The organism is Pseudomonas frederiksbergensis, assembly GCF_003732665.1.
Classification (GTDB): Bacteria; Pseudomonadota; Gammaproteobacteria; order Pseudomonadales; family Pseudomonadaceae; genus Aquipseudomonas; species Aquipseudomonas frederiksbergensis_G.
In genome coordinates this window covers 112,337-166,994 of the sequence record NZ_MOBP01000015.1, presented here as the reverse complement: position 1 = coordinate 166,994, position 54,658 = coordinate 112,337, and the positions used below count along the sequence as shown (strand labels likewise).

The 54,658-nt window shown below is 60.5% G+C and carries 61 protein-coding genes (2 of these 61 cut by a window edge); 42 read left to right on the top strand and 19 right to left on the bottom strand.

From position 1 onward, the window contains the following. From BK665_RS24525 to BK665_RS24485, 9 genes are all read left to right on the top strand, one after another. A protein-coding gene (locus BK665_RS24525) for a beta-ketoacyl-[acyl-carrier-protein] synthase family protein (RefSeq protein WP_123409159.1) crosses the window boundary here: on the top strand, positions 1-770 show its 3' portion. 490 nt of this gene lie to the left of the window's left edge; only the last 770 of its 1,260 coding nucleotides appear in the window; the start codon falls outside the window, past its left edge; the stop codon is at positions 768-770. Continuing rightward, complete coding sequence (locus tag BK665_RS24520; RefSeq protein WP_123409158.1) at positions 770-2,008, top strand: phenylacetate--CoA ligase family protein; 1,239 nt, start codon at positions 770-772, stop codon at positions 2,006-2,008. The genes BK665_RS24525 and BK665_RS24520 overlap by 1 nt, the downstream gene beginning before the upstream one ends. Positions 2,009-2,052: 44 nt before the next feature. Continuing rightward, positions 2,053-2,556 carry a hypothetical protein gene (locus tag BK665_RS24515; RefSeq protein ID WP_123409157.1) on the top strand — a complete coding sequence of 168 codons (504 nt, stop codon included), beginning with the start codon at positions 2,053-2,055 and terminating at the stop codon, positions 2,554-2,556. Then, on the top strand, positions 2,553-2,927 hold the full coding sequence (locus BK665_RS24510; RefSeq protein ID WP_123409156.1) for a hypothetical protein: 375 nt from the start codon (positions 2,553-2,555) through the stop codon (positions 2,925-2,927). Before BK665_RS24515 ends, BK665_RS24510 begins: the two co-directional genes overlap by 4 nt. Continuing rightward, complete coding sequence (locus BK665_RS24505) at positions 2,924-3,469, top strand: hypothetical protein (RefSeq protein ID WP_123409155.1); 546 nt, start codon at positions 2,924-2,926, stop codon at positions 3,467-3,469. The genes BK665_RS24510 and BK665_RS24505 overlap by 4 nt, the downstream gene beginning before the upstream one ends. Next, positions 3,462-3,833: an ApeI family dehydratase gene (locus BK665_RS24500; protein WP_123409154.1), complete on the top strand. Its 372-nt coding sequence runs from the start codon at positions 3,462-3,464 to the stop codon at positions 3,831-3,833. The genes BK665_RS24505 and BK665_RS24500 overlap by 8 nt, the downstream gene beginning before the upstream one ends. Further along, positions 3,830-4,549, top strand: a complete 720-nt coding sequence (locus BK665_RS24495; protein ID WP_123409153.1) for an SDR family NAD(P)-dependent oxidoreductase — start codon at positions 3,830-3,832, stop codon at positions 4,547-4,549. The genes BK665_RS24500 and BK665_RS24495 overlap by 4 nt, the downstream gene beginning before the upstream one ends. Before the next feature lie 77 nt (positions 4,550-4,626). After that, positions 4,627-5,487 (top strand): arylamine N-acetyltransferase family protein, encoded by an 861-nt coding sequence (locus tag BK665_RS24490; RefSeq protein ID WP_185076621.1) that lies wholly within the window; start codon positions 4,627-4,629, stop codon positions 5,485-5,487. A 15-nt stretch (positions 5,488-5,502) separates the two neighbouring features. Further along, a complete protein-coding gene (locus tag BK665_RS24485) occupies positions 5,503-6,813 on the top strand; it encodes an ATP-grasp domain-containing protein (protein WP_123409151.1) in 1,311 nt (436 codons plus the stop codon). A gap of 65 nt (positions 6,814-6,878) precedes the next feature. Here the strand turns inward: BK665_RS24485 and BK665_RS24480 are convergent, their stop codons facing one another. After that, positions 6,879-7,208: an EscU/YscU/HrcU family type III secretion system export apparatus switch protein gene (locus BK665_RS24480; protein ID WP_123409150.1), complete on the bottom strand. Its 330-nt coding sequence runs from the start codon at positions 7,206-7,208 to the stop codon at positions 6,879-6,881. Beyond that, complete coding sequence (fliK, locus tag BK665_RS24475; RefSeq protein ID WP_123409149.1) at positions 7,205-8,791, bottom strand: flagellar hook-length control protein FliK; 1,587 nt, start codon at positions 8,789-8,791, stop codon at positions 7,205-7,207. The genes BK665_RS24480 and fliK overlap by 4 nt, the downstream gene beginning before the upstream one ends. Before the next feature lie 223 nt (positions 8,792-9,014). Here fliK and ccmA point away from each other — a divergent pair, with 223 nt between their 5' ends. The 23 genes from ccmA to phnP all read left to right on the top strand — a co-directional run bounded on the left by ccmA (position 9,015) and on the right by phnP (position 27,261). Continuing rightward, positions 9,015-9,650: a cytochrome c biogenesis heme-transporting ATPase CcmA gene (gene ccmA, locus BK665_RS24470; protein ID WP_123409148.1), complete on the top strand. Its 636-nt coding sequence runs from the start codon at positions 9,015-9,017 to the stop codon at positions 9,648-9,650. Beyond that, entirely contained in the window at positions 9,647-10,315 is a 669-nt protein-coding gene (gene ccmB, locus BK665_RS24465) for a heme exporter protein CcmB (protein ID WP_007980754.1), read from the top strand. The genes ccmA and ccmB overlap by 4 nt, the downstream gene beginning before the upstream one ends. Before the next feature lie 75 nt (positions 10,316-10,390). Continuing rightward, on the top strand, positions 10,391-11,146 hold the full coding sequence (locus BK665_RS24460; RefSeq protein WP_123409147.1) for a heme ABC transporter permease: 756 nt from the start codon (positions 10,391-10,393) through the stop codon (positions 11,144-11,146). Then, entirely contained in the window at positions 11,143-11,319 is a 177-nt protein-coding gene (gene ccmD / locus BK665_RS24455; RefSeq protein ID WP_027922383.1) for a heme exporter protein CcmD, read from the top strand. The genes BK665_RS24460 and ccmD overlap by 4 nt, the downstream gene beginning before the upstream one ends. After that, positions 11,316-11,771 (top strand): cytochrome c maturation protein CcmE, encoded by a 456-nt coding sequence (ccmE, locus tag BK665_RS24450; protein ID WP_123409146.1) that lies wholly within the window; start codon positions 11,316-11,318, stop codon positions 11,769-11,771. Before ccmD ends, ccmE begins: the two co-directional genes overlap by 4 nt. 3 nt (positions 11,772-11,774) lie before the next feature. Further along, on the top strand, positions 11,775-13,763 hold the full coding sequence (locus BK665_RS24445) for a heme lyase CcmF/NrfE family subunit (protein ID WP_123409145.1): 1,989 nt from the start codon (positions 11,775-11,777) through the stop codon (positions 13,761-13,763). After that, positions 13,760-14,296: a DsbE family thiol:disulfide interchange protein gene (locus BK665_RS24440; protein ID WP_123409144.1), complete on the top strand. Its 537-nt coding sequence runs from the start codon at positions 13,760-13,762 to the stop codon at positions 14,294-14,296. Before BK665_RS24445 ends, BK665_RS24440 begins: the two co-directional genes overlap by 4 nt. Beyond that, positions 14,293-14,763 carry a cytochrome c-type biogenesis protein gene (locus BK665_RS24435; protein WP_123409143.1) on the top strand — a complete coding sequence of 157 codons (471 nt, stop codon included), beginning with the start codon at positions 14,293-14,295 and terminating at the stop codon, positions 14,761-14,763. Before BK665_RS24440 ends, BK665_RS24435 begins: the two co-directional genes overlap by 4 nt. After that, positions 14,760-15,959: a c-type cytochrome biogenesis protein CcmI gene (gene ccmI, locus BK665_RS24430; RefSeq protein WP_123409142.1), complete on the top strand. Its 1,200-nt coding sequence runs from the start codon at positions 14,760-14,762 to the stop codon at positions 15,957-15,959. The genes BK665_RS24435 and ccmI overlap by 4 nt, the downstream gene beginning before the upstream one ends. A gap of 13 nt (positions 15,960-15,972) precedes the next feature. After that, positions 15,973-16,377: a hypothetical protein gene (locus BK665_RS24425; protein WP_123409141.1), complete on the top strand. Its 405-nt coding sequence runs from the start codon at positions 15,973-15,975 to the stop codon at positions 16,375-16,377. 321 nt (positions 16,378-16,698) lie between these two features. Further along, a complete protein-coding gene (phnC, locus tag BK665_RS24415; RefSeq protein ID WP_123409139.1) occupies positions 16,699-17,532 on the top strand; it encodes a phosphonate ABC transporter ATP-binding protein in 834 nt (277 codons plus the stop codon). Positions 17,533-17,576: 44 nt separating this feature from the next. Next, positions 17,577-18,587, top strand: a complete 1,011-nt coding sequence (gene phnD / locus BK665_RS24410; RefSeq protein WP_123409138.1) for a phosphonate ABC transporter substrate-binding protein — start codon at positions 17,577-17,579, stop codon at positions 18,585-18,587. A gap of 158 nt (positions 18,588-18,745) precedes the next feature. Then, positions 18,746-19,528 (top strand): phosphonate ABC transporter, permease protein PhnE, encoded by a 783-nt coding sequence (gene phnE, locus BK665_RS24400; RefSeq protein WP_123409137.1) that lies wholly within the window; start codon positions 18,746-18,748, stop codon positions 19,526-19,528. Positions 19,529-19,565: 37 nt separating this feature from the next. Further along, the gene (gene phnF, locus BK665_RS24395; protein ID WP_123409136.1) at positions 19,566-20,270 is read left to right on the top strand and encodes a phosphonate metabolism transcriptional regulator PhnF; all 705 of its coding nucleotides are present in this window, start codon (positions 19,566-19,568) and stop codon (positions 20,268-20,270) included. Positions 20,271-20,284: 14 nt separating this feature from the next. Then, a complete protein-coding gene (gene phnG, locus BK665_RS24390; RefSeq protein WP_123409135.1) occupies positions 20,285-20,731 on the top strand; it encodes a phosphonate C-P lyase system protein PhnG in 447 nt (148 codons plus the stop codon). Then, entirely contained in the window at positions 20,731-21,321 is a 591-nt protein-coding gene (phnH, locus tag BK665_RS24385; protein WP_123409134.1) for a phosphonate C-P lyase system protein PhnH, read from the top strand. Before phnG ends, phnH begins: the two co-directional genes overlap by 1 nt. Further along, on the top strand, positions 21,321-22,397 hold the full coding sequence (locus tag BK665_RS24380) for a carbon-phosphorus lyase complex subunit (protein WP_123409133.1): 1,077 nt from the start codon (positions 21,321-21,323) through the stop codon (positions 22,395-22,397). The genes phnH and BK665_RS24380 overlap by 1 nt, the downstream gene beginning before the upstream one ends. After that, positions 22,390-23,262 carry an alpha-D-ribose 1-methylphosphonate 5-phosphate C-P-lyase PhnJ gene (locus BK665_RS24375; protein ID WP_123409132.1) on the top strand — a complete coding sequence of 291 codons (873 nt, stop codon included), beginning with the start codon at positions 22,390-22,392 and terminating at the stop codon, positions 23,260-23,262. Before BK665_RS24380 ends, BK665_RS24375 begins: the two co-directional genes overlap by 8 nt. Further along, positions 23,259-24,068, top strand: coding sequence for a phosphonate C-P lyase system protein PhnK (gene phnK, locus BK665_RS24370; RefSeq protein ID WP_123409131.1), 810 nt, complete (start codon positions 23,259-23,261; stop codon positions 24,066-24,068). Before BK665_RS24375 ends, phnK begins: the two co-directional genes overlap by 4 nt. Positions 24,069-24,097: 29 nt before the next feature. Further along, positions 24,098-24,817: a phosphonate C-P lyase system protein PhnL gene (gene phnL / locus BK665_RS24365; RefSeq protein WP_123409130.1), complete on the top strand. Its 720-nt coding sequence runs from the start codon at positions 24,098-24,100 to the stop codon at positions 24,815-24,817. Continuing rightward, entirely contained in the window at positions 24,807-25,952 is a 1,146-nt protein-coding gene (locus BK665_RS24360) for an alpha-D-ribose 1-methylphosphonate 5-triphosphate diphosphatase (protein WP_123409129.1), read from the top strand. Before phnL ends, BK665_RS24360 begins: the two co-directional genes overlap by 11 nt. Beyond that, on the top strand, positions 25,952-26,521 hold the full coding sequence (gene phnN, locus BK665_RS24355; protein WP_123409128.1) for a phosphonate metabolism protein/1,5-bisphosphokinase (PRPP-forming) PhnN: 570 nt from the start codon (positions 25,952-25,954) through the stop codon (positions 26,519-26,521). The genes BK665_RS24360 and phnN overlap by 1 nt, the downstream gene beginning before the upstream one ends. Further along, positions 26,512-27,261: a phosphonate metabolism protein PhnP gene (phnP, locus tag BK665_RS24350; protein ID WP_123409127.1), complete on the top strand. Its 750-nt coding sequence runs from the start codon at positions 26,512-26,514 to the stop codon at positions 27,259-27,261. Before phnN ends, phnP begins: the two co-directional genes overlap by 10 nt. A 10-nt stretch (positions 27,262-27,271) precedes the next feature. On the opposite strand, the gene BK665_RS24345 is transcribed toward phnP, so the two are convergent. The 3 genes from BK665_RS24345 to BK665_RS24335 all read right to left on the bottom strand — a co-directional run bounded on the left by BK665_RS24345 (position 27,272) and on the right by BK665_RS24335 (position 29,284). After that, positions 27,272-27,847, bottom strand: coding sequence for a PIN domain-containing protein (locus BK665_RS24345; protein ID WP_123409126.1), 576 nt, complete (start codon positions 27,845-27,847; stop codon positions 27,272-27,274). Further along, positions 27,844-28,311, bottom strand: a complete 468-nt coding sequence (locus tag BK665_RS24340; RefSeq protein WP_123409125.1) for a helix-turn-helix domain-containing protein — start codon at positions 28,309-28,311, stop codon at positions 27,844-27,846. Before BK665_RS24340 ends, BK665_RS24345 begins: the two co-directional genes overlap by 4 nt. Before the next feature lie 85 nt (positions 28,312-28,396). After that, a complete protein-coding gene (locus tag BK665_RS24335; RefSeq protein WP_123409124.1) occupies positions 28,397-29,284 on the bottom strand; it encodes a LysR family transcriptional regulator in 888 nt (295 codons plus the stop codon). Positions 29,285-29,514: 230 nt separating this feature from the next. Between BK665_RS24335 and BK665_RS24325 the strand changes: the two genes are divergently transcribed. Both BK665_RS24325 and BK665_RS24320 read left to right on the top strand, forming a co-directional pair. Then, positions 29,515-29,727: a type II toxin-antitoxin system HicA family toxin gene (locus BK665_RS24325; protein WP_123409123.1), complete on the top strand. Its 213-nt coding sequence runs from the start codon at positions 29,515-29,517 to the stop codon at positions 29,725-29,727. Further along, positions 29,727-30,131, top strand: coding sequence for a type II toxin-antitoxin system HicB family antitoxin (locus BK665_RS24320; protein ID WP_123409122.1), 405 nt, complete (start codon positions 29,727-29,729; stop codon positions 30,129-30,131). The genes BK665_RS24325 and BK665_RS24320 overlap by 1 nt, the downstream gene beginning before the upstream one ends. Positions 30,132-30,209: 78 nt before the next feature. On the opposite strand, the gene BK665_RS24315 is transcribed toward BK665_RS24320, so the two are convergent. After that, the gene (locus tag BK665_RS24315) at positions 30,210-31,415 is read right to left on the bottom strand and encodes an MFS transporter (RefSeq protein ID WP_123409121.1); all 1,206 of its coding nucleotides are present in this window, start codon (positions 31,413-31,415) and stop codon (positions 30,210-30,212) included. 234 nt (positions 31,416-31,649) lie between these two features. On the opposite strand from BK665_RS24315, the gene BK665_RS24310 reads away from it, so the two are divergent. Continuing rightward, positions 31,650-32,273: a DUF5666 domain-containing protein gene (locus tag BK665_RS24310; protein WP_185076619.1), complete on the top strand. Its 624-nt coding sequence runs from the start codon at positions 31,650-31,652 to the stop codon at positions 32,271-32,273. A gap of 193 nt (positions 32,274-32,466) precedes the next feature. Here the strand turns inward: BK665_RS24310 and BK665_RS24305 are convergent, their stop codons facing one another. The 8 genes from BK665_RS24305 to gcl form a co-directional block, all read right to left on the bottom strand. Further along, complete coding sequence (locus tag BK665_RS24305) at positions 32,467-33,462, bottom strand: sulfate ABC transporter substrate-binding protein (RefSeq protein ID WP_123409120.1); 996 nt, start codon at positions 33,460-33,462, stop codon at positions 32,467-32,469. Positions 33,463-33,670: 208 nt separating this feature from the next. Beyond that, positions 33,671-34,495: an ion transporter gene (locus BK665_RS24300; protein ID WP_123409119.1), complete on the bottom strand. Its 825-nt coding sequence runs from the start codon at positions 34,493-34,495 to the stop codon at positions 33,671-33,673. Positions 34,496-34,516: 21 nt separating this feature from the next. Continuing rightward, positions 34,517-35,431 carry an urea transporter gene (locus tag BK665_RS24295; RefSeq protein ID WP_123409118.1) on the bottom strand — a complete coding sequence of 305 codons (915 nt, stop codon included), beginning with the start codon at positions 35,429-35,431 and terminating at the stop codon, positions 34,517-34,519. A 146-nt stretch (positions 35,432-35,577) separates the two neighbouring features. Beyond that, complete coding sequence (gene pyk / locus BK665_RS24290; protein ID WP_123409117.1) at positions 35,578-36,993, bottom strand: pyruvate kinase; 1,416 nt, start codon at positions 36,991-36,993, stop codon at positions 35,578-35,580. Continuing rightward, complete coding sequence (locus BK665_RS24285; RefSeq protein ID WP_123409116.1) at positions 36,983-38,263, bottom strand: glycerate kinase type-2 family protein; 1,281 nt, start codon at positions 38,261-38,263, stop codon at positions 36,983-36,985. The genes pyk and BK665_RS24285 overlap by 11 nt, the downstream gene beginning before the upstream one ends. 153 nt (positions 38,264-38,416) lie before the next feature. Further along, the gene (locus BK665_RS24275) at positions 38,417-39,310 is read right to left on the bottom strand and encodes a 2-hydroxy-3-oxopropionate reductase (protein ID WP_123409115.1); all 894 of its coding nucleotides are present in this window, start codon (positions 39,308-39,310) and stop codon (positions 38,417-38,419) included. Between the two features lie 125 nt (positions 39,311-39,435). Further along, a complete protein-coding gene (hyi, locus tag BK665_RS24265) occupies positions 39,436-40,218 on the bottom strand; it encodes a hydroxypyruvate isomerase (protein WP_123409114.1) in 783 nt (260 codons plus the stop codon). A gap of 126 nt (positions 40,219-40,344) precedes the next feature. Further along, positions 40,345-42,120: a glyoxylate carboligase gene (gene gcl, locus BK665_RS24255; RefSeq protein ID WP_123409113.1), complete on the bottom strand. Its 1,776-nt coding sequence runs from the start codon at positions 42,118-42,120 to the stop codon at positions 40,345-40,347. Between the two features lie 267 nt (positions 42,121-42,387). On the opposite strand from gcl, the gene BK665_RS24250 reads away from it, so the two are divergent. Both BK665_RS24250 and BK665_RS24245 read left to right on the top strand, forming a co-directional pair. Continuing rightward, positions 42,388-42,828, top strand: coding sequence for a GlcG/HbpS family heme-binding protein (locus tag BK665_RS24250; protein ID WP_123409112.1), 441 nt, complete (start codon positions 42,388-42,390; stop codon positions 42,826-42,828). A 216-nt stretch (positions 42,829-43,044) separates the two neighbouring features. Beyond that, complete coding sequence (locus BK665_RS24245) at positions 43,045-43,503, top strand: REP-associated tyrosine transposase (protein ID WP_123409111.1); 459 nt, start codon at positions 43,045-43,047, stop codon at positions 43,501-43,503. Positions 43,504-43,617: 114 nt separating this feature from the next. On the opposite strand, the gene BK665_RS24240 is transcribed toward BK665_RS24245, so the two are convergent. Beyond that, a complete protein-coding gene (locus tag BK665_RS24240) occupies positions 43,618-44,223 on the bottom strand; it encodes a TetR/AcrR family transcriptional regulator (RefSeq protein ID WP_123409110.1) in 606 nt (201 codons plus the stop codon). A gap of 135 nt (positions 44,224-44,358) precedes the next feature. Between BK665_RS24240 and BK665_RS24235 the strand changes: the two genes are divergently transcribed. Then, a complete protein-coding gene (locus BK665_RS24235) occupies positions 44,359-45,273 on the top strand; it encodes a DUF808 domain-containing protein (RefSeq protein WP_123409109.1) in 915 nt (304 codons plus the stop codon). A gap of 208 nt (positions 45,274-45,481) precedes the next feature. Here the strand turns inward: BK665_RS24235 and BK665_RS24230 are convergent, their stop codons facing one another. Both BK665_RS24230 and mlaY read right to left on the bottom strand, forming a co-directional pair. Further along, positions 45,482-46,270, bottom strand: coding sequence for an MlaA family lipoprotein (locus tag BK665_RS24230; RefSeq protein WP_123409108.1), 789 nt, complete (start codon positions 46,268-46,270; stop codon positions 45,482-45,484). Continuing rightward, on the bottom strand, positions 46,263-47,561 hold the full coding sequence (mlaY, locus tag BK665_RS24225) for a lipid asymmetry maintenance lipase MlaY (protein ID WP_054049439.1): 1,299 nt from the start codon (positions 47,559-47,561) through the stop codon (positions 46,263-46,265). The genes BK665_RS24230 and mlaY overlap by 8 nt, the downstream gene beginning before the upstream one ends. A 225-nt stretch (positions 47,562-47,786) precedes the next feature. On the opposite strand from mlaY, the gene BK665_RS24220 reads away from it, so the two are divergent. Beyond that, positions 47,787-48,155: a hypothetical protein gene (locus tag BK665_RS24220; RefSeq protein ID WP_123409107.1), complete on the top strand. Its 369-nt coding sequence runs from the start codon at positions 47,787-47,789 to the stop codon at positions 48,153-48,155. Positions 48,156-48,276: 121 nt separating this feature from the next. Here BK665_RS24220 and BK665_RS24215 read toward each other — a convergent pair whose 3' ends face one another. Beyond that, entirely contained in the window at positions 48,277-49,872 is a 1,596-nt protein-coding gene (locus BK665_RS24215) for a glycoside hydrolase family 17 protein (protein WP_123409106.1), read from the bottom strand. 287 nt (positions 49,873-50,159) lie between these two features. Here BK665_RS24215 and BK665_RS24205 point away from each other — a divergent pair, with 287 nt between their 5' ends. From BK665_RS24205 to BK665_RS24195, 3 genes are all read left to right on the top strand, one after another. Further along, positions 50,160-51,011 (top strand): glycine betaine ABC transporter substrate-binding protein, encoded by an 852-nt coding sequence (locus tag BK665_RS24205; protein ID WP_123409105.1) that lies wholly within the window; start codon positions 50,160-50,162, stop codon positions 51,009-51,011. Between the two features lie 294 nt (positions 51,012-51,305). Then, positions 51,306-51,617: a DUF485 domain-containing protein gene (locus BK665_RS24200; RefSeq protein ID WP_123409104.1), complete on the top strand. Its 312-nt coding sequence runs from the start codon at positions 51,306-51,308 to the stop codon at positions 51,615-51,617. Continuing rightward, positions 51,614-53,272, top strand: a complete 1,659-nt coding sequence (locus BK665_RS24195; RefSeq protein WP_123409103.1) for a cation acetate symporter — start codon at positions 51,614-51,616, stop codon at positions 53,270-53,272. Before BK665_RS24200 ends, BK665_RS24195 begins: the two co-directional genes overlap by 4 nt. Before the next feature lie 1,122 nt (positions 53,273-54,394). On the opposite strand, the gene gltA is transcribed toward BK665_RS24195, so the two are convergent. After that, a protein-coding gene (gltA, locus tag BK665_RS24190; protein ID WP_003222994.1) for a citrate synthase crosses the window boundary here: on the bottom strand, positions 54,395-54,658 show its end. The gene runs 1,026 nt beyond the window's last position; only the last 264 of its 1,290 coding nucleotides appear in the window; its start codon lies off the right edge, out of view; its stop codon occupies positions 54,395-54,397.

The window sequence follows — 54,658 nt, the reverse complement described above, 5'->3', positions numbered from 1 at the left end:
GGCCGGCATCGGTGCATCTGGGGCTGTGTTCCGCTTCCCTGCAAGCCATCGGCACCGGTTTTCAAGCCGTGAGGCAGGGGCGCGTGGATGCGGCGATCGTTGGCGGTGTCTCGGCCAAGGTCACCGCCGAGCATTACATCGGGTTGGAGTCAGTCGATATCATCGCCACCGATGAACGACTCGACCCCACGGCGCTGTCGCGCCCCTTCGATGCGCGGCGTTCGGGTTATCTGCCCGCTGAAGGCGCGGTGCTGTTTCTGCTCGAGTCGCTGGACGCATGCCTGAAAGCAGGGCGGGAACCGTTGATGGAACTGGTGGGTTTTGGCACCAGTACCAACGCCAGCCATATCGTCAAACCCGCACCCGACAGCGGCGAGATGAAACTGGCCATGACCCGGGCCTTGAAAAACGCCGGATTGCAGGCGCGCGATATTGGCATGGTCAATGCGCACGGGACTTCGACAATACTCAATGACTTGCACGAGTCCGCCGCCATTTGCGCGGTCCTGGGAGAGCAAGTGCCTGTCACCGCCAACAAGTCTTTGCACGGGCACATGATTGCCGCCGCCGGGGCCATGGAAACCCTCAATAGCTTGATCAGCCTGCGTTCGGGGTTCATTCCGGGAACGATCAATCTCGAGTCCAGGGACCCTGACTGCCTGGCCAATGTTTCTCCGTTCACCTTGCAGCGTCCAGTGGACTACTGCCTGAAAAACTCCTTCGGCATGGGCGGCCTGGCCGCGTCGATGATATTTAAAAGAATCGGATAATGACTATAAAAAGCCGCACTTCGTTTGATATCGAAAAATTCAACAAGATGATCGGCGAGTACGCCGAACAGGGTTATCCGCTGGATTTGCCAACGGTCACGGGATATGACGATTTCGTGCACAAATACCCGCCGTTGAGCAAGAAAGCACTGATGCAGGTCAGCGATACGCTGATTGATGCTGGCAAGCTGAAGCATTGCTACGTCATCTCGACCTCGGGCACCACCTCGGCGCCGCTGGTCCTGGCCAGTCGTATCTTCCAGCGTGTCACCGAGGACAGCTACCCCTATCAGGTGCGCGGTTTCATGGCCGAGCATGTGTTTTGTGCCGAGGACACCGTGGTCAATCTGCTGACCGCCGGGTGCCTGGGTTACAACTACGAAGGCATGTGCCGGATGCTTGAGCCGATCGGCTCGACGGTGTTGCCGGTAGGGCGTCCCGACGTGATGAACAACATGCCGTCGTTACTCGCCACCATGAAGCGTTTCAACGCAAACGTATTGGTGGGCTCACCGACCGGAATCATCCAGGTCGCCCAGGCCGCGGAACAGCTTGATGTGGATCTGGCCATCACCAAGATCGTGTTTGTCGGGGAAGCATTTCACCTGGGCAAGCGCGAATTTATCCAGCGCCTGTGGCCCAAGGCGCAATTCCATAGCCTGTACGGGGCCACGGAGCTGGGGTTCGCGGCGGTGAACACGCCGGCCATGGCGCCGCACCAGCACTTGATATTGTCAGACTGGTTCTTCATGGAGCAGACCGATTCCGGCGAGCTGCTGGTGACCGACCTGAAGGCCCCGGTGGTGCCGATCATTCGCTACCGGATTGGTGATGTCGGGGAGCTGACCCTGAGTGAAGACAACCAGTATTACCTCAAGATCGGTCAACGCGTGGCCGAGGAGTTCAGTCTCGGCGGGCACCGCATCAGCCTGACGCTGATTGAGCAGGCATTGGTGGCCGCCAAGGTGCCGTCAGAGGCGTTTCAGGTGCGCCTGTCGACCACTGACGCAGGCAAGGACAGCGTTACGGTCCTCGTCGATGTCGAGCCTTCGGTCATCGATGATGCCTGGGGCGTGCGTCTGCAAGAGCAACTCTTGCTGATTCCAAAGTTGAAGGAGGCAGTGACGCGTGGGGTTGCGGTGATCAAGTGGGCGAACAACGCAGACTTCTCCTATAACCCACGGGGCAAACTCAATCGTTTGCTCGACCATCGCAATCAACTGTCGGTTGTTGGCTGATCGTCATTGTTTGTCTCAGGCATGTGCAGTGCCAAGGGGTTTTTATGCTGGACATTTTGCGCGGTACGCCGCTGTGGGTTTATGCGGTTTTTTTCATCGTGACCTATTACGGCGTCATTGCCTGCTTCACCAATCATGAATCGAAACGCTCGTTGCAAATAACGCCGGTGATCTTCGTCGCCATTTCCCTGGCCTCGCTGAAACTCTCCCAGGGGGTCGTGATTCCGCTGTCGGTTTATGCCCTGGGATTGCTCGCGGGATGGGCGCTGGCCTTGCGCTTTTACTCGTATCACAACGTGGAACGTGAGGGTGAGCGGCTGGTACTGGGCGGCACGATCAAGGTGCTGTTGGTGTACTGGTGTTTTTTTGCCTGGCGTTACTACAGCGGTTACCAGGCGGCGATGCATCCGGAGTTGGCCGATGAGGTGTCGGTGGCGGCCTGGTCGGCGCTGGGGTCCGGGCTGATCAATGGTCTGATTGTCGGCCGAAGCCTCAGGCTGCTGCGTTTTTTCAAGACCGATAACGTGACCGCGGCGCCGTCCAAATGAAGGCTTACCTGGACATGTGCCCTTCGGTCGAACCGATGGGAGAGGGCTGGAGCAGCCAAGTCAATGAGGGGCGCTTTGAGCGGTATATCGAACGGTATGGCGCGGTCGTCGTGCTGTCCGAATTGCTCAATCAGTTTGCCGTGCGATGCGTACGCGGGGCTAGCGGTACAGCGCCGTCGACCCATTACGTCCCGGCGTTGATTACCGGTTTGCGCGTCTTGAACCCTCGGCAGATCACGCAATTGACGGGGCGAGTCAGTGTGGACGGCGGCGCAGGGCGTGTCGAAGTCTTCGCCACGCTCGGTCCAGATGCCCAGGCTCATGCGTTGGCGACCATCACGGTGTTGAGCCTGAAGGCGCGCCATCCATGATCAAACTCATGATTCCCTGGTTGTTGTTTCCCTACCTGATTGACTGGTTCAACGGCAATTTTGCGAAGGCCGCCTTGTCGGTAGCCTTTTTGATGTTCGTCTTGTGTTTCGACACGCTTCGAAAGGGCTTCGTCATTGAGTGCACGTTGGTCATTTGCCTGCTCGGTATGGCGCTGATGTCCGTGTATTGGCCAGGTCTCGCTACCTTCGAAAACGTCAAGCTCCTGCTGTACGGCGTGTTGACGGTCATCGGCTGGTCGAGTGTATGGCGCGGGCAACCGTTCACCTTGCAGTACGGCAGTGAAGGCGTTGACGAAGATGCCCGCCAGTCCAGTGCGTTTTTCGGCATCAACAACACCATCACCAAGGCGTGGTGCATGACGTTCTCGATCAACGCGGTGTTAGCGGGGTTGAGCCTGGGTTTTGAAGCGTACTGGCCGGTGTTCCTGATCGGTTCTTACATGAGCATTTTGGTGGCATCGGTCATGACGGAAGTTTTCCCGGATGCCTACTTCAGCAAAAGGATGTCAGCTAATGGCTGATTTGCAGATTTTTCAAATCGACGCCTCCGAGGCCTCGGCCCAACGTTTCGACGCTCGCTTGACTGTCAACGAGGCGGCGCCGATTTTCGCAGAGCACTTTCCCGATTTTCCGATTGTGCCGGGCGCTTGCATCATTGGCTTCGTCAGTGACTGCATCGCACGGATGAAGGGGGCGGCCGTCGAAGCGTTTACGGTTTCCCGGGTGGCTTTTCTCGAACCCATCGTCCCGCGTTTGTCCCTGTGCCTGGTGATCGACAAAAAAACCGCGGGCCAGGACCCTGGCCACCAATACAGTTTCAGGCTCCATCACGAGGCCATTAATTACTGCCGTGGCGTGATTTCGCTGCAAGGAGAGGGTGCATGAGCGGCATTGCGGTGGTAACGGGTGGCACGCGGGGGATCGGTCGTCGTATCGCCGAACAGTTTCTGGGTGCCGGTTATAAAGTGTTCGTCACTTACGCTCGGGACGAACAGGCTGCGGCCAGTTTCATGGCGGATTTCCCTGACCTGACCGCTGTGCAACTGGATGGTCGGCGAATCGACCAGGTACAGGCGTTGTGTGAGCGCATTCGTCTGGAAGGCGTGCCCGCCGTATTGGTCAACAACGCCGGCATTACCGGGGACGGGATTTTTCTGAATACCAGCCCGGACATGTTTCATCAGGTGATGGACACCAACTTCGGCAGTACCTTGAATTACTGCAACGTCTTCGCGCCGGTCATGGCCGCCGCCCGTTTCGGCAATATCGTCAATATCAGTTCGGTGGCAGCCACCAAGATCAAACTGGGTAATACCGCCTACGGTTGTGCCAAGGCAGCTATTGAACGATTAACCCTCGGCTTGGCACTGGAGTTGGCAAGGTTTGACGTGAAGATCAATGCCGTCGCCCCCGGATTTGTCGACACGGATATGTTCAAGGCCTTTGCCCAAGGCGGCGAACGGGAAATCTTGAAGTCGATACCGGGACGAAAAATCATGCAGCCCGAGGAGGTGGCAAACATGGTTTTCTTACTAGCGAGCCGTCAATTCAATACAACCGGCACGGTGATCAAAGTGGGTAACGGCGAAAATATCGGATAACCACTGTTTGTTGCGCACGTCACCAACGTTACTTCTCCCGTAATAGTTGAATCCTCCCTTTTTGCGAGGTTGCATCAGTGAATGCCGAAACGGTTTCATCGCGCCTGCCAGAGGCGTGCGAATCTGGGGTGCCTGCCTGGCTGGAGCTTTACTTCAAGAGAATCAATCTGGATGTGCCCACGGATATCAGTATCGACACGCTGGCGGATATCCACTTTGCCCACGCCAGCAACATCGCGTACGACATGCTCGATGTGTTCCTCGGCATCGCGCCTTCCTTCGATATGCAGCAGATTGGCGACAAACTGATTTCGGGGCGCCGGGGCGGCGGTTGTACACAGATGAACGGGTTGCTCGCCGTGGTCCTGGAAACACTGGGTTTCAGTGTCCGCCGGAGCCTGTCGGCGGTGTCTCGTGAAGATGGGTCCATGAATCTGTCCACCCATATGGTGTTATTGGTGCGGGTTGATGATGAAGAGTGGATATGTGACGTCGGCTTTGGTTATCGGGGTTTTTTGTACCCCTTGCGTTTGTTGCACAACGCCCAGGTTGTGCAAGGTGTTCATGAGTATCGAGTACAGCGGGTCGGTACTTCGGTATGGGGCATTCAATACCGGCGTGGTGTGCAATGGATAAATATGTACATATTGCGCGACGCCTGTTACGGCGCCCATGAGTTTGTGGTCGGGCAGTTTTTCAACGCCTACTCACCGCTGTCGCCCTTTAAAGACAATCTGGTGTGTGCCCGGCCCTCGCTTCAGGGGGGCTGTTATCTGATCAACAATGTGTTGGTCTCACTGCAGCAACATACGCGCCACCGCCGCATTATCAGATCACGCCATGAGTTGGTGGATGTGTTGGATGAGTACTTCAGTATTGAACTTGAGGTCGGCGACTTTGTGTCGCTGCCCGTCGATATGTTTGATGGTTCACGGTAACTAAAGGATAAGAATATGCCGTCATGTTTAATTGCCAATCCTGTCTCGAACGCCAATATTCTGGTTCGCTATTTGAAAGAGCGAGGGGTTGACTGCTACGCAATTATTGAACTCGATAAAGTGGCACGAATTCCGAAGCTCAATGCAAAGAAGAAAGGTGAGTTTCAAGCCGAACTCTATAAAGGCATCTTCACCAGTGAAGACCAATTGCCTCCCGTGGAAAGTGGTTTGTTCGATGCGGTGTTGGCGGGCAGTGAAAATGGTGTGTTTCTGGCGGAGAAACTCGCCGCTCACTATCGGCTGCCCGGGAACGACCCGGCTACCTCATTCCGACGCCGACACAAGGACCAGATGCAGCAATCGCTGGCGCAAGCGGGGCTGGCCTTCATTCCCACCGTCGTCGTCAACGGCCCCGAAAGTGTCGGGCGGGCGATGGCCGAGTGGGATCACTATCCGTGCATTCTCAAGCCGCAATCGTCTGCCGGCGGCGAAGGCGTGCAGTTGTGCAATAACCGCGAAGAGCTGCAACAGGCACTGGACAGCACGTCGTGGGACACATTTTCTGCGACCTGGACCGTTAACGACCACTTTTTGATCCAGCCCATGATCCGGGGGCCGGAGTATGTGGTGGATATGGTGGCCTGCGCAGGCAATTACGTTGTTTCAGCCGTTTGTCGCTATGTGCGCAGCGATGAACTGGACATTGCCGGCTGCGACTTCGTCAAGAAATTCACCTTCATGCTGCCTCTCGATGCCCCGGTCTGCCAAGCCCTGAGCGCCTACGCCAAGCGTGCCGCCAAGGCCCTCGACATCAGCTACGGCGCGGTGCATATGGAACTGGTCATGGGCGAAAACGGGCCGGTGATGATCGAGGCGGCTGCTCGCATGCACGGCACCATCACCCCCAAATTGTTCATCGAGTGCTATGACTCGTCGCTGCTGGAACAGGTGTACGAAGCGTATTTCGGGGATAGCGCCAATATGCGTGATGCCGAACTGAAATCCCCTGCCGTTGTGTCTGATGTCATTTGCATCGACAGCGGTGTTTTTTCAATCAGCGAGCCGTTGCTGGAGCAAAACCTGGCGCAATTGAAGTCCTTCAAAGGCTACGTCTGCGTCATCGGCGAAGGCGACGAGTACAAACCGACCCGGGATTTGATCTCGTCACCGATGAACGCCTGTTTCTGTGACACCGATACGGACCGGTTATGGGCCGATGTGATCGCGTTTGACCAGACGGCAGAACGCTTGCTGGGCGGGACGGCATTCAGCGAGGACGGCTGGCGCTCGATTCGTCGTACCTATGATGAGTACCTGGTGGGCTGACAGGCAAAGAGGAGGAACGCCGTCTGGGGGACGGCGTTTTCTATACCGGGCTAGCGTAGAGGCCGCTAATAGTCATCCCCACGATCCGTCACATCCTTCTCCACCGCCGGCGCATTCGGATCCTGCCCCTGCGGGAATTTCCCCTTCAGGTTCCACGCAAACGCGATGATCTCGGCGATGGTGCGATATAACTCTTCCGGAATACTGTCCCCCAGTTCCATCTTCGCCAGCAGCCTTACCAGCTCCGGATTCTCATAGATCGGCACTTCGCATTCGCGGGCAATCTTCAATATCGCTTCGGCCAGTTCTTCGTCGCCCTTGGCGGTGAGGGTCGGGGCGTGGGTGCCGTCGTATTTGAGGGCGATCGCCTGGCGTGGGGTGTTGGGGTTTCTCATGCGGTTTCGTCGACCCAGCGTTGTTCGAGGCGGGTTTGTGCGCCTTGGGGTGGTGTGCCGAGGTGGCAATCCAGGTCGCCGACGTTGAGGCCGGAGGCCAGCAGGCGTTCGCGCAGGGCGGTCAGGTTGCTTTCGATCAGGCTCGCGGTGTACGGCCGTTCAGCCCAGAGCTGGCTGGACAGGCTGCCCTGGATCAACTGCGCCTGAACCTGCAACGGGCCCAAGGGTTCCATGTCGAACGCCAGCTCGACACGCCACAATTGTTGCTTCGGCTCGCGCTCTTCACGCCGCTCGTTCTGCGGCTCTTTTTCCGGGGCTTCTTCGCGCTGGAACTTGACTTGCAACGGCACGATGTCTTGCAGGTTGCGCATCGGGATTTCCAGTTGCCAGGTGCTCATCAACCGGCCATCGTCGGTGACGCCAGTTTGCTCCAGGCTCGACAGTTGATGGCTTTGCAGGCGCGAAACAGCGGCGGCGGCCAGACGTAGCAGGTGTTCCAGATCACCTTCGCCATCCTGGCTCTGCAACAGCCGGTCAGGCAGCGGGAAACTGGTGGGCGACGGTTTGGCGCTGACCTGGCCGAGCATGCCCAGCGCACTGCGCACGAAGCTCGGCATCGCCTGGGCCAGGGTGTTGGCGGCGATGATGGCGCCTAGGTTGGTGTTGGCCGGCAATCCGGGCGTCAATTGCGCGATCAGCTTGAGCAGGTCGGCTTTCATGTCCGGGGCCAGCGCCGGGGTCTGGCCGGTGAGCAATTTCGTTTCGAGGAACAAGCCGCTGTTGGCCAGCGCCAGGGCCAGGCCTTTGGGCGTGCTCAACTGCTGCACGTCGGGCAGCCCGGCGAGCAGTTTGTTCACCGCGGCTTGCAGGTCGGCGGACGTTTCGTCGGACGTTTCGTCGGACTGCGGCAGGTTCTGCAAGGCGCTGAGCAGGCCATCCAGCGAACCCTGGCGGCTCTGCTGGGTGGTCAGTTGCTGAGTCACCGCCAACTGGTCCTGGCGATTGCTCAGGGGCAGGAACTTCAGGGTCTGGGTGTCCTGCACCAGCGCGCTGAGCAAGGTGCCGATGCGCAGCGGTTGCGGGCTGTCGATGGTCAAAGTGCTGCCGCTCAGGGCGGTGTTGAGCAAACTCACCAGCGAACGAAACACCGTGGGCTGCCCCGGCGTCTGGGGCAACACTTGAGAAGTCAGCACTTTGCCTTGCAGCAGGGTGCCGACCGGCAGTTGCGCGGTGTCGATCCGGGTGAGGGTGGCGACGCTGGAAGCAATCGCCTGCTGCACCGTGATCGCCAGGTTACTGGCCGACGGCTGGGTGATCGCCAGGTTGGTGCCGGTGGGCAGCGGTTGCAGGCTGGTGGCCTGGACCGTGGTCTGGCGACCGTTGTCGAGGGTGACTTTGAGCAGCAGTTGAAAAGTCTGATCCGCCTGCTTCAGCGATAGCACCTGGGCGCTGGCGGTCTGGCCGGCACCGATCAGGCCCTCCATCGGCGTCAGCAGCTTGAGCAAGTCGCCGCTGACCACCTGCGGACGTGTAACCGTCGGCGGGGTCGGGGGGACTGGGAGGATGTTCATTTCGCCTGTCATACGCGGTCACAACCTTTGGAAAATGCGCTCTTTAGAGTAAGGCATGGCATGTATAATGCCGCCCGTCTTTCAGGGAGCGGAGAAAACATTGCAATTGTTTTGATCCAGCTCTCTAAAACCGGCCGCCAATGCATCTATGCTGCACCTCTTTAGCGGCCGCGCCACTGCTGACTTGAACCGCCGATTTGAAACGCCGATGTGAAACGAAAAGGCCCGTGATCTCTTGAACAGTCCACTCCTGCAAACCGTCGACCTCGCCTGTGAGCGAGACCTTCGGCTGCTCTTCGAAAATCTCGAATTGAGACTGTCCAGTGGCGAAATGGTGCAGATCAGCGGCCCCAACGGCAGCGGCAAGACCAGTTTATTGCGCTTGCTGTCCGGGTTGATGCAGCCGACCGCCGGTCAAGTGCTGCTCAACGGCCAGCCGCTGAACGAACAACGCAGCGAATTGGCGCGCAACCTGTTGTGGATCGGCCATGCCGCCGGGATCAAGGATTTGCTGACCCCGGAAGAAAACCTCAGCTGGCTCTGCGCCTTGCACCAACCGGCAAGCCACGAGGCGATCTGGCAGGCACTGGCGGCAGTCGGGCTGCGCGGGTTTGAGGATGTTCCCTGTCACACCTTGTCCGCCGGCCAGCAACGCCGTGTGGCCCTGGCGCGCTTGTATCTGGACAGCCCGCCGCTGTGGATCCTCGACGAACCCTTCACCGCCCTCGATAAACAGGGCGTGGCGCAACTCGAAGAACACCTGGCCGGCCATTGCGAGCGGGGCGGCATGGTGATTCTGACCACCCACCACACGCTGACTCGCATGCCGGCCGGCTATCGCGACATTGATCTTGGGAACTGGGCCGTATGAGTGTGTTCGGCCTGCTGGTCGCCCGTGAAGCTCGCTTGCTGTTCCGTCGTCCGGCGGAACTGGCCAATCCGCTGGTATTCTTCGCCATCGTGGTGTCACTGTTCCCGTTGGCGGTCGGACCCGAGTCTCAATTGTTGCAAACCTTGTCTCCGGGACTGGTCTGGGTGGCGGCCCTTTTATCGGTTTTGCTCTCGCTGGACGGGCTCTTCCGCAGTGATTTCGAAGATGGATCGCTGGAACAGTGGGTCCTTTCGCCGCACCCCCTGGCTCTTCTGGTTTTGGCCAAGGTACTGGCACACTGGGCCTTCTCTGGCCTGGCACTGGTTTTGCTCGCTCCATTGCTGGCGTTGATGCTCGGTTTGCCTGCCGCCTGTCTGCCGGTGTTGCTGCTTTCTTTGTTGCTGGGTACACCGGTGCTGAGCCTGCTCGGTGCGGTGGGCGCGGCCCTGACGGTCGGATTGAAGCGCGGTGGCCTGTTGCTGGCGCTGCTGATTCTGCCGCTGTACATCCCGGTGTTGATTCTCGGCAGCGGCGCCTTGCAGGCGGCGTTGCAGGGCATGCCGGCGACCGGTTATCTCTTGTGGCTTGGTAGCCTGACCGCCCTGGCGATAACCCTGACACCCTTTGCAATAGCTGCTGGCCTGAAGATCAGCGTCGGCGAATAATGAGGTCTGGTTAAATTTTAACCAGTAAAGACCCTTGGCTCTTCATAGCGAAGAGCAACCGTGATGGAAACAGTAATGAACTGGACCTGGTTTCATAAGCTCGGCTCACCCAAATGGTTTTACGGCATCAGTGGCAAACTGCTGCCGTGGCTGAGCGTCGCGGCGTTGCTGCTGATCAGCGTCGGCGTGGTCTGGGGCCTGGCTTTCGCGCCACCGGACTACCAGCAAGGCAACAGCTTTCGCATCATCTATATCCACGTTCCCGCCGCCATGCTGGCGCAGTCCTGTTACGTGATGCTGGCGGTGTGCGGCGTGGTCGGGCTGGTGTGGAAGATGAAACTGGCCGATGTCGCCCTGCAATGCGCGGCACCGATCGGGGCCTGGATGACCGCCGTGGCGCTGGTCACCGGGGCGATCTGGGGCAAACCGACCTGGGGCTCGTGGTGGGTCTGGGATGCGCGACTGACGTCTATGCTTATTCTGCTGTTCCTGTACTTCGGTCTCATTGCGCTGGGCAACGCCATCAGCAATCGTGACAGCGCGGCCAAGGCCTGCGCGGTGTTGGCGATTGTCGGCGTGATCAATATCCCGATCATCAAATACTCGGTGGAGTGGTGGAACACCCTGCACCAGGGCGCGACCTTCACCCTCACCAAAAAACCGGCGATGCCCGCCGAGATGTGGCTGCCGCTGCTGCTGACGGTGCTGGGTTTCTACTGTTTCTTTGGCGCGGTGCTGTTGCTGCGCATGCGTCTGGAAGTGCTCAAGCGCGAAGCCCGGGCCAGTTGGGTCAAGGCCGAAGTGCAGAACAGTCTGGAGGCCGCTCGATGAGTTTTGCTTCATTCGGCGATTTCCTCGCCATGGGCCATCATGCCCTGTATGTCTGGTCGGCCTATGGCATTTGCCTGGCGGTGCTGGTCCTGAACGTGGCGGCGCCGATCCTGGCCCGCAAGCGGTATCTGCAACAAGAGGCGCGTCGTTTGCGCCGGGAGAACGGCAAGTGAATCCGCTGCGCAAAAAGCGTCTAATCATCATTTTCGCGATCCTGATCGGGGTCGGCGCCGCCGTCGGCCTGGCCCTGAGTGCCCTGCAGCAGAACATCAATCTGTTTTACACGCCGACCCAGATCGCCAACGGCGAAGCCCCGCAAGACACGCGCATCCGCGCCGGCGGCATGGTCGAGAAGGGTTCGCTGCAACGTTCCGGGGATTCCCTGGACGTGAAATTCATCGTTACCGACTTCAACAAATCCGTGACCATCAGCTATCGCGGCATCCTCCCGGACCTGTTCCGCGAAGGGCAGGGCATTGTGGCCCTGGGCAAACTCAACGCCGACGGCGTGGTGGTGGCCGACGAAGTGCTGGCCAAACACGACGAAAAATACATGCCGCCCGAAGTGACCAAGGCCCTGAAAGACAGCGGTCAGTCGGCGCCTACTCAAGCCAAGGAGGGTTGATCGATGACCTCTGCACTGTTTATCCCGGAGCTGGGCCAATTGGCCATGATCCTGGCGCTGTGTTTCGCGCTGGTCCAGGCCATCGTGCCGTTGCTCGGTGCCTGGCGTGGCGACCGCTTGTGGATGAGCCTGGCTCAACCCGCCGCCTGGGGGCAGTTCGCTTTCCTGGTGTTCGCCTTCGGTTGCCTGACCTACGCCTTCATGACCGACGATTTCTCCGTCGCCTATGTGGCCAGCAACTCCAACAGCGCGTTGCCGTGGTACTACAAGTTCAGCGCGGTGTGGGGCGCCCACGAAGGGTCGTTGCTGCTGTGGGCCTTGATCCTCGGCGGCTGGACCTTCGCGGTGTCGGTGTTCTCCCGGCAGTTGCCGCAAGTCATGCTCGCCCGCGTCCTGGCGGTGATGGGCATGATCAGCACCGGTTTCCTGCTGTTCCTGATCCTCACGTCCAACCCGTTTGCGCGGATCCTGCCGCAGATTCCAGCGGACGGTCGTGACCTCAATCCATTGCTCCAAGACATCGGCCTGATCGTGCATCCGCCGATGCTGTACATGGGTTATGTCGGTTTCTCCGTGGCTTTCGCCTTCGCCATCGCCGCTTTGCTGGGCGGTCGTCTTGATGCGGCGTGGGCGCGCTGGTCCCGTCCTTGGACCATCGTCGCCTGGGCCTTCCTCGGTATCGGCATCACCCTGGGCTCGTGGTGGGCTTACTACGAACTCGGCTGGGGCGGCTGGTGGTTCTGGGACCCGGTGGAAAACGCATCCTTCATGCCATGGCTGGTCGGCACAGCGCTGATTCACTCCCTGGCGGTCACGGAAAAACGTGGCGTGTTCAAGAGCTGGACCGTGTTGCTGGCCATCGCCGCGTTTTCGTTGAGCCTGCTCGGGACCTTCCTGGTGCGTTCCGGCGTGCTGACTTCGGTGCACGCGTTTGCCTCCGACCCTGAGCGGGGCGTGTTCATCCTGATTTTCCTGCTGTTTGTGGTCGGCGGTTCGCTGACGCTGTTCGCCCTGCGCGCGCCAGTGGTGAAGAGTCATGTCGGCTTCAACCTCTGGTCCCGGGAAACCCTGTTGCTGGGCAACAACCTGGTGCTGGTGGTGGCGGCGTCGATGATTCTGCTGGGCACCTTGTATCCGCTGATCCTCGATGCGATGACCGGCGCCAAGCTGTCGGTCGGCCCGCCGTACTTCAACGCGCTGTTCATTCCGTTGATGGCACTGCTGATGGTGGTGATGGCGGTCGGCATGCTGGTGCGCTGGAAAGACACCCCGGTCAAATGGCTGGTGGGCATGTTGACCCCGGTCTTGCTCGGCAGCGCTGCGCTGGCCGTGGTGGCTGGCGTTGCCTACGGTGATTTCAACTGGGCGGTGATCGCGACATTCATGCTCGCCGCGTGGGTATTGCTGGCCGGCGTGCGCGACATCCTCGACAAGACCCGCCACAAAGGTTTGATCAAAGGCTTGCCTACCCTGACCCGCAGCTATTGGGGTATGCAGGTTGCTCACCTCGGCATCGCCGTGTGCGCCCTCGGTGTCGTGCTGTCGAGCCAGAACAGTGCCGAACGTGATTTGCGCCTGGCGCCGGGCGAGTCCATGGACCTGGCCGGTTACCACTTCATTTTTGAAGGCGCCAAGCATTTCGAAGGACCGAACTTCACCTCCGACAAGGGCACCATCCGCGTGATCCGCGACGGCAAGGAAGTCAGCGTGCTGCACCCGGAAAAACGCCTCTATACCGTGCAGAACTCGGTGATGACCGAAGCCGGGATCGACGCCGGTTTCACCCGTGACCTCTACGTCGCCCTCGGCGAACCGTTGGGCGATGGCGCCTGGGCCGTGCGTGTGCACGTCAAACCGTTCGTGCGCTGGATCTGGTTCGGTGGTTTGCTCACAGGTTTCGGCGGGGTGCTGGCGGCGCTGGATCGGCGTTATCGGGTCAAGGTGAAAAGCCGCGTGCGTGAAGCACTGGGCATGACAGGAGCCACTGCATGAGACGTTGGTTGATGCTGCTGCCACTGGCGATTTTTCTGGTGGTGGCTGTTTTCCTTTATCGCGGGCTGTACCTGGACCCGGCCGAGTTGCCCTCGGCCATGATCAACAAGCCGTTCCCGGAGTTTTCCCTGCCAGCGGTGCAGGGCGACAAGACCCTGACCAAGGCTGACATACTCGGCAAACCGGCGCTGGTCAACGTCTGGGGCACCTGGTGCATTTCCTGCCGGGTCGAGCACCCGGTGCTGAACAAACTGGCCCAGCAGGGCGTGGTGATCTACGGCATCAACTACAAGGACGTTAACGCCGACGCCTTGAAGTGGCTGGTGGAATTCCACAACCCGTACCAACTGGACATTCGCGACGACCAGGGCACCCTGGGTCTGAACCTCGGTGTGTACGGCGCCCCGGAAACCTTCTTTATCGACGCCAAGGGCATCATCCGCGACAAGTACGTCGGCGTAATCGACGAACAGGTCTGGCGCGAAAAACTGGCGGCCAAGTATCAGGCGCTGGTCGATGAGGCCAAACCATGAAGCGCTGGATCGCCGCCGCTGTATTGGGTTTGAGCATGGCCGGCGTGGCCCACGCGGCCATCGACACTTACGAGTTCGCCAAAGAAGGCGACCGTGAGCGTTTCCGCGAGCTGACCAAGGAGCTGCGTTGCCCCAAGTGCCAGAATCAGGACATTGCCGATTCCAACGCACCGATTGCCGCCGACCTGCGCAAAGAGATTTTCCGCATGCTCGGCGAGGGCAAGGACAACCAGCAGATCATCGACTTCATGGTTGATCGCTACGGTGATTTCGTCCGCTACAAACCCGCTCTGAACGCCAAGACCGCTTTGCTCTGGTTCGGCCCTGCCGGCCTGCTGCTGGGCGGCTTCGTGGTGATCGCCGTGATCGTCCGCCGTCGTCGCGTGCAACGCGCTGACACCCCGGACACGCTTTCTGCCGAGGAGCGTGAGCGCCTCGACCACCTGTTGGATAAAAACCAAGAATGATTGATTTCTGGCTCGCTGCAGGTCTGCTACTTCTGGTTGCCCTGAGTTTTCTGTTGATCCCCGTTTTGCGTGGCCGTCGCGCCCAACTCGAAGAGGATCGTACTGCCCTGAACGTCGCGCTGTATCAAGAGCGCGTGGCTGAGTTGCAGACTCAGCAGGAAGAGGGCGTGCTCAACACCGCGCAAATGGACACCGGCCGCGCCGAAGCGGCCCGTGAGTTGCTGGCCGACACCGAAGGCGTCGCGGCGCCACGGGTATCGAGCCTGGGCAAGCTGTTGCCGTTGCTGGCAGCGATCCTGGTGCCGGTGCTAGGCCTTGGCCTGTATCTGCATTTCGGCGCCAGCGACAAGGTCGAACTGACCCGGGAATTCTCCCAGGCGCCGCAGTCGATGGAAGAAATGACCCGTCGCCTGGAGCGTGCAGTGGCTGCCCAGCCGGATTCGGCGGAAGGCCTGTACTTCCTCGGTCGCACCTACATGGCTCAGGATCGTCCGGCGGACGCGGCGAAGATTTTCGAACGCACCGTCAACCTCGCCGGTCGTCAGCCGGAATTGCTCGGCCAATGGGCCCAGGCCCAATATTTCGCCGATGGCAAGAAATGGTCGGACAAGATCCAGGCCCTGACCGACGAAGCATTGAAAGCCGATCCGAAGGAAGTCACCAGCCTCGGCTTGCTCGGCATTGCCGCGTTCGAAGCCCAGCGTTATCAGGATGCCATCGACTACTGGAATCGCCTGCTGGCGCAACTGCCGCCGGACGACAATTCCCGTGGCGCGCTGCAAGGCGGGATCGCCCGGGCCACCGAGAAACTCGAAGCCAGCGGCGGCAAAGTGGCCCAGGCACCGGTCACCAAAGGCGCGTTGCTCAAGGTTCGTGTGGACCTGTCGCCAGACTTGAAAGCCAAGGTGCAACCGGGCGACAGCGTGTTCATCTTCGCCCGCGCCACCTCCGGCCCACCGGCGCCCTTGGCCGCCAAGCGCCTGACCGTGGCTGACTTGCCGGTTACCGTCGAACTGGGCGATGCCGACGCGATGATGCCGCAGTTGAAACTGTCGAACTTCCCTGAAGTCCAACTGGTTGCGCGCATTTCCCGCGCCGGCCAACCGACAGCCGGCGAATGGATCGGTCGCAGCCAGCCCCTGGCCAGCAGCACCACCGCGCAGCAGCACGTGACCATCGACAGCCCGGATAAATAACAGGAAGCGCCCCATGACCGCCATCGCTCGTATCACCCTGCTCAGTCTCGTCCTGGGGTTAAGTGCTTGTGCGGTCCAACGGCCCCCTCAGCAGACGTTGCCGCCGATCCCGCCGTCGCAGCCCAGCCCGACACCCTCGCCGACACCGTCGCCGAGTAAACCGAGCATCCCGGCCAAACCCGCGAAACCGCTGCCCCGCACCTCCGCCAGCTTCGCCCCGCCACCGGGGGGCAACAGCCATTGGGATGCGAAGATGGGCGTTTACGTCCTCGACGACCAACCCAACACCTTCTACCGCCAGCGCACCTACTACCGCTGGGACAACGGCTGGAGCCGCTCGATCAGCCCGAACGGGCCATGGGAAGACACCGACATCCATGGCGTGCCGGGTGGGTTGGGACGGCAGTTCGGGCAATGACACAAACGCAAAGGCGACCTTCGGGTCGCCTTTTTTTGTGCCTGCCAAAAATCCAACTGACCGCCCCAACCCCCCTGTGGGAGCGGGCTTGCTCGCGAAAGCGGTGGATCAGCGACATCGATGTTGACTGACACTCCCTCTTCGCGAGCAAGCCCGCTCCCACAGTTTTTCGGGGGGCGTTTGGCTCAACCTTTCATCAAACCTTCATCAAATGGTTATTCCGGGGACTTGTACAAGTCATAGGGCTGACATGCCCCGTGCCTAAAGTCGGTTGAACTCCACAGCGGCCAGGGACGGCTGTTCAACCAGACAGAGAAGCCCATGAACACAGCTATCCATGTCGAGCACCTGAACAAGACCTTTGCGCGCAAGACCGCACTGGTCGACCTCGAACTCACCATCGCCACCGGTGAGATGGTCGCGCTGATTGGCGCTTCCGGCTCCGGCAAATCCACCTTGTTGCGTCATCTCGCAGGCCTGGCCTGTTGCGATCGCAATAACGGCGGCAGCGTCAAGGTGCTGGGGCGGGAAGTGCAGGCGTCCGGGCGGTTGAATGGCAAGGTGCGGCGCTTGCGGGCGGATATCGGTTACATCTTCCAGCAGTTCAACCTGGTCAACCGCCTCAGCGTGCTCGACAACGTATTGCTCGGTTGCCTGGGGCGCATGCCGCGCTGGCGCGGGAATTTCCGCCTGTTCAATGCCGAGGAAAAGCAGTTTGCCCTGGCGTCCCTGGAACGGGTCGGCCTGGTCGATCTGGCAGCCCAGCGCGCGTCCACCTTGTCCGGCGGCCAGCAGCAACGGGTGGCGATTGCCCGCGCCCTGACCCAGCGCGCCGAAGTGATCCTGGCCGATGAGCCGATCGCCTCCCTCGACCCTGAGTCGGCGCGCAAGGTCATGGAAATCCTTGCCGACATCAACCGCCGCGACGGCAAGACTGTTGTGGTGACCCTGCATCAAGTCGATTACGCCACCCGCTATTGCCCCCGCGCCGTGGCGCTCAAGGGGGGGCGGATTCATTTCGACGGCCTCGCCGCCGACCTGAGCAGCCAGTTCCTCAACGATTTGTACGGTGCCGACATCGACACCAGCCTGATGTTTTCCGACCAGACCCGCCGCCCCGAACCCGCCCCTCGGCTGGTGTTGGCCCGCGTTTGAACAACCCCGTTATTTCCCATGGCGCACCCCAAGGAATCTTTTCCATGTTGAACCGTATCGGTCGCGTTTTTGCTGGCGTCGCATTGCTCGCCAGCTGTGTGCTGGGCACCGCCCAGGCTGAAGAAAAAGCCATCAACTTCGGCATCATGTCCACCGAGTCTTCGCAGAACCTGAAGAGCATCTGGCAGCCGTTCCTTGACGATATGCAGCGCAAGACCGGGCTGAAGATCAACGCCACCTTCGCCTCCGATTACGCAGGCCTGATCCAGGGCATGCGCTTCAACAAGGTCGACGTCGCCTGGCTCGGCAACAAGGCCGCGATGGAAGCGGTGGACCGTTCCAACGGCGAGATCTTCGCCCAGACCGCTGCCGCCAACGGCGCCGCCGGCTACTGGAGCGTGCTGATCGTGCGCAAAGACAGCCCGATCAACTCCGTGGACGACATGCTGAAAAACGCCAAGTCCCTGACCTTCGGCAACGGTGATCCGAACTCCACCTCGGGCTATCTGGTGCCGGGCTACTACGTGTTCGCCAAGAACAACGTCGATGCCGCCACCGCGTTCAAGCGCACGCTGAACTCCAGCCATGAGGTCAATGCCCTGAGCGTGGCCAAGGGGCAATTGGACGTGGCGACTTTCAACACCGAAAGCTGGGATCGCCTGGAAGTCACCCAGCCGGACAAGGCGGCACTGCTCAAAGTGATCTGGAAATCGCCGCTGATCCCCGCCGACCCACTGGTGTGGAGCAAGGCCCTGAGCGACAGCGAGAAGACCAAGATCCGCGATTTCATCTTCAGCTATGGCGACACCGACGAGGAAAAAGCCGTGCTCAAGGGCATGCAACTGGGCAAGTTCCTGGCCTCCAGCGACGACCAGTTGCTGCCGATCCGCCAGCTCGAATTGTTCAAGCAGCGCACCACCATCAGTGCCGACACCAAGCTTGAAGCAGCGGACAAGGCCAAGCGCCTGGCGGAGATCGATGCCGAACTGGCCAAGTTGCAAGAGCGCATCACCTCGCTCGAGAAGAGCGAGAAAAAGACCGCCAACGCCGGCTAATTCACTGCAGATCAAGTGTGGGAGCGGGCTTGCTCGCGAAGACGGCGGCACATCCACCTTCGATGTCGACTGACCCACCGCTTTCGCGAGCAAGCCCGCTCCCACCGGGGTTTGCACCCGGCATTAGTTATGTGTCGCGCATTAATTAGAGAACGCTCATGACCACTCTGCACGCTGAAGCTGTCGGCAAGCACACCTGGCCGCAGTACCTTGGCTGGGGCCTGTTCCTGGTCCTGCTGGCCTGGGCCTGGCACGGCGCCGAGATGAATCCGATGGCGCTGTACCGCGACTCCGGCAACATGGCGACTTTCGCCGCGGATTTCTTCCCGCCGGATTTCCATGAATGGCGCTCCTACCTCAAGGAAATGATCGTCACCGTGCAAATCGCCCTCTGGGGCACGGTGCTGGCGATTGTCTGTTCGGTGCCGCTGGGCATCCTCTGTTCCGAAAACATCACGCCGTGGTGGATTCACCAGCCCCTACGCCGGGTGATGGATGCCTTCCGCTCGATCAATGAAATGGTCTTCGCGATGTTGTTCGTGGTGGCCGTCGGTTTGGGCCCGTTCGCCGGGGTCCTGGCGCTGTGGATCAGCACCACCGGAGTTCTCGCCAAGCTGTTCGCCGAAGCGGTCGAGGCCATTGATCCCGGCCCGGTGGAAGGGGTTCGCGCCACCGGCGCCAGTGCCTTGCAGGAAGTGATCTACGGCGTGATCCCGCAAGTGATGCCGCTGTGGGTGTCCTACGCGCTCTACCGTTTCGAGGCCAACGTGCGCTCGGCGACGGTGGTGGGGATGGTCGGCGCTGGCGGCATCGGCGTGATTCTGTGGGAGAACATCCGCGCCTTTCAGTTCGTCCAGACCTGCGCGGTGCTGCTGGTGATCATCGTCGTGGTCAGCCTGATCGACATCCTGTCGCAACGCCTGCGCAAGCAGTTCATCTGATTTTCGGAGGGGTGCCCCTGGGCGCTTTTTTTTAAGCATGCAGTTGTCTAGACAAGATGAGCCGGTGTACCGCGAATTGGCCGACATCCTGCGCCGTGAGCTGGCGGACTATCAGGCCGGGGACTTCCTGCCGGCGGAGGTGCAACTGGCCGAGCGCTTCGGCGTCAACCGCCACACCTTGCGCCGCGCCATCGATGAGCTGGTGTTCGAAGGCAGCCTGCTGCGCCGCCAGGGCAAAGGCACGCAAGTGCTGGAACGTCCGCTGATTTACCCGATGGCCGCCGACAGTGCCTACAGCCAGTCGCTGTCGGCCCAGGGCCTGGGCGTCGAGGCGGTGCTGCTCAAGCGCCGCTATTGCTTCGCCAGCCGTGAGGAAGCGCAACACCTGGGGCTGGCGGAGATGGCGCCGATGATCGAATTGCAGACCCTGCGCAAGCTCGATCACCAACCGGTCAGCCTGATTCGCCATCGCTACTGCGCCAGCCATGCGCCGCTATTGGCGGACTACACCGGCGGTTCCCTGCGCCAGTACTTGCGCGAACGGGACCTGCCGCTGACCCGCACCCTGAGCCTGATCGGCGCCCGTTTGCCCAGCCGCGAAGAAGCCGCGCTGCTGATGATGCCCCGGCATTTGCCGGCGCTGAGTGTGTTCACCCTTTCCCGCGACCGCGACGGCCGCCCGGTGGAGCTGGCCCAGTCCACCAGCCGTTCGGATCGCTTCCAGTACCAGGTCGTCACCTGATGGAGAACTCAACGATGAACCCTGCTTCTCAAACCGAGCGCCAGCACTGGATCGGCGTTCTGGCCCGTGCCCGCCGCAGCGAGTTATTGCCCTTCGAAGACGCGTTGCGCGATGTCGAGTACCACCTGATCCGCGCCCCGGAAATCGGCATGACCCTGGTTCGCGGGCGCATGGGTGGCAACGGCGCGCCGTTCAACGTCGGCGAAATGAGCGTGACCCGTTGCGTAGTGCGCCTGGCGGATGGCCGCACCGGTTACAGCTATTTGGCGGGCCGCGACAAGGCCCATGCCGAATTGGCCGCCCTGGCCGACGCGCATTTGCAGGGCGCGCAACAGCGCCATTGGCTGGAGCAAGTGATCACGCCACTGGCCAATGCCCAGGCCGAACGCCAGGCCCGGAAAGCCGCGGACACCGCCGCCACCAAAGTCGAATTCTTCACCCTCGTGCGAGGCGAAAACTGATGAACCCACAGCTGTTGCAACCGGCGTTCGCCGATTCGGTACTGGACGCCCAACGGAGTTTTCGTGCCGCGCTCAACGCGCTGGCCGGCCCCGGTGTGATCCAGACCCTGCACGCCACGCCAAGCCTTGAAGGGTTGGCGCCGGCCACGTATGCGCTGTGCCTGGCCTTGCTGGATGTCGATACGCCGCTGTGGCTGGCGCCGTCCTTCGACACGCCGACGATCCGCGCCAACCTCGCGTTCCATTGTGGCTGCCCGCTGACCACCCAACGCGGGGCGGCAAGTTTTGCCTTGCTCGGCGCCGACGACTTGCTCGATCTCAGCGGTTTTGATCACGGCAATGACCGCTACCCGGATCAGTCCTGCACCTTGCTGGTTCAGCTGTCGCAGCTCGACGGTGGGGCAGGGCTGAACTGGCGCGGGCCGGGCATCGAGCACGCCAACTCGGTGAACCTGCCGGTGGCCGATGGCTTCTGGCGCGAGCGTGAACGGCGCAATGAATTTCCCCGTGGGCTGGACCTGTTGTTCACCGCCGGCCATGACCTGATCGGCCTGCCCCGCAGTACCCGCATTACACAGGAGCGTGTCTGATGTACGTAGCCGTCAAGGGTGGCGAACAGGCCATCGACAACGCCCACCGCCTGCTGGCAAAAAAGCGCCGGGGCGACACCTCGGTCCCTGAGCTGGATGTCGAGCAGATTCGCCAGCAACTGCCGCTGGCGGTGGCGCGGGTGATGAGCGAGGGCTCGCTGTATGACGAAGAACTCGCCGCCCTCGCCATCAAGCAAGCGGCGGGGGATCTGGTGGAAGCGATCTTCCTGCTGCGCGCCTACCGCACCACGTTGCCGCGCTTCAGCCCGAGCCTGCCGATCGACACCGCCAACATGCAGCTCAGTCGACGTTTGTCCGCGACCTTCAAGGACGTGCCGGGCGGGCAATTGCTCGGGCCGACTTTTGATTACACCCATCGCCTGCTGGACTTCGCGCTGCTGGCCGACGGCGAATACCCGGGGCCGCAAACCACCCCGGACGCCAGCCTCGAACCCTGCCCACGGGTCTTGGGTTTGCTGGCCAAGGAAGGCTTGATCAAGACGGAAACCGACAACCGTGAAACCGTGGCGGACATCACCCGCGATCCACTGGAACTGCCCGCCAGCCGTGCCCAGCGCTTACAGGCGCTGGCCCGTGGCGATGAAGGTTTTCTGCTGGCGTTGGGGTACTCGACCCAACGGGGTTATGGCCGCAACCATCCGTTTGCCGGCGAGATTCGCATCGGCGACGTGGAGGTGTGGATCGACCCCGAGGAGCTGGGTTTCCCGATCAACCTGGGCAGCATCGAAGTGACCGAGTGCGAGATGGTCAACCAGTTCGTCGGTTCGGCCACTGAGCTGGCGCAGTTCACGCGCGGCTACGGTCTGGCCTTCGGGCATGCCGAGCGCAAGGCCATGGGCATGGCCCTGGTGGACCGTGCGCTGCGGGCCGGCGAGTACAACGAAGAGATCGTGTCCCCGGCGCAGCAGGAAGAGTTCGTGCTGATGCACTGCGACAACGTCGAGGCCGCCGGTTTTGTCTCGCACCTCAAATTACCGCACTACGTGGACTTCCAGGCCGAACTGGAACTGATCCGCAAACTGCGCAAACCCGCCGAGGGCCGCCACCATGAATGACCTGACTCAGTTGCCCGAGCGCGACGCGGCGTACAACTTCGCCTACCTCGATGAACAGACCAAACGCATGATCCGCCGCGCCTTGCTCAAAGCCGTGGCCATCCCCGGTTACCAGGTGCCGTTCGGTGGCCGCGAGATGCCGCTGCCTTACGGCTGGGGCACCGGCGGCATGCAATTGACCGCTGCCATCCTGGGGGCTGATGACGTGCTGAAGGTCATCGATCAGGGCGCCGACGACACCACCAACGCCGTGTCGATCCGCCGCTTCTTCGCCCGCACCGCTGGCGTCGCCACCACCGAAAGCACGCCAGACGCGACGGTGATTCAGACCCGCCACCGCATCCCGGAAACGCCGCTGCATGCCGGTCAGGTCATGGTCTATCAGGTGCCGATCCCGGAGCCGCTGCGCTTTATCGAACCCTCGGAAACCGAGACCCGGACCATGCATGCCCTCAATGATTACGGGGTCATGCACGTCAAACTCTACGAGGACATCGCCACCTTCGGCCACATCGCCACCGCTTATGCCTACCCGGTGATGGTCGATGAGCGCTACGTGATGGACCCGTCGCCGATTCCCAAATTCGACAACCCGAAACTCGACATGAGCCCGGCGCTGATGCTGTTCGGTGCCGGCCGCGAAAAGCGTTTGTACGCGGTGCCGCCGTTCACCCGGGTCACCAGCCTCGACTTCGAGGATCACCCCTTCGAAGCGCAGAAATGGGAGGAGTGCTGCGCCATTTGTGGCAGCCGCGAGTCGTTCCTCGACGAGCTGATCATCGACGACGCCGGGACCCAGAGCTTCGTCTGTTCCGACACCTATTACTGCGCCCAGCGCGTCAGCCAGCAGGAGCAGGCCCAATGAACCAGGCACTGAAAAACCAACACGCCCACGTCGCCGTGGAGCCGTTGCTGCGGGTGCGCGACCTGTCGTTGCTGTACGGGCTGGAGAAGGGCTGCCAGGACGTCAGTTTTGATTTGTACCCCGGTGAGGTCTTGGGAATTGTCGGCGAGTCCGGCTCGGGTAAATCGACCTTGCTTTCGTTGCTCAGCGGGCGCTTGCCGCCTCAGCGCGGCAGCATCGGTTACCGCGACAAACAGGGCGAATGGCTCGACCTGTACAGCGCCAGCGAAGCCGAGCGACGGACCTTGTTGCGCACCGAATGGGGCTTCGTCGAACAGAACCCGCGAGACGGTCTGCGCATGGGGGTTTCCGCCGGTGCCAACATCGGCGAACGCCTGATGGCCCAAGGCGTGCGCAATTACCAGCAACTGCGCGGCGCCGGGCTCGACTGGCTGAGCCAGGTGGAAATCGACCCACAGCGCATCGATGACTTGCCCCGGACCTTTTCCGGCGGCATGCAACAGCGGCTGCAAATTGCCCGCAACCTGGTGTCGAGCCCGCGCCTGGTGTTCATGGACGAACCGACCGGCGGCCTCGACGTGTCGGTGCAGGCACGTTTGCTCGACCTGTTACGCGGGTTGGTGCGGGAACTGGACCTGGCGGTGGTGATCGTCACCCATGACCTGGCCGTGGCCCGTTTGCTGGCGGATCGGCTGATGGTGATGCGCCGCTCGCGGGTGGTGGAAACCGGCCTGACCGACCAGATCCTCGACGACCCGCAACACCCTTATTCGCAACTGCTGGTGTCTTCGGTGTTGCAGCCGTGAAGCCGCGTCCATCTGTGGAAACCCGAGCGATGAATACCTTGATCGAGGTCCGTGGCCTCTCGAAAACCTTCACCCTGCATCAGCAGCACGGCGTGGTTCTGAATGTGCTGAGCGGGGTGGATTTCAGTGTGGCGGGTGGCGAATGCCTGGTGCTGCACGGCCAGTCCGGCGCGGGCAAAAGCACCTTGCTGCGCACCCTGTATGGCAACTACCTGCCGGCGGGCGGCAGCATCCGCGTGCAGCACGACGGGCACTGGCTGGAACTGGTGGGCGCCGAGCCCCGGGACATCCTGCAAGTGCGCCAACGCACCCTGGGTTACGTCAGTCAGTTTTTGCGGGTGATCCCCCGCGTCGCCTGCCTGGACGTGGTGATGGAGCCGGCGTTGGCCCGAGGCTGGTCCCGGTCCCTTGCGCAATCCCGTGCCGAGCTGTTGCTGAGCCGACTGAATATTCCCGAACGTCTCTGGCAACTGGCTCCCGGTACTTTTTCCGGCGGCGAGCAGCAGCGGGTCAACATCGCTCGCGGTTTTATGGTGGCCTGGCCGGTGATGTTGCTCGACGAACCCACCGCGTCCCTGGACGACACCAATCGCCAAGTGGTGTTGGAACTGATGAACGAAGCGAAAGCGGCGGGTGCCGCGTTGATCGGCATCTTCCACGACCGCATCGCCCGGGAAGCGGTTGCCGACCGTCATCTCGACATGACTCCAGCCGCTGTGAACCACGAGGAATTCGCCAATGTCCGCTGAACAGATCCTGAGCAACGCCCGACTGGTCACCGCTGACCGTGTATTCCTCGGCAGCGTGGTGCTGCGCGACGGCTTGATTGCCGAAGTCGCCGAAGGCCCGAGCCGACTGCCCCAGGCCCAGGACCTCAACGGCGATTTTCTGTTGCCGGGCCTGGTGGAACTGCACACCGACAACCTGGAAAAACACATGACCCCGCGCCCCGGCGTGGACTGGCCGTCGGCCTCGGCGGTGCTCAGTCACGATGCGCAGATTATTGCGGCGGGCATCACCACGGTGTTCGACGCCGTGTCCATCGGCGATGTGAACCCCAAGGGCAATCGCATGCAGAAATTGCCGGCGATGCTGGAGGCGATTTCCAGCGCTTCCGACGCCGGGCTGACCCGTGCCGAACACCGCTTGCACCTGCGTTGTGAGCTGTGTCACCCGGACACTTTGAGCGTGTTCCGTGATCTGGTGCAGCATCCGCTGGTGCAACTGGTGTCGGTGATGGACCACTCGCCGGGCCAGCGTCAATTCGTCCTGGAATCCAAGTACCGTGAGTACTACATGGGCAAATATCACCTGACGACCACCCTGATGGATGAGTTCATCGTCCTGCAAAAGGCCAACTCCCTGGAGTACAGCAACCGCTATCGGGCAGCGATTGTCGAGCATTGCCTGGCCCTGGGCCTGTCGGTGGCCAGCCATGACGACGCGACGTTGGCGCATGTCGAAGAGTCTGCGCGCTACGGCATGACCATCGCCGAGTTCCCGACCACCCATGAGGCGGCCCGTGGCAGCCAGCAATTGGGCATGAAGGTGTTGATGGGCGCGCCGAATATCGTTCGCGGCGGTTCCCACTCGGGTAATGTGGCCGCTGCCGATCTGGCCAAGGCCGGATTGCTGGATATTCTTTCCAGCGACTACTATCCGGCGAGCCTGCTGCAAGCGGCGTTCTTGCTGGCGGCCCAGGACAATGACTGCGACCTGGCCCGGGCGGTCGGCATGGTCAGCCTGGCACCGGCCAGGGCGGCGGGGTTGAGCGATCGCGGCGAGATTGCCCCCGGTTTGCGTGCGGATCTGGTACAAGCCAGGACCCGGGATGGCTTGCCGGTGGTACAACAGGTTTGGCGCCAGGCGAAGAGGGTATTTTGATGACGGGCAGGTTGATCTATCTCATCGGGCCTTCCGGCTCGGGCAAGGACAGCCTGCTGGATGCCGCACGCGCGCCGCTGGCCGAGCGCGGCTGTCGCATCGTGCGCCGGGTCATCACCCGTTCGGCGGAAGCGGTGGGGGAGGCGGCGCTGGGCGTCAGTGCGCAACAGTTCGCCGAGATGGAGGCTCAGGGCGCGTTTGCCCTGAGCTGGCACGCCAATGGCCTGGCCTATGGCATTCCCCGGGAAATCGACGATTGGCTGGCGGCGGGGCAGGATGTGCTGGTCAATGGATCACGCGGGTATCTGCCTCAGGTTCGGCAGCGTTATCCACGGTTGTTGGTGCTGTTGTTGAGCGTTGATCAAGCGGTGCTGCGCCAGCGATTGCTGGCGCGGGGCCGTGAATCCATCGACGAGATCGAGGCGCGGCTGGCGCGCAATGCACGCTTCAGCGAACGCCTGCTGGCAGACCACGACCCGGCGCTGCACCTGCTCGACAACTCCGGGCCGCTGGCGCACACGGTGGCGCGCTTGCTGGCCTGCCTCGACGAACAAACCCCATGCGCCTGACCTTATTGGGCACCGGCGATGCGCGGCAGGTGCCGGTCTACGGTTGCGCCTGCGCGGCCTGTGACCTGGCCCGCGACGATGAACGCCGCCGACGTCGGCCCTGCAGTGCGCTGATCGAATGCGGCGACCAGCGCTGGTTGATCGACAGCGGCCTGCCCGACCTCACCGAACGCTTCCCGCCCCGCAGCTTCAACGGTATCTTCCAGACCCACTACCACGCCGATCACGCCCAGGGCCTGCTGCACCTGCGCTGGGGCCAGGGCCTGGTGATCCCGGTGCATGGCCCGCAGGACCCCGAAGGCCTGGCCGACCTTTACAAACATCCCGGCATTCTCGATTTCAGCCAGCCGTTCGCCGCCTTCGAAACCCGCCAGTTTGGCTCGCTCAACGTCACTGCATTAGCGCTGCAACACTCCAAACTCACTTTCGGTTACCTGTTGGAAGGCGAAGGACGCCGCATCGCCTACCTCACCGACACCGTCGGCCTGCCACCCGCCACCACGCAATGGCTGCAACGCACCCCCCTCGACGTGCTGGTACTCGACTGCTCGATACCGCCCCAACCCCAGACACCGCGTAACCACAACGACCTGACCCTGGCGTTGCAATGCATCGAAGAATTAAAACCGCACTTGGCGGTGCTGACCCATGTTGGCCATACGCTGGATGCGTGGTTGCTTGAACATCTCAGTGAGTTGCCGGGGGATGTCAGGGTTGGGTTTGATGGCTGTGTGCTCTAGCGGAGACGCTTCAAAGAATCGCCCGATAGTTGGTCAATACCTTGCTCGATTGAACCAGCCCTTGGCGCAACAGGAGATCGAGATAAGTGCTGACATCCATGGGCGGCATTTTCAACTGCTTGCGCTGGCGTTGGGCTGCGGCCACAACAGCTGCCGGGTCCAGGTCAAACAGGTTTTCGACGAACTCATCAGGATGCTGTGCCTCGATGCCAAATGGCTCCAGTTCGGTGCAGGGGAAGTCTTTTTGATTGAAGGTGACGATGACGCTGGCGTTGCAGCGAATAGCGGCTGCCAGGACATGACGGTCATTCATGTCCGGCAGCGTCAACCCTTTCACAAGGTTTTCGTAACCTGTGACACAGGCATCGGGGATGGCCTGATCCATTAGTTCGGAGGTTCGATCCAGTTGTTCGGCTGTCAGGTCCGGGCGGTTCTTCAACAGATTTCGTTTCCATTCGTTGTGTATCTCCAGTGACCATCGCGCCCGGAAACGCCCTGAGAGCGCGAGCCACATCAGGAAATCTCTCAAAGGGGCGGGGTACAAAACACATGCGTCATATACAGCGGTAAAAGGGGAATGCCTCACTCGTATCCTGTCCTTAACGCTTGTGCTTGCTCGGCGAGTAGCGTCATTGCTTGCTCGCTGGCGGTGTCGCGCCGGTTTTTATAATCCATCAAATCGGCAAAGCGCACACGTCGGTGCTTGCCTGTTTTGTGGTAGGACAACTCGCCGGACTCCAGCAGTTTGATGAGGTACGGGCGTGAGACGTTGAGCAGGTCCGCCGCTTCCTGGGTCGTCAGTTCTGCGTGGACCGGTACAACTTTGACGGCGTTGCCTTCTGCCAATGCCGCCAGGATATCGACCAGTAAACGCAGCGCCGACGTGGGCAGTTCGACGCTGTGGGCTTCGTTCTGCTCGTCGAATATCTGAATGCGCTGGGTTTCGAATTGAGTCGCGAGATAGGCGGTGAGGGCGCGCTGGCCTTCGATGGCAGCCTGGACTTCGCGCGCCATGGGCAGGTTGATTGGGGGATGGATGACTAAAGACATGATGGTTTCCAACATTCAAAGTAGCGATGCTGGAAAGGCTATTCGAATCAAACGAAAATCGCAATAAACGAAACTGAAGTCTTGTTTAAGACTCTTTTGCCATCAACGCCTGAACATAATCGGCAAACGCCCGAGCCTTGGCACTGGCCATTCTCCCCGTAGGGAACACCGCCCAAAGATCCTGGTTCGGCAATGCCCAGTCGCTCATCACCTCCACCACTGCGCCTCTGGCCAGTTCCGTGGCGAACATCCATTCGGACGCCATGGTCAGCCCCAAATGCGCCAGTACCGCTTCGCGCAGGCCTTCGGCGGCGTTGACGCGGATCCGGCCGCTGATGCTCACCGGGTGTTCTTCGCCGGCCTTCTGGAACGGCCAATTCGCACCGCCACCCAAGGTGTACACCACCGCCTGGTGTGTGCTCAGGTCGGCAGGGCAGGCGGGTTTTCCGTGTTGGGCGAAGTACTGCGGCGTGCCCACGACGACACGCCGGCACTGGGCGATCTTGCGTGCGGTGAGGCCGGAGTCGCTCAAGGCGCCCAAGCGCAGGGCAATGTCGACGCCGTCTTCCACCAGGTTGATGTTGCGGTCGTCGAGCATCAGGTCGATGTTCAGTTGCGGGTTCTGTTCGAGAAACGGCCCAAGGTGCGGCACGATGTGCTGGCGGCCGAAGGTCACGGCGGCGCAGATTCGCAGGTTGCCGTTCAGCCCGCTGGCGGCACCACGGGCGGCATTGTCGGCCTCGTTGGCTTCTTCGATAGCGCGCTTGGCCCGGTCGAAAAAGGCCAGCCCGGCTTCGGTCGGCGTCAGGCCACGGGTCGAGCGCAACAGCAGCCGCACGGCGAGGCGGGTTTCCAATTGCGCGATGGTTTTCGACACGGCGGGCTGGCCGATATTCAGACGCCGGGCGGCGGCGGAAAACGAACCGGTTTCCACGACGTAGACGAAGGTTTCCATGGCGGCGAGGCGGTCCATCGGTTTTCCTTTTTTTGTGAATCAAATCAGCCGCGAATCGCAGCCAGCATTGCGTCAGGCTCTGGTCGCTGAGTGTAATCCGGGTTGACCTCGGCGTAACGAATCACGGGGATGTCCAGCCTTGCAATCACACTCTGTAAAACAACCGAACGTCGAGCTTTCGATTTTTGTGCTTGAGTAAAGATAACTCTAGAGTTACTTTTGTTTGGGCTGGAGCAAGGAGGCTGGTGGTGCAAAGCAGGTTATTGATCAAGGAACTGGAGGAGGCGGGCTGGACGCTGGATCGGGTCACCGGCAGTCATCACATCTTCACTCATCGTTACAACCCCTACACGATTCCCGTCCCGCATCCGAAAAAGGATTTACCGATCGGGACGGTCAAAAGCATCAGGCGGCGAGCCGGGTTGTATAGCCCGCCAGCCAGTTACGCAGGAGATCCATAATGCAATATCCCATCTGTATCGAGTGGGGCGACGAGAACACCGCCATCGGTATTCAGATCCCCGATATTCCGGGCGCAGTGACTGCCGGGGATACGTTTGAAGACGCCTATAACGCAGCAGTCGAGATTGCCCACATCATGCTGCAAGAGATTGCGGCTGACGGGGAGCCGATTCCGATGCCGACTTCAGCGGCTGCACACCGTGGTAATCCCGAGTTCGCCGATATGGGCTGGGGAATGCTGGAGTTGGACATTGCGCCGTACATGGGCAAGACCGAGAAGGTCAATGTCACGCTGCCCGGTTATGTCATCCAGCGTATTGACCGCTATGTACGGGAGCATAACGTCAAAAGCCGCTCCTCCTTTCTGGCGGATGCGGCGATGGAAAAGCTGGTTCGGCACTAGACGGTGACGGTTGTATCGCTTTCGCGGGCAAGCCTGGCTCCTGTAGGAGCACGGCTTGCCCGCGATGCTTTTAAAGCCTCACGCCGTCGCCAGCGAACCCTTCTGCGAAGCACTCAAAAACCGCAACAACGCCAGCAACGGAAACACGCTGCCCACGATCACGATCCACAACCAGCCGCCATGCTCATACACCGCACTGGCCACCGAAGAGCCGAACGCGCCGCCGATGAAGATGCTGGTCATGTACAGCGCATTCAAGCGGCTGCGGCTTTTGGCGTCGAGGGCGTAGACCGCCCGTTGGCCCAGGACCATGTTCATCTGCACGCAGAAGTCGAGGACCACGCCGGTGACGGCCAGGCCGATGACGCTGTAGATCGGGTGGATGAACGCCGGCAGGAAACTCAGGCTGGCGAACACCAGGGCCAGCAGCGAGGCGATGCGGGTGTGGCCGGCATCGGCCAGGCGACCGGCAATCGGCGCGGCGATGGCACCGATGGCGCCGACCAGGGCGAAGATCGCGATTTGGGTCTGGCTCAGGCCATGATTGCGCGCCAGTTCCAGCGGTACGGCAGTCCAGAACAGGCTGAAGGTGGCGAACATGCAACCCTGGTAGAACGCACGCTGGCGCAACACCGGTTGCTGACGCAGCAACGTCCACAGCGAACCGAGCAACTGGCCGTAGGAAGCACTGTGATCAGGCTGGCGCTTGGGGATGGTCAAGGCCAGCACGATGCTGATCGCCGCCATCAACGCTGCGGCGATTATGAACATCGCCCGCCAGCCGAAGTGGTCAGCCACCACGCTGGACACTGGCCGCGCCAGCAAAATACCCAGCAGCAAACCACCCATGATCCCGCCGACCACCCGGCCGCGAGATTCTTCCGGCGCCAGATGGGCGGCCAGTGGAATAAGGATCTGCACCGACACAGAGCTGAATCCCACCAGCAACGAGATCAGCAGAAACACGTTCGGCTGATCGGTAAACGCCGCGCCCAGCAGGCTGGCAATCGCCACCAGCGTGGTGATGATCATCAGCTTGCGGTTTTCCAGCAGATCACCCAACGGCACCAGGAAAAACAGGCCCAAGGCATAACCAATCTGGGTCAGGGACACGATGAAACTGGCCATGGTGCTGGTCAGGCCGATGTCCGGCGCGATCAGGCCAATGATCGGTTGGGCGTAGTAGATGTTGGCGACAATGGCACCGCAGCAGAAGGCGAACAACATCACCATGCCTTTGGTCATTGTCACGGCGCCGTGGGGCGCCTGAGTCGCTGGGTTCATAACGTGTCTCGCTAAACTGGAGGAATGCGCGAAGGCTAAAGGGCTGACCGATACGGCGGAAGAGAGGTTGAAGTGATAGTAATCATTCCTTTGCGGAATGAGTGACGGACGCGTGCGGTGTCCGCCGATGAACCTTGCGGCAAAACTTTGAGGTCCGATGATACATTCACTTACATCTTGTTCGATAGCGTGCTTATGTTCTCTCTTCACGTTTCATAACAGGAAGGCATTTCCATGAATGCGATGTTTCGTCACCTGATTCGCAATGCGTCAGTAATTACCTTGATCAGCCTGTTCACGGCGGGCGCCGCCCAGGCCGCCGATGCGCAGGGTATGCGCATTCGCGGCGAGATCACCGGCGTCAGCGCCGACATGTTGAAAGTCCACGCCAAAAATGGCGACAACCTGGTCATCAACCTGACCAAGGACACCCAGGTTCGCGCGGTCACCCTCGCTAATATCGAAGACATCAAGCCCGGCAGTTACATCGGCTCGGCGGCGATTCCCCAGCAAGACGGCACCCTCAAGGCCCTGGAAGTCCACGTCTTCCCGCCTGAACTGGCGGGCAGCGGCGACGGCCATCGACCGTTCGACCTGAGCAAGGACAGCACCATGACCAATGGCAGCGTCGGCGATCTGGTGGTCAGCAATGGCCGGACCCTGACCGTGAACTACAAGGGTGGCCAAAAGAAGATTCTGGTGCCTGAGGATGTACCGATTGTGAACCTGGCACCGGGGGATCGCAGCTTGCTCAAGGTCGGGGTGAAGATCGTGACGTCCGTGACCCCGAGTGCGGATGGGACGTTGACGGCTCAATCCATCTCGGCCGGCAAGGATGGCGTGACACCGCCGATGTAACAGCAGCCACAAATCCCTGTGGGAGCGGGCTTGCTCGCGAATGCGGTGTATCAGTCAATATCAACATTGAATGACACACCGCATTCGCGAGCAAGCCCGCTCCCACAAGGGGATCTTCAGCGGACTCAAGTCTTGTGTTCGGGCACAAAAAAGGCGACCTCTGCAGGTCGCCTTTTTCATTGAGCCTTAGCCCTTACTGCGCATAAATCTGGTCAAAGATCCCGCCATCATTGAAGTGGGTCTTCTGCACGGTGCGCCAGTCGCCAAAGGTTTTCTCTACCGAGAGGAAATCCACCTTGGGGAAGCGATCGGTGTACTTGGCCAAAACAGCCGGGTCCCGCGGACGCAGGTAGTTCGCTGCGGCAATCTCTTGGCCTTCCGGCGACCACAGGTATTTCAGGTATTCCTCCGCCGCCGCGCGAGTGCCTTTTTTGTCGACGGTTTTATCGACCACCGACACCGGCGGCTCGGCTTCAGCAGAAACGCTCGGGTAGATCACTTCAAACTGATCACGACCAAACTCGCGGGCAATCATTTCCGCTTCGTTTTCGAAGGTCACCAGCACGTCGCCGATCTGGTTGGTCATGAAGGTGGTGGTGGCTGCACGGCCACCGGTATCGAGCACCGGTGCTTGTTTGAACAGTTTGCCGACGAAGGCTTTGGCCTTGTTTTCATCGCCGCCGTTTTTCAGCACGTAGCCCCAGGCCGAGAGGTAGGTGTAGCGGCCATTGCCCGAAGTTTTCGGATTCGGCACGATCACTTGGACGCCGTCCTTGAGCAAATCGGGCCAGTCTTTCAGGGCTTTCGGGTTGCCTTTACGCACGATGAACACAGTGGCCGAGGTGAACGGCGCGCTGTTGTTCGGCAAGCGCGTGACCCAGTTGTCCGGCACCAGTTTGCCGTTGTCCGCCAGGGCGTTGATGTCGGTGGCCATGTTCATGGTGATGACGTCAGCGGGCAGGCCGTCGATCACCGAGCGTGCCTGTTTGCTGGAGCCGCCGAAGGACATCTGCAGGGTGATGTTTTCGTTGTGCTCGGCTTGCCAGTGTTTCTGGAACGCAGTGTTGTAGTCCTTGTAGAAATCGCGCATCACGTCGTAGGAAACGTTGAGCAGGGTCGGTGCGGCGTGAGCCACGCTGGTCAGTGCCAGGCCCGCGGCCAGAAGTGAGGCGCCAAAGAGTTTTTTCACTGCGCATTCCTTGTTTTGTGTAGGAGCTGCCGAAGGCTGCGATCTTTTGATTTTCGGCGTCATAAGACCGCTGAAGATCAAAATCAAAAGATCGCAGCCTTCGGCAGCTCCTACGGGTTATTTGTCAGTCATTGAAGGTGTTGCCACCGTTTTGCCAGCGACTATAGCCGGGCTTGCATAGGCCTTTAAAGATTAAAAAGCACTTTGCTTATTCCAGTTTCTTAAACAGTTGATTGCCACATCGCGAGCAAAACGCCGCGCCGTGCTCATGGCTGTTTTTCTTGCACACCGGGCAGTCGTGTTGCAGTTGTTCGCCGCGCATGGCATTGGCCAGTTCGGCGGTGAAAATCCCGGTCGGCACGGCGATGATCGAGTAACCGGTGATCATCACCAGCGACGAAATCACCTGGCCCAGCGGGGTTTTGGGCACGATATCGCCGAAGCCCACGGTGGTCAGCGTCACGATAGCCCAATAGATGCCTTTGGGAATGCTGGTGAAGCCGTGCTCCGGACCTTCGATCACGTACATCAACGTGCCGAACACCGTTACCAGCGTGCAGACGCTAACCAGAAACACCACGATCTTTTGCTTGCTGCCGCGCAACGCCGACATCAAATAGTTGGCTTGCTTGAGGTACGGGCTGAGCTTGAGCACGCGGAAAATCCGCAGCATCCGGATGATCCGAATGATCAGCAAGTACTGCGCATCGGCGTAATACAGCGCGAGGATGCCGGGCACGATCGCCAGCAAATCCACCAGCCCATAAAAGCTGAAGGCATAGCGCAATGGCTTGGGCGAGCAGTACAGGCGCAGGCCGTATTCGATGGCGAAAATAACGGTGAAGCCCCACTCGATGTACGCGAGCACGTCGGCGTAGTTCTGGTGAATCGCGTCGATGCTGTCGAGCATCACGACCACGATGCTGGCGAGGATGATCAACAGCAAGATGCCGTCGAAACGGCGCCCGGCCTTGGTGTCGCTCTGGAAAACCATGACGTAAAGCTCTTCACGCCAGTTTTTGCTGATGTCCATGGATAACGCCTGAACCGAGAATCAGCGAAGCCTAGGGTGATTCTCCCCGGTAGCGCAAGGCGCACGGTCATTGGCGGCCTGACGCAGCAGGCGGATACCGGCGCGGATCAGCCAGCAGGCGAGGATGAACGGCGCGGTCAACGTGGCCAGACCCACTGCGGCGAACCCCGGTGTGAGCAACACCGCCAGCACAATCCCCAGCAACGGCAGCCAGGGTTGGCGACGGAACTGACAGAAGGCGAGGGCGGTGAGCACCGGGTTGTAACTGCTCAAACCCAGCAGCGCGGCGGACGTTTCGTGGTGCAACAAGGCAAAACCGAGACCGGCCACGGAACCCAGCAACGCCCAGCAAAAGGCGCGGCGGTCCGCGATCAGCAAGCCGATGGCAATCATTACGCCGGCCAGCGGATGCCCGAGAAACATCACCTGGCCAAAGCCTTTCAAGGACGCGGCGATCAGGTTGAGGCTATTCATTTCTAAAAGGAGCGCGGGAGGCTGGGGCGCGGCGAATGCGAGCAGCATCCAGCTCAAGCCCACGAACGGCGCGGTGTAGGCCGGCAAGCAATGGTGATCCCGGCAACGCTTGAGCCATTGCTGGGTCAGCATGGCGCTCAGACCGCCGCAGGCGATGATCAGCAGTGGCAACAACGCGGACCAGGGGAAGGACAGGCTCAGCAGCAAGCCGAGTAAAACCCCGTTGTAACTGAACAGCCCGGCCTGGCGATCAGCCTTGGCATAGTTGCGACGTTGCGCGGTCAGCAACCCGGCGACGCCGCCCAGCAACGCACCGCCGAGCAGCGTCGGTGCGCTAAAAAGAATCGCCAACAGGCACAGCAGACCGCACAGCGGATGGCGCTGGAGGAAGATCTGGCTGAAACCGTTGAGCAGGGCCGTGGCCCAGTCGGGGCAGTGGGTGTTGAAGTGGTTGGCAGGCATTTTATTTTTTGTTTGTCAGAGGACCGAGTTGCCCCATTCGCGAGCAAGCCCGCTCCCACAGTGGATTTGTGTTGTTCAAAGATCCATCGACTGAACAGAGATTCAATGTGGGAGCGGGCTTGCCCGCGAAGAGGCCAGTACAGGCGCTAAATCAACGTCTCGATACGCAACGAATTAGTCGACCCCGGTTGCCCAAACGGCACGCCCGCAGTGATCAACAGCGTATCGCCACGCTGTGCCATGCCTTGGGCCTGGGCAATCTCCAGCGCCGTTGAACACACTTCATCCACCTGGCGCAGCCGATCATTCACCACCGAGTGCACGCCCCAGGCCACGGTCAAGCGTCGCGCGGTTTGCAGGTTCGGCGTCAGGTTCAGAATTGGCACCGTCGGCCGTTCCCGCGCCGCCCGCAAGCTCGAGGTTCCGGACTCGCTGTAGTTCACCAGTACCGCCACCGGCAGCACATTGCTGATACGACGGATCGCGCAACTGATCGCATCGGACACGGTCGCTTCAGCCTTCGGCCGGCTCACGTCCAGTTGCGTCTGATAATCCGGACCATTCTCTACCTGACGAATGATCTTGCTCATCATCTGCACGGCTTCCAGCGGGTATTCGCCGGACGCGGTTTCCGCCGACAGCATCACCGCATCCGCGCCTTCAGCCACGGCGTTGGCAACGTCAGTCACCTCAGCGCGAGTCGGCGCGGGGGAGAAGCGCATCGACTCCAGCATCTGCGTCGCCACCACCACCGGTTTCCCGAGTTCGCGGCAAACGGTGATGATGTTTTTCTGAATCTGCGGCACGCTTTCGGCCGGCACTTCCACGCCCAGATCACCGCGAGCGACCATGATCGCATCGCTCAATTCAGCGATTTCCCGCAGTTGCGTGACCGCCGACGGCTTCTCGATCTTCGCCATCAAAAACGCTTTGTCGCCGATCAGTGCGCGAGCTTCGCGAATGTCTTCCGGACGTTGCACAAACGACAGCGCCACCCAGTCAACACCCAGCTCCAGACCGAAGCTCAAATCCCGGCGATCCTTGGCCGTCAGCGGACTGAGGTCGAGCACCGCTTGCGGGACGTTCACGCCTTTGCGGTCCGACAATTCGCCGCCATTGAGCACCGTGGTGTCGATCGCGTCGGTGTACTTGGTCACCACCCGCAGGCGCAGCTTGCCGTCGTCCAGCAGCAGGTCCATGCCCGGTTCCAGGGCGGCAATGATTTCCGGGTGCGGCAGGTTGACCCGGCGTTCGTCCCCCGGTGTCGGATCGAGGTCCAGACGCAGGGCCTGGCCGCGATGCAGTTGCACCTTGCCTTCGGCGAACTTGCCGACCCGCAGTTTCGGGCCTTGCAGGTCCATCAGAATCCCCAGCGGATAATTCAACTGGCGCTCGACTTCACGAATCCATTGATAACGCTTGGCATGGTCGGCGTGATCGCCGTGGCTGAAATTCAACCGGAAGATGTTGACCCCGGCCTCGACCAACTCGCGGATGTCATGGATCCCGTCCGTGGCCGGGCCGAGGGTGGCGAGGATTTTGACCTTTTTATCAGGCGTCATTTTTTGTGCTCTCGAGGATCAGGATGGCGCGGAAGTCGTTGACGTTGGTGCGCGTCGGCTCGGTGACGATCAGGGCGTCCAGCGCCGCGAAATAGCCGTAGCCATTGTTGTTGTCCAACTCGTCGCTGGCGCTCAGACCGAGGGCGGCGGCGCGGGCGTAGCTGTCCGGGGTCATGATTGCGCCGGCATTGTCTTCTGAGCCGTCGATGCCATCGGTGTCGCCGGCCAGGGCGTAGACGCCGGGCAGGCCTTTGAGGCTGTCGGTCAGGCTCAGCAGGAACTCGGCGTTGCGCCCGCCGCGACCATTGCCGCGCACGGTGACCGTGGTTTCGCCGCCGGACAGAATCACGCAGGGCGCGGCCAATGGCTGGCCATGCAAAACGATCTGCCGGGCGATGCCGGCGTGGACCTTCGCCACTTCCCGGGACTCGCCTTCCAGATCACCGAGGATCAGCGGACTGAAACCGGCCTGGCGGCACTTCACTGCCGCCGCTTCAAGGGATTGCTGCGGGCGGGCGATCAATTGGAAATGACTGCGGGCCAGGCTCGGATCGCCGGGTTTGACGGTTTCCGATTCGGGGCTTTGCAGCCAGGTACGCACCGAGGCCGGGACTTCGATGTTGTAGCGCTTGAGGATCGCCAGGGCTTCGGCTGAAGTGCTCGGGTCGGCCACAGTCGGGCCGGAAGCGATGACTGTGGCGAGGTCGCCGGGCACATCGGAAATCGCGTAGGTGTAAACAGTCGCCGGCCAGCAGGCCTTGCCCAGACGCCCGCCCTTGATCGCCGAGAGGTGCTTGCGCACGCAGTTCATCTCGCCGATGGTCGCGCCGGATTTGAGCAGGGCTTTGTTGATCGATTGCTTGTCGGCGAGGGTGATGCCTTGTGCTGGCAGGGCGAGCAACGCCGAGCCACCGCCGGAGAGCAGGAAGATCACGCGGTCGTCTTCGCTGAGGTTGCTGACCAGTTCCAGCACGCGTTTGGCCACGGCCAATCCAGCCGCGTCCGGCACCGGGTGCGCGGCTTCGACCACTTCGATTTTTTCGCACGGGGCGCCGTGGCCGTAGCGGGTGACCACCAGGCCGGAGACTTCACCCTGCCAGCAACGCTCGACCACTTGGGCCATGGCGGCTGCGGCTTTGCCGGCGCCGATCACGATCACCCGACCGCTGCGATCTTTGGGTAAATGGGCTTCGAGGACTTGCTGCGGATGGGCCGCGTCGATGGCTGTGGCAAACAGCTCGCGCAGCAGGTGTTGCGGATCGACCGACATGGCGGGCTCCCGGAATTTTTTGTTATTTGAAGGGCAACTCGGTTCCCTGTGGGAGCGGGCTTGCTCGCGAAAGCGGTGTGCCAGCCAATGCAAATGGCGCTTGATACACCGTCTTCGCGAGCAAGCCCGCTCCCACAGGTTTTTGCGGCGGGCTTATTTTTTGTCGCGAATCGAGAAATTCGCCATGTGTTCCAGGCCCTTGATCAGCGCCGAGTGGTCCCAGTTGCTGCCGCCGATGGCCGCGCAGGTGCTGAACACTTGCTGGGCGTTGGCGGTGTTCGGCAGGTTGATGTTCAACTCCTTGGCGCCTTGCAAGGCCAGGTTCAGGTCCTTCTGGTGCAGGCTGATGCGGAAGCCTGGGTCGAAAGTGCCTTTGATCATGCGCTCGCCGTGCACTTCAAGAATCTTGGACGAAGCGAAACCGCCCATCAGCGCTTCACGGACCTTGGCTGGGTCAGCACCGTTTTTCGAGGCGAACAACAGCGCTTCAGCCACGGCCTGGATGTTCAGCGCAACGATGATCTGGTTCGCCACTTTCGCGGTTTGACCGTCGCCGTTGCCGCCCACCAGAGTGATGTTCTTGCCCATGGCCTGGAACAGCGGCAAGGCGCGTTCGAAGGCGTCGGCATCACCACCGATCATGATGCTCAGGCTCGCGGCTTTGGCGCCGACTTCACCGCCGGACACCGGCGCGTCGAGGTATTGCGCACCTTTCTCGTTGATCTTGGCGGCGAACGTTTTGGTGACGGTCGGCGAGATCGAACTCATGTCGATCACCACTTTGCCTTTGCCGACACCGGCGGCAATGCCGTCGGCGCGGAACAGCACGTCGTCGACCTGTGGGGTGTCCGGCACCATGATGATGATGAATTCAGCTTCTTGCGCGACTTCTTTCGGGTTGGCCAGGGCGATGGCGCCACCGGCAACCAGATCAGCCGGGGCAGCGTCGTGGTGCGCCGACAGGAACAGGCTGTGACCGGCTTTCTGCAGGTTCAACGCCATTGGGTGGCCCATGATGCCGGTGCCGATAAATCCGATTTTAGCCATGAGAAAATCCTCTTGTTTTTATAAACAGCCGTAGGAGCTGCCGAAGGCTGCGATCTTTTGATTTTGCTTTTGAAGGTCAAGATCAAAAGATCGCAGCCTTCGGCAGCTCCTACAGGGGTATGCGTTTAGATCGCGTTATGGGTTTTCAGCCAGCCGAGGCCCGCTTCGGTGGTGGTCAGCGGCTTGTATTCACAACCGACCCAACCCTGATAACCAATGCGATCCAGGTGTTCGAACAGGAAGCGGTAGTTGATCTCACCGGTGCCCGGTTCGTTGCGCCCTGGGTTGTCCGCCAGTTGCACGTGGTTGATTTCGCCCAGGTGCGATTGCAGGGTGCGAGCCAGGTCGCCTTCCATGATTTGCATGTGATAGATGTCGTATTGCAGGAACAGATTGGCGCTGCCGACCTGTTCGCGAATCGACAGGGCTTGCGCCGTGTTGTTCAGGTAGAAACCCGGGATGTCGCGGGTGTTGATCGCTTCCATCACCAGTTTGATGCCCACCGCTTGCAGCTTGTCGGCGGCGTACTTGAGGTTGCTGACGAAGGTTTTTTCCACGGTGGCGTCGTCGATGCCTTGCGGACGAATACCGGCCAGGCAGTTGATCTGGGTGTTGCCCAGCACTTGCGCGTAGGCAATCGCCAGATCGACCCCGGCGCGGAACTCTTCGACCCGATCCGGCAGGCACGCGATACCGCGCTCGCCCTTGGCCCAGTCACCGGCCGGCAGGTTGAACAGCACCTGGGTCAGACCGTTGGCATCGAGCTTGGCCTTGATCTCGGCGGAGCTGAAGTCGTAGGGGAACAGGTACTCGACACCACTGAAGCCGGCCTTGGCGGCCGCTTCAAAACGGGCAAGAAAATCCTGTTCGGTGAACAGCATGGACAGGTTGGCTGCGAAACGCGGCATGGTGGTCTCCCGTAAATGTGTGGTCCCTTGTGGGAGCGGGCTTGCTCGCGAAAGCGGTGTGTCAGGCGACATCAATGTTGATTGTGCCGCCGCCTTCGCGAGCAAGCCCGCTCCCACAGGGGATGATCAATCGAGCAACGAAATCGCGGTTGGCGCATCGTTGCCGACCAACGCCAGGTCTTCGAATTCGTTGACGGCGTTGATCTCGGTGCCCATGGAAATGTTGGTCACGCGCTCCAGGATAATCTCGACGATCACCGGCACCTTGAACTCTTCGATCAGTTCCTGGGCCTTGCGCAGGGCAGGCTGGATCTGACCCGGTTCGAATACGCGCAGCGCCTTGCAGCCGAGGCCTTCGGCGACTGCCACGTGATCGACACCGTAACCGTTGAGTTCCGGCGCGTTCAGGTTATCGAAGGACAGCTGCACGCAGTAGTCCATGTCGAAACCGCGCTGGGCCTGGCGGATCAACCCAAGGTACGAGTTGTTCACCACGACGTGGATGTACGGCAGCTTGAACTGCGCGCCCACCGCCAATTCCTCGATCATGAACTGGAAATCATAGTCGCCCGACAGTGCCACGACTTTGCGAGTCGGATCAGCCTTGACCACGCCCAGCGCCGCCGGAATGGTCCAGCCCAACGGGCCAGCCTGGCCGCAGTTGATCCAGTGACGCGGCTTGTAGACGTGCAGGAATTGCGCGCCGGCAATCTGCGACAGACCAATGGTGCTGACGTAGCAGGTGTCTTTGCCGAATACTTGGTTCATCTCTTCATACAAGCGCTGCGGCTTGACCGGCACGTTGTCGAAGTGGGTCTTGCGTTGCAGGCTGGATTTGCGCTGCTGGCAATCTTGCAGCCAGGCGCTGCGGTTTTTCAGCTTGCCGGCGGCTTGCCATTCGCGAGCGACTTCGATGAACACGGTCAGCGCGGCGGCGGCGTCGGAGACGATGCCCAGGTCTGGCGTGAACACGCGGCCGATCTGGGTCGGTTCGATGTCGACGTGAATGAACTTGCGGCCTTCGGTGTAGACGTCGATCGAGCCGGTGTGGCGGTTGGCCCAGCGGTTACCGACGCCCAGCACCAGGTCGGACTTGAGCATCGTCGCGTTGCCGTAGCGGTGCGAGGTTTGCAGGCCGACCATGCCGACCATCAACGGGTGATCGTCGGGGATGGTGCCCCAGCCCATCAGGGTCGGGATCACTGGAATGCCGGTCAGCTCGGCGAACTCCACCAGCAATTCGCTGGCGTCGGCGTTGATGATGCCGCCGCCGGCCACCAGCAATGGACGCTCAGCCTGATCGAGCATGGCCAGGGCCTTCTCGATTTGCACGCGGTTGGCGGTGGGCTTGGCCAGTGGCAGCGGTTCGTAGGCGTCGATGTCGAATTCGATTTCGGCCATCTGCACGTCGAACGGAAGGTCGATCAGCACCGGGCCTGGACGGCCGGAACGCATTTCGTAGAAGGCTTTCTGGAACGCATACGGCACTTGGCCCGGTTCCATGACGGTGGTGGCCCACTTGGTCACTGGCTTGACGATGGCGGTGATGTCGACCGCCTGGAAGTCTTCCTTATGCATGCGCGCCCGGGGTGCCTGGCCGGTGATGCACAGGATCGGGATCGAGTCGGCCGAGGCGCTGTAAAGGCCGGTGACCATGTCAGTGCCCGCCGGGCCGGAGGTGCCGATGCACACGCCGATATTGCCGGCCTTGGTGCGGGTGTAACCCTCGGCCATGTGCGAAGCGCCTTCCACGTGGCGAGCGAGGACGTGATCGATGCCACCGACCTTCTGCAGGGCGGAGTACAGCGGGTTGATCGCGGCGCCCGGGATGCCAAAAGCGGTATCAACCCCTTCGCGGCGCATCACCAGAACGGCGGCTTCGATTGCTCTCATTTTGCTCATGGTTTTGGTGCCTCTTACGTTTTGTAATTGTATACAAGTGGCTTTGCGCAGAGTGTATTCACGGCGGACGGCGCAGGTCAATCCATTTTCTCAAGCGTCTGTTTCATTCGTCGGAAGCCCATCCTGCTGTGGCTTTTCGTCGCATGTGGCGCTTTTCGAGAATTATTGTATACAAATAAATAATCTATTGTGTTCTATTTGTTGCATCGGACTGCGGCACAAAACCGCAGCCCAACCGCTTTCCAAAAACAAAATGAGGACGGCACCATGAGCGCTTTAACCTTGAACGTCGCAAACAACCTGATCGCCCAGGCCATCGCCGCAGGGCGTGCAATCTCCGCAGCCCCCCTGACCATCGCCGTGCTGGACGCCGGCGGCCACCTGATCTCCTTGCAGCGCGAAGACGGCGCCAGCCTGCTGCGCCCGCAAATCGCCATCGGCAAAGCCTGGGGCGCGATTGCCCTGGGCAAAGGCTCACGCCTGCTGGCGCTGGACGCGCAACAACGACCCGCGTTTATCGCCGCGCTCAACAGCCTGGGGCAGGGCAGCGTCGTGCCGGCACCGGGCGGCGTGCTAATTCGCGATCAGGACGGGAACGTGCTGGGCGCGGTGGGGATCAGCGGGGATATTTCCGATGTGGATGAACAGTGTGCAATTCAGGCGATTGAAGCGCTGGGGTTGCGGGGGGATGCGGGGGTTAGTGCTTAAGATTTTTGTTGATTGAACTGGCGCTTTCGCGAGCAAGCCCGCTCCCACAGGTGGTCTTGTAGTGTTCACACAATTTGTGTCCACCCCAAACCCCTTGTGGGAGCGGGCTTGCTCGCGAAGGCGATCCTCCAGACACATCCAGCTAAAAGTCTGAACTACGAGCTTCCGTTCCCAGGTCTAGCCTTTTCATGAATCAATCATGAAAGGGGCAAAGGAATGCCTGAGCTGTCCGCTTCACATCGCTTGCGCATCGGCCGCTATGCCGAGCAAAACCGCATCTACCTTCTGACAGCCAATACCCTCAAACGGGAGCCTGTTTTCAGGGATTACACCTTGGGCAGGATGGTGGTGCATCAATTCAAACAAGCACAGGAGCAAGGGTTTGTTGACTCCTTGGCCTTTGTTGTCATGCCAGACCATTTTCATTGGTTGATCCAGTTGCAAAAAGGATCACTGGGGCAATTGATGTGTCAGACCAAATCCCTGAGTGCACGAGCAATCAATGAGGCCGCCGGCAGAACGGGCAGTCTCTGGCAGCAGGGTTTTCACGACCGAGCTTTGCGGCGGGAGGAGTGTTTGGTGAAGGTTGCGCGGTATGTGGTGACCAACCCATTGCGGGCGGGGTTGGTAGAAAGGTATGGCGACTATCCGTTGTGGGATGCCGTTTGGCTTTAGGCTTGGGACCGAGTTGCCCCATTCGCGAGCAAGCCCGCTCCCACACTCGATCTCCATAACACTGAAGATCCCCTGTGGGAGCGGGCTTGCTCGCGAAGGCCGCGCCGCGGTGTATCAGTCCGGCTCACACCCCTTCAACACCAACCGAATAATGGTCTGCGCCGCCGCTTCATAATCCGCTTCATCCAGCTTGGCTTTACCCGTCACCGCCGAGATTTGCCAGTCGAAGTCGGCATAGGTCTGGGTGGCGGCCCAGATGCTGAACATCAGGTGGTTGGGGTCGATGGGGGCGATTTGGTTGCGGTCGATCCAGGTCTGGATGCAGTCGATGTTGTGCTTGGCCTGGCCGTTGAGGCGTTCCACCAGGTCGGCGCTCAGGTGCGGGGCGCCGTGCATGATTTCGCTGGCGAACACCTTGGAGGCGAAAGGCAGGTCGCGGGAGATGCGGATCTTGGAGCGGATGTAGCCGCTCAGCACTTCGCTGGGTACGCCGTCGGCGTTGAACGGCGTCGAGGCCTGCAGGATCGGCTCGATGATGCTTTCCAGGACCTCGCGGTAGAGGTTTTCCTTGGATTTGAAATAGTAGTAGACGTTGGGCTTGGGCAATCCCGCCTTGGCCGCGATATCACTGGTTTTGGTCGCAGCGAAGCCCTTGTCGGCAAATTCTTCACTGGCGGCACGCAGGATCAGTTCTTTGTTGCGCTCGCGGATAGTGCTCATAAACCAGGGGGTTCCTTGCCTGTTCTGGCGGTTGCGCATGGTAGCACCGGCCTCCCGCGGCGCTCAAGAATGCGCCGTGCGGCGCTCGGCCGCGGTATGCTGCGCGGCATTCATTATTCGAAGGAAACCTGATTCATGGCAGGAAGCAGTTTGCTGGTGCTGATCGACGATATCGCCGCCGTGCTCGACGACGTGGCGTTGATGACCAAAATGGCCGCGAAGAAAACCGCCGGTGTGCTCGGCGACGACCTGGCGCTCAACGCCCAGCAAGTCAGCGGTGTGCGTGCCGAGCGGGAAATCCCTGTGGTCTGGGCCGTGGCCAAGGGCTCGTTCCGCAACAAGCTGATCCTGGTGCCGTCGGCGTTGGCCATCAGCGCATTTATCCCGTGGCTGGTTACGCCGCTGCTGATGGTGGGCGGTGCTTACCTGTGCTTCGAGGGTTTCGAGAAACTGGCCCACAAGTTCCTGCACAGCAAGGCTGAAGACGATGCCGGGCATGCACAACTGGTGGAAGCCTTGGCCGATCCGGCGACCGACCTTGTGGCGTTCGAACAGGACAAGATCAAAGGCGCGATCCGTACCGACTTCATCCTCTCGGCAGAAATCATCGCCATCACCCTCGGCACCGTGGCCGACGCCTCGCTGACCCAGCAAGTGATCGTGCTCTCGGGCATCGCCATCGTCATGACCATCGGCGTCTATGGCCTGGTGGCGGGTATCGTCAAACTTGATGACCTGGGCCTGTGGCTCACGCAAAAGCCTGGGCAAATGGCCAAAAGCATCGGCGGGGCGATCCTGCGTGCGGCGCCGTACATGATGAAAAGCCTGTCGGTGATCGGCACGGCGGCGATGTTTCTGGTCGGCGGCGGGATTCTGACCCATGGCGTGCCGGTGGTGCATCACTGGATTGAAAGCGTCAGCGCCGGGGCGGGTGGTGCCGGGTTTATCGTGCCGACGCTGTTGAATGCGGTGGCGGGGATTGTGGCGGGGGCGGTGGTGTTGGCTGGCGTTATGATCGTGAGCAAGATCTGGAAATCAGTGAAAGGCTGACCCCTGTAGGAACGGCGGTGTTGATCGTTCCCACGCTCCGCGTGGGAATGCAGCCCGGGACGCTCCGCGTCCCATTCAAAGCCGAACGCGGAGCGTCCGTTGAGGCATTCCCACGCAGAGCGTGGGAACGATCTTCAGAAAGCAGAAAGGCCATTCGACTCGCATCGAATGGCCTTTTTTATTGCCGCCAGATGTTGTACCGCCAGAGTTACTCGGCGATTTGCAACTTGCGGGACTCGGTGTACACGTAACGCACCTTTTCATACTCGAACGGCGAGTTCAGCTGGCCGTAGCGGAAGCTGGTCTGGTAGCGCTTGTCGACGCCGCGCAGGACCCAGATTTCCGGATGGTTGGAGCTGACTTCTGAGACGTTCAGGAAGTTGACCGCTGCTTCGCCGGTGTAGTCGACCACCAGGCCGGCGGTGTCGCGCAGGTTGGACGGGCCGAGGATTGGCAGGACGAAGTAGGCACCGCCCGGTACGCCGTAGAAGCCGAGCGTCTGGCCGAAGTCTTCGCTCTGGCGCGGCAGGCCCATGGCGGTGGCCGGGTCCCACAGGCCGGCGACGCCGATGGTGGTGTTGAGCAACAGGCGCGCGGTGGTTTCCAGGGAGCGATGGCCCTTGAGCTGGAGCATGCTGTTCAACAGGTTCGGCACGTCACCGAGGTTGTTGAAGAAGTTACTCACGCCCGTACGCAAAAAGCTTGGGGTGATGTAGCGATAGCCGTCCACTACAGGCAGGAACACCCATTGGTCGAAGCGGTAGTTGAAGTGGTAGACCCGGCGGTTCCACTCTTCCAGCGGGTCGTAGACGTTCAACGCGTTGAGCGTCGAGCGCTCGAACTCGCGCTGGTCCAGGCCTGGGTTGAACTTGAGTTTGCTCAGCGGTTCCTTGAAGCCATCGTTGTCGATCACAACCGGCGCGTTGGCTTTGCTGTTGTCGGCATTGGCGACGCCTGCACAGAGTAACGCTGCGATAAGCAGGAGATATTTAGCCACGGAAGAACTCCAGCATGGCGTCGCTGTTGACGCGATAGTTAAGGTTGCCGCAATGGCCGCCCAATGGATAAACGGTCAAACGATCGCCGAAGGTCCGGCGCAGGAAGCCCAGGTCACCAGGGCCGAGGATCACGTCATCGGCGTTGTGCATGACGGAGATTTTCGGGCTGTCGTGCAGGTAATCCTTCAGCGCATACAAACTCACCTGATCGATCAGTTGCAGCAGGCTGCCGCCGTCGGTGCGGGCGCGCCACATCGGGATCACTTGCTCGGTGATGTAGCAATCGAAATCGCACTGCAACGCACGCTTGAGGAACGGCGTGAGGCTGGTGCCTTCGGTGATCGGGTACTTCGGCGGGGTGATCAGGCCGCGACGGTTGATCAGGTCCGAAGTGAAGGCAATGTCGGCCGCCGAGAAACGGAACGAGGTGCCGATCAGCATCGCCATTTGTTCGTTGGTCAGGTGCTGCTTGGACTGCTGGAAGTCGTAGAGCAGGGCATCGTTGAGGTCGATGTAGCCTTTTTGCTGGAAGTAGCGGGTCAGTTTGTTCAACACCAATTCATAGAAAGTGGTGCTGTTGTTGATGCCCTTGACCTCGGTCTGTACCAGCTTGTCGAGGTTGGTGATCGAGGTGTAGAGGTTGACCGGCGGGTTGAGCAGCAAGACTTTCTTGAAGTTGAAGCTGCGCCGGGTTTCGTCCAGGTGCGCGACGAAGGCTGCGTCCAGTGCGCCGAGGCTGTAACCGGTCAGGTAGTACTCGGTGACGGGCGTCTTCGGGTTTTGCGCCCGCACGGCCTGCATCACCCGGTACATGTCTTCGGCGTCTTCCTTGGTGATACCGGGCGTGGCGAAGCGTGACGCGGCGCTCATGAAGTCGAAGCTGGTCGGCGACGACAGCTGCACCACGTGGTAGCCGGCCTTGTAGTAGAGCTTTTTCAGGTATTCGTTGAGGCTGCTGTCATAACGCGCACCGGTGCCGGCGATCAAAAAGATCAGTGGCGCGGCGTGGTCCTGGGTGGCGATGCGATAGGTGAGTTTCTTCACCGGCCAGAAGTTGTCCGGCAGGCTGAATTCACGCTCCGGGCGCAAACGGACGCTACGGTCCTGCTGATTGATGTCTTCGTTGGCCGGCAACTCCGGGCGCAACTCCGGTGGAGTCGTGGCGATGGTCGCCTCGAACGGGTTCGTCAAGGGGTAGCCATAGCTGGCGGCGTCGATGTCGACCGCCAGTGCGGACGCACTCAAAATAAGGCCGCCAAACAGGGCGGCGAAGCGCAAGGAACGGAGCATGACTAAATCCCTTAGAGGAAAGGTGCCGAATGAGGTTCGCAGGCTATGACCACGGGGTTTGCGCCAAAGTGCCATGGATCGGCACCAATCAGGGCGAATTTCGGAGTAATAGTAGCTGGACGATACACTTTGCAGTGATTGCCTGCCCAGTTAACTGTTGTTAACGCTTGCACAAGGCTGTCGGGGGATTAAGCTGGCCGCCGTTTTCGTCTATTGGAGTGCTTCATGTCCCGCCGTCTGCCCGTGGTTCTGCTGCTTGTTTTGCTGCCGTTATGGCTGGCCGCCAGTTATGGCGCCCGTTATGGCTTTATGGAAGATGCGCAATGGGTTGGCCTGTGCGTGGACGAGGCGAGCCGCTGGGAGTGCCAGGTCCGGTCGAACCTTGGGTTGATGATTCACTTCAAGGTCTTGGGCTGGGGCGCATTGGCCGCGGCGGTCATCGGTTTTGTCTTGCCGGGCCGGGCAGGGTGGTGGCTGGCGGTATTGGCGCTGGTGCTGGGGTTCCCGGCATTGGCGTTGTACAACACGACGTTGGCGGTGTTTGCGGTGGTGATTGCGGCTCTGCGGTTGGTCCGGGCTTCTCGTAGCGCCTGATAGATTGCCTTCGCGGGCAAGCCTCGCTCCTACGGGTTTGTGTCGTTCACTTCATTTTTGTACGACGTAACCCTGTAGGAGCGAGGCTTGCTCGCGAAGAGGCCGGCAGCCGCGCTAAAGATCAGCCCTTACGAACCCGCAAACAACGCCACAACGCCGCCACCATCAACACACTCACCAGCGCCCAACCCCAGGCCTGCTGGTTCTGCAGCCCTTCACGGAACAGTTGCGGCGCAATGCCGGCACCGATGATGAAGGTCAGCACGGCAATCTCCCGACGCGGCACACTCACCGGACGGCACAGGTACACCAGCGCCGGCAGGATGAAGGCGACACTCGGGAAGCTGCGATAGCGCGGGTCGAACACCAGTTCCAGCATCATCACCGCCGCCGCAAAGCCTGCCGCTGCCACCAGCCAGCCTGCCCGACGTTCCAGCACATTGAAGGCCCGTCCACGCCAACCGCTGCGAGCGCTCAACGTCAATGCGGCATGGGCCAGCACCAGCAGGTTCAACGCCGTCAGCAGGCCGACCCACAGCCATTCACTGGCGAACCGCGTGGTGACCCGCGCCAGATCGCCCCAGGCGCCAATCGAGCAGGCCGCCAATGCACCGAGCAATGGCAACACCAGCGCCGCCCGGGTGCTGCGAACCCGACCGCCCAGCAGCAACGTACCGAGGAAGATCAAACCGCCCACCGCCAGCCATTGCGACCAGTACGGCACGTTCGACACCGGACCGGCCAGCACGCCCTTGTCCTGGCGATCGGCATCGAACAAGCCCCAGTAACCGCCGACCGCGCCTTCGCTGGCACGTTTCCACGGCTGGTCAAAGGCTTCGATCAGGTTGTAATGCCAGCCTTGCTGCTCAGCCATCGCGACAAAACCCCGAATGAACTTGGCCTCGTTGACCCGGCTCGGCAGCGCGGTTTCGCGCTGGCGGCCTTCGCTCGGCCAACCGGTTTCGCCAATCAGCACATCCTTGGGCGCGAATTTGTTGCCGAACACCTGGCGTACTTCGGCCACATGTTGCAGGGCGGCGTCGATGTTTGACGGGTCATCTTCCCAGTACGGCAGCAAGTGAATGGTCAGGAAATCCACCGCCGGGGCGACTTCCGGGTGCTTGAGCCAGAATTCCCAGACGTCGGCATAGGTGACGGGCTGCTTGATCTGGCTTTTAACCTGATTAATCAGTTTGGCCAGTTGTGCGCCGGTGACTTCCTTGCGCAGCAGCGCTTCGTTGCCGACGATCACCGAGGTCACCACGTCCGGGTTGGCGTTGGCCGAGGCGATCAGCAGATCGACTTCCTTGGCCGTGTCTACCGGGTTGCTGTTGACCCAGGCGCCGATCATCAGCTTCAGCCCGTGCTTGCGCGCCAGGTCGGGCAGGGCTTCGAGGCCGGTCATGGAATAGGTGCGAATGCATTCGAAGCTTTTGGCCAGCAGCGCGAGGTCGGCGTCCATGCGCTCCGGGCGCAGCTTGAACGGCTGGTCGAACGGCGATTGGTCTTTGTCGAACGGGGTGTAGGAGGCGCATTGCAACTTGTGCGAGGCGCTGGCCACGTCCGGCAGGATCACCGGTTTACCGAGGCCGTACCAGAAGCCGCCGAGGGCAAACAACCCGAGCAGGCAGGCGAAAAGATAAGCAAAAAAAGGAAAGCGTGATGTCGCGGGCATGATCAGGCCGTCTGGGAGCAAAGCCGCGCATGTTACCTGCATTTGCCCCGGGCTTGGTGGCCTGCATGATTTTGACATGCAAAGTTCGGGCGGATCGGGCAGGGTGTTTAGGGCGCTCACGATTAATGGCGTTCTGATGTCGTTTCTCGATGCCTTGAGGTCGCTGGCAGAGCAGGTCGCTGTTGGCGTGAGGTTGATTATCGAAGCGTCAGTACTCCGCTGACGTTCTAACGATTTTGCGGTGAGGCGTGATGGGGGCGCTGTGCACCATAACAATACGTTGACGCCGCTCGGCATCCGTCGGGCGCAGCACTTTCGGGGAAGTAACGATGAAGATGCGACGACTTTTAGGCGCGAGTGCCGCTCTGGTGCTTGCGATTGGCTCCACATTCGCCAATGCCGAGAGCAAAACCCTGAGCATCGGTTACGTTGACGGCTGGTCCGACAGCGTGGCGACCACCCACGTGGCCGCTGAAGTGATCAAGCAGAAGCTGGGTTATGACGTGAAGCTGCAAGCCGTCGCGACCGGGATCATGTGGCAAGGCGTGGCCACCGGCAAACTCGACGCCATGCTCTCCGCCTGGCTGCCCGTGACCCATGGTGACTACTGGGCCAAGAACAAGGATCAGGTCGTCGATTACGGCCCGAACTTCAAGGATGCGAAAATCGGCCTGATCGTGCCGGAGTACGTGAAAGCCAAGACCATCGACGATCTGAAAACCGATGACAGCTTCAAGGGCCGTATCGTCGGCATCGACGCCGGTTCGGGCGTGATGCTCAAGACCGACCAGGCAATCAAGGACTACGGCCTGACCAACTACACCCTCAAGGCCAGTTCCGGCGCCGGCATGATCGCCGAGCTGACCCGTGCCGAGAAGAAAGAAGAATCCATCGCCGTCACCGGTTGGGTGCCGCACTGGATGTTCGCCAAGTGGAAACTGCGCTTCCTCGACGACCCGAAAGGCGTTTACGGCGCGGCTGAAACCGTCAACAGCATCGGCAGCAAGGAATTGGCAACCAAAGCACCGGAAGTGGCCAAGTTCCTGAAGAACTTCCAGTGGGCGTCGAAAGACGAAATCGGCGAAGTCATGTTGGCGATTCAGGATGGTGCCAAACCTGAAGCCGCGGCCAAAGATTGGGTGGCCAAACACCCGGACCGCGTTGCCGAATGGACCAAGTGATTTGAGCGTAGGCGTCTAGTCAGTACCTTCCAGAGCCCCTTGGCAGCGATGCCAAGGGGTTTTTGTTTTTCCCTGTGGGAGCGGGCTTGCTTGCGAAGGCGGTGGGTCAGTCAGCGATGATGTTGATTGGCCCACCGCCTTCGCGAGCAAGCCCGCTCCCACATTTATTTACCGTGTGCTGAAAAATGGCGATTCTGTCATGTCGTTCTAATACTAAGGTCGTCTGGAACCCGTCCCGCAGCCGCATAGAGTGGATACGTTCTAACAATAATCTGTGCTGCGAGGATAAAAACAATGAACGACAGCATTTACCTCTCGATTCAAAACAGCCCGCGCTTCAAGGAGCTGGTTAGTAAGCGAGAAAAGTTCGCCTGGATTCTATCGGCGATCATGCTTGGGCTTTACTCCGGATTCATCCTTTTGATTGCTTACGGGCCGCATATTCTAGGGGCGAAAATCAACCCTGAATCTTCGATTACCTGGGGGATACCGATTGGTGTCGGGCTGATTCTTTCGGCCTTTATCCTGACTGCAATCTACGTACGACGCGCCAATGGCGAATTTGACGACCTGAACAATGCGATTCTCAAGGAGGCTCAGCAATGATCCGGCGTCTAATGGCTCTATTGAGCATCGCAGCCTTCGCACCAGGCGCCTGGGCGGCTGAAGCCCTGACCGGCGAAGTGCACAAACAACCGCTCAACGTGTCCGCGATCCTGATGTTCGTGGCGTTTGTCGGCTTGACCCTGTGCATCACCTACTGGGCCTCCAAGCGCAACAACTCGGCGGCCGACTACTATGCGGCCGGCGGCAAGATCACCGGTTTCCAGAACGGTCTGGCGATTGCCGGTGACTACATGTCGGCAGCGTCCTTCCTGGGGATTTCCGCGCTGGTGTTCACTTCCGGCTACGACGGCCTGATCTACTCGATCGGCTTCCTGGTGGGCTGGCCGATCATTCTGTTCCTGATCGCCGAACGCCTGCGTAACCTGGGCAAGTACACCTTTGCCGACGTGGCGTCCTACCGCCTCGGGCAAACCCAGATCCGCACGCTGTCCGCCTGCGGTTCGCTGGTGGTGGTGGCGTTCTACCTGATCGCGCAAATGGTCGGCGCTGGCAAGCTGATCCAGCTGCTATTCGGCCTCGACTACTACGTCGCGGTGATCCTGGTCGGCATCCTGATGTGCATGTACGTGCTGTTCGGCGGCATGTTGGCGACCACATGGGTGCAGATCATCAAGGCTGTGCTGTTGCTGTCCGGTGCCTCGTTCATGGCGCTGATGGTGATGAAGCACGTCAACTTCGACTTCAACATGCTGTTTTCCGAAGCGATCAAGGTTCACCCTAAAGGTGAAGCAATCATGAGCCCGGGCGGGCTGGTGAAAGACCCGGTTTCGGCGTTCTCCCTGGGCTTGGCCCTGATGTTCGGTACGGCGGGCCTGCCGCACATCTTGATGCGCTTCTTCACCGTGAGTGACGCGAAAGAAGCGCGTAAAAGCGTGCTGTATGCGACTGGCTTCATCGGCTACTTCTACATCCTGACCTTCATCATCGGTTTTGGCGCGATCCTGCTGGTCAGCACCAACCCGGCCTTCAAAGATGCGGCGGGCGCCCTGTTGGGTGGCAACAACATGGCGGCGGTGCACCTGGCCAACGCGGTGGGTGGCAGTATTTTCCTGGGCTTTATCTCGGCGGTCGCCTTTGCCACCATTCTGGCAGTTGTGGCTGGTTTGACTCTCGCAGGTGCGACGGCGGTGTCTCACGACCTGTACGCCAGCGTGATCAAGAAAGGCAAGGCTAACGACAAGGATGAGATCCGCGTTTCGAAGATCACCACCGTCTGCCTGGGTGTGTTGGCGATTGGTCTGGGCATCCTGTTCGAAAGCCAGAACATCGCATTTATGGTGGGCCTGGCGTTCTCCATCGCGGCGAGCTGTAACTTCCCGGTGCTGCTGCTTTCCATGTACTGGAAGAAGCTGACGACGCGCGGTGCGATGATTGGTGGCTGGTTGGGTCTGGTGAGTGCTGTGGGCTTGATGGTGCTTGGGCCGACCATTTGGGTGCAGATTCTGCATCACGAGAAGGCGATCTTCCCGTATGAGTACCCGGCGTTGTTCTCCATGGCGATTGCCTTTGTCGGGATCTGGTTCTTCTCGATTACTGACAAGTCGACTGCAGGTGTAAACGAGCGGGCGCTGTTCTTCCCTCAGTTTGTGCGTTCGCAAACTGGTTTGGGGGCGAGCGGGGCGGTTTCGCACTAAGGCCTTTATATAAGCTGCGCTAATTAGAAATGCCCTGGTCGAGAGATTGGGGCATTTTTTTATGGGCGATTATCGGACCCTGTGGGAGCGGGCTTGCTCGCGAAGGCGGCCTCACTGCTGACGTTTTTGTCGCGGATGTACCCCGATCAAATGTGGGAGCTGGCTTGCCTGCGAAGGCGGCCTGGTAGCCGACCTGTTATTTGTTGATTGGGTACATATCCGTTGCTGCGGTAACGGCCACTTAGGGTTTCGCCCTTACGGCGACTCACTTTTTTTTCAAACGCCAAAATAAAGTAAGCAAAAAAAGGCTCGCCCCGAGCGTCCGGCCCCTCGCTTAGGCTCGGCGTGCCTTCGTTCCGGTATTCATCTGGGGGCATCGCCTCCGGTCGGCTTCGCTTCGACCTCCTCTCGATGTGTTCGACTTCGTCGAACGGCGCTTCGCGCCTGCCCCCCAGATGAACACCTCCACTCAGCCTTCCGAAGGGGCGGGTAGATCAAGATCACAAGCCAAGCTAAAGCGAGGCGGCCTGCGGGCCGACCTGGCTTTACGACGCTGCGCGGGGCTGATCGCTGATCGTTCCCATGCTCTGCGTGGGAATGCCGCCGGGGACGCTCTGCGTTCCGCTGTCGACGCGAGGCTTGAGTTCTTCGCAATGGTGACGCGGAGCGTCACGGGATGCATTCCCACGCGGAGCGTGGGAACGAGCGGTCGGTCGGGTGTACGCGCAGGTAAAACAGGCCTGCCGGTAGGCCGCCTCGCCGTGCGATGCACGCCCCCTCGAGAGGCCGAGTGGAGGTTCTGCGTAGTGGGCAACCCGGCATGGATGCCGGGTTAGCCGCCCCCGGCCATGGATGGCCGATGGCGGCGGGCCCACGGAGCAGGACCGGAGCGAGGGCATGCCGAGCCTAGGCGAGGCACCGAACGAAAGGGGCAAAAGCGCTTTGGTTACTTTCGCGCTTTTCGAAAGTGACTCGCTGTAAGAGCGAAACCATAGGAAGCCGTTACCGAAAAAACGGATATGCCCCCGATCAAGGACTCAATAATCCAGCACAAACAAAAACGGCCTCTAATAAATAGAGGCCGTTCCCGGTACAACTTAAGACGTTATCGCAAGACAAGCCTTATTTGCGGTCTTCCAGCTTGGTGATATCACGCGACTCGTAGCCGGTATACAACTGGCGCGGACGGCCAATCTTGTACGGGCTGGAGAGCATTTCTTTCCAGTGGGAGATCCAGCCGACAGTCCGCGCCAAAGCGAAGATCACCGTAAACATGCTGGTCGGAATGCCGATCGCCTTGAGGATGATCCCCGAGTAGAAGTCGACGTTCGGATACAGCGAGCGCTCGATAAAGTACGGATCGGTCAGGGCGATCTCTTCCAGGCG

What these genes read in the sequence shown, in the direction of transcription:
- BK665_RS24520 (WP_123409158.1), top strand. Translation starts at nt 770, where the DNA reads ATGACTATAAAAAGCCGCACTTCGTTTGATATCGAAAAATTCAACAAG.
- BK665_RS24515 (WP_123409157.1), top strand. Translation starts at nt 2,053, where the DNA reads ATGCTGGACATTTTGCGCGGTACGCCGCTGTGGGTTTATGCGGTTTTT.
- BK665_RS24510 (WP_123409156.1), top strand. Translation starts at nt 2,553, where the DNA reads ATGAAGGCTTACCTGGACATGTGCCCTTCGGTCGAACCGATGGGAGAG.
- BK665_RS24505 (WP_123409155.1), top strand. Translation starts at nt 2,924, where the DNA reads ATGATCAAACTCATGATTCCCTGGTTGTTGTTTCCCTACCTGATTGAC.
- BK665_RS24500 (WP_123409154.1), top strand. Translation starts at nt 3,462, where the DNA reads ATGGCTGATTTGCAGATTTTTCAAATCGACGCCTCCGAGGCCTCGGCC.
- BK665_RS24495 (WP_123409153.1), top strand. Translation starts at nt 3,830, where the DNA reads ATGAGCGGCATTGCGGTGGTAACGGGTGGCACGCGGGGGATCGGTCGT.
- BK665_RS24485 (WP_123409151.1), top strand. Translation starts at nt 5,503, where the DNA reads ATGCCGTCATGTTTAATTGCCAATCCTGTCTCGAACGCCAATATTCTG.
- BK665_RS24480 (WP_123409150.1), bottom strand. Translation starts at nt 7,208, where the DNA reads ATGAGAAACCCCAACACCCCACGCCAGGCGATCGCCCTCAAATACGAC.
- fliK (WP_123409149.1), bottom strand. Translation starts at nt 8,791, where the DNA reads ATGACAGGCGAAATGAACATCCTCCCAGTCCCCCCGACCCCGCCGACG.
- ccmB (WP_007980754.1), top strand. Translation starts at nt 9,647, where the DNA reads ATGAGTGTGTTCGGCCTGCTGGTCGCCCGTGAAGCTCGCTTGCTGTTC.
- BK665_RS24460 (WP_123409147.1), top strand. Translation starts at nt 10,391, where the DNA reads ATGAACTGGACCTGGTTTCATAAGCTCGGCTCACCCAAATGGTTTTAC.
- ccmD (WP_027922383.1), top strand. Translation starts at nt 11,143, where the DNA reads ATGAGTTTTGCTTCATTCGGCGATTTCCTCGCCATGGGCCATCATGCC.
- BK665_RS24445 (WP_123409145.1), top strand. Translation starts at nt 11,775, where the DNA reads ATGACCTCTGCACTGTTTATCCCGGAGCTGGGCCAATTGGCCATGATC.
- BK665_RS24440 (WP_123409144.1), top strand. Translation starts at nt 13,760, where the DNA reads ATGAGACGTTGGTTGATGCTGCTGCCACTGGCGATTTTTCTGGTGGTG.
- BK665_RS24435 (WP_123409143.1), top strand. Translation starts at nt 14,293, where the DNA reads ATGAAGCGCTGGATCGCCGCCGCTGTATTGGGTTTGAGCATGGCCGGC.
- ccmI (WP_123409142.1), top strand. Translation starts at nt 14,760, where the DNA reads ATGATTGATTTCTGGCTCGCTGCAGGTCTGCTACTTCTGGTTGCCCTG.
- BK665_RS24425 (WP_123409141.1), top strand. Translation starts at nt 15,973, where the DNA reads ATGACCGCCATCGCTCGTATCACCCTGCTCAGTCTCGTCCTGGGGTTA.
- phnC (WP_123409139.1), top strand. Translation starts at nt 16,699, where the DNA reads ATGAACACAGCTATCCATGTCGAGCACCTGAACAAGACCTTTGCGCGC.
- phnD (WP_123409138.1), top strand. Translation starts at nt 17,577, where the DNA reads ATGTTGAACCGTATCGGTCGCGTTTTTGCTGGCGTCGCATTGCTCGCC.
- phnE (WP_123409137.1), top strand. Translation starts at nt 18,746, where the DNA reads ATGACCACTCTGCACGCTGAAGCTGTCGGCAAGCACACCTGGCCGCAG.
- phnF (WP_123409136.1), top strand. Translation starts at nt 19,566, where the DNA reads ATGCAGTTGTCTAGACAAGATGAGCCGGTGTACCGCGAATTGGCCGAC.
- phnG (WP_123409135.1), top strand. Translation starts at nt 20,285, where the DNA reads ATGAACCCTGCTTCTCAAACCGAGCGCCAGCACTGGATCGGCGTTCTG.
- phnH (WP_123409134.1), top strand. Translation starts at nt 20,731, where the DNA reads ATGAACCCACAGCTGTTGCAACCGGCGTTCGCCGATTCGGTACTGGAC.
- BK665_RS24380 (WP_123409133.1), top strand. Translation starts at nt 21,321, where the DNA reads ATGTACGTAGCCGTCAAGGGTGGCGAACAGGCCATCGACAACGCCCAC.
- BK665_RS24375 (WP_123409132.1), top strand. Translation starts at nt 22,390, where the DNA reads ATGAATGACCTGACTCAGTTGCCCGAGCGCGACGCGGCGTACAACTTC.
- phnK (WP_123409131.1), top strand. Translation starts at nt 23,259, where the DNA reads ATGAACCAGGCACTGAAAAACCAACACGCCCACGTCGCCGTGGAGCCG.
- phnL (WP_123409130.1), top strand. Translation starts at nt 24,098, where the DNA reads ATGAATACCTTGATCGAGGTCCGTGGCCTCTCGAAAACCTTCACCCTG.
- BK665_RS24360 (WP_123409129.1), top strand. Translation starts at nt 24,807, where the DNA reads ATGTCCGCTGAACAGATCCTGAGCAACGCCCGACTGGTCACCGCTGAC.
- phnN (WP_123409128.1), top strand. Translation starts at nt 25,952, where the DNA reads ATGACGGGCAGGTTGATCTATCTCATCGGGCCTTCCGGCTCGGGCAAG.
- phnP (WP_123409127.1), top strand. Translation starts at nt 26,512, where the DNA reads ATGCGCCTGACCTTATTGGGCACCGGCGATGCGCGGCAGGTGCCGGTC.
- BK665_RS24340 (WP_123409125.1), bottom strand. Translation starts at nt 28,311, where the DNA reads ATGTCTTTAGTCATCCATCCCCCAATCAACCTGCCCATGGCGCGCGAA.
- BK665_RS24335 (WP_123409124.1), bottom strand. Translation starts at nt 29,284, where the DNA reads ATGGACCGCCTCGCCGCCATGGAAACCTTCGTCTACGTCGTGGAAACC.
- BK665_RS24320 (WP_123409122.1), top strand. Translation starts at nt 29,727, where the DNA reads ATGCAATATCCCATCTGTATCGAGTGGGGCGACGAGAACACCGCCATC.
- BK665_RS24315 (WP_123409121.1), bottom strand. Translation starts at nt 31,415, where the DNA reads ATGAACCCAGCGACTCAGGCGCCCCACGGCGCCGTGACAATGACCAAA.
- BK665_RS24310 (WP_185076619.1), top strand. Translation starts at nt 31,650, where the DNA reads ATGAATGCGATGTTTCGTCACCTGATTCGCAATGCGTCAGTAATTACC.
- BK665_RS24300 (WP_123409119.1), bottom strand. Translation starts at nt 34,495, where the DNA reads ATGGACATCAGCAAAAACTGGCGTGAAGAGCTTTACGTCATGGTTTTC.
- BK665_RS24295 (WP_123409118.1), bottom strand. Translation starts at nt 35,431, where the DNA reads ATGCCTGCCAACCACTTCAACACCCACTGCCCCGACTGGGCCACGGCC.
- pyk (WP_123409117.1), bottom strand. Translation starts at nt 36,993, where the DNA reads ATGACGCCTGATAAAAAGGTCAAAATCCTCGCCACCCTCGGCCCGGCC.
- BK665_RS24285 (WP_123409116.1), bottom strand. Translation starts at nt 38,263, where the DNA reads ATGTCGGTCGATCCGCAACACCTGCTGCGCGAGCTGTTTGCCACAGCC.
- BK665_RS24275 (WP_123409115.1), bottom strand. Translation starts at nt 39,310, where the DNA reads ATGGCTAAAATCGGATTTATCGGCACCGGCATCATGGGCCACCCAATG.
- hyi (WP_123409114.1), bottom strand. Translation starts at nt 40,218, where the DNA reads ATGCCGCGTTTCGCAGCCAACCTGTCCATGCTGTTCACCGAACAGGAT.
- gcl (WP_123409113.1), bottom strand. Translation starts at nt 42,120, where the DNA reads ATGAGCAAAATGAGAGCAATCGAAGCCGCCGTTCTGGTGATGCGCCGC.
- BK665_RS24250 (WP_123409112.1), top strand. Translation starts at nt 42,388, where the DNA reads ATGAGCGCTTTAACCTTGAACGTCGCAAACAACCTGATCGCCCAGGCC.
- BK665_RS24245 (WP_123409111.1), top strand. Translation starts at nt 43,045, where the DNA reads ATGCCTGAGCTGTCCGCTTCACATCGCTTGCGCATCGGCCGCTATGCC.
- BK665_RS24240 (WP_123409110.1), bottom strand. Translation starts at nt 44,223, where the DNA reads ATGAGCACTATCCGCGAGCGCAACAAAGAACTGATCCTGCGTGCCGCC.
- BK665_RS24235 (WP_123409109.1), top strand. Translation starts at nt 44,359, where the DNA reads ATGGCAGGAAGCAGTTTGCTGGTGCTGATCGACGATATCGCCGCCGTG.
- mlaY (WP_054049439.1), bottom strand. Translation starts at nt 47,561, where the DNA reads ATGCTCCGTTCCTTGCGCTTCGCCGCCCTGTTTGGCGGCCTTATTTTG.
- BK665_RS24220 (WP_123409107.1), top strand. Translation starts at nt 47,787, where the DNA reads ATGTCCCGCCGTCTGCCCGTGGTTCTGCTGCTTGTTTTGCTGCCGTTA.
- BK665_RS24215 (WP_123409106.1), bottom strand. Translation starts at nt 49,872, where the DNA reads ATGCAGGTAACATGCGCGGCTTTGCTCCCAGACGGCCTGATCATGCCC.
- BK665_RS24205 (WP_123409105.1), top strand. Translation starts at nt 50,160, where the DNA reads ATGAAGATGCGACGACTTTTAGGCGCGAGTGCCGCTCTGGTGCTTGCG.
- BK665_RS24200 (WP_123409104.1), top strand. Translation starts at nt 51,306, where the DNA reads ATGAACGACAGCATTTACCTCTCGATTCAAAACAGCCCGCGCTTCAAG.
- BK665_RS24195 (WP_123409103.1), top strand. Translation starts at nt 51,614, where the DNA reads ATGATCCGGCGTCTAATGGCTCTATTGAGCATCGCAGCCTTCGCACCA.